This is a genomic window from Pirellulales bacterium (assembly GCA_035546535.1).
GTDB lineage: Bacteria > Planctomycetota > Planctomycetia > Pirellulales > JACPPG01 > JACPPG01.
Window position 1 is genome coordinate 1 of the sequence record DASZWQ010000054.1, and the last position, 57,671, is coordinate 57,671.

At 63.3% G+C, this 57,671-nt stretch carries 42 protein-coding genes (1 of these 42 running past the window's edge); 26 read left to right on the top strand and 16 right to left on the bottom strand.

What is annotated here, in order from left to right; genetic code table 11:
* The 8 genes from VHD36_07040 to VHD36_07075 form a co-directional block, all read left to right on the top strand.
* Positions 1-1,617 (top strand): 2Fe-2S iron-sulfur cluster-binding protein (locus VHD36_07040; protein HVU87058.1); only part of this gene is annotated, 1,617 nt, incomplete at its 5' end.
* 244 nt (positions 1,618-1,861) lie between these two features.
* Complete coding sequence (gene nuoH / locus VHD36_07045; protein HVU87059.1) at positions 1,862-3,079, top strand: NADH-quinone oxidoreductase subunit NuoH; 1,218 nt, start codon at positions 1,862-1,864, stop codon at positions 3,077-3,079.
* 37 nt (positions 3,080-3,116) lie between these two features.
* A complete protein-coding gene (locus VHD36_07050) occupies positions 3,117-3,650 on the top strand; it encodes an NADH-quinone oxidoreductase subunit I (GenBank protein HVU87060.1) in 534 nt (177 codons plus the stop codon).
* Entirely contained in the window at positions 3,647-4,435 is a 789-nt protein-coding gene (locus tag VHD36_07055) for an NADH-quinone oxidoreductase subunit J (protein HVU87061.1), read from the top strand. The genes VHD36_07050 and VHD36_07055 overlap by 4 nt, the downstream gene beginning before the upstream one ends.
* A complete protein-coding gene (gene nuoK, locus VHD36_07060; GenBank protein HVU87062.1) occupies positions 4,428-4,871 on the top strand; it encodes an NADH-quinone oxidoreductase subunit NuoK in 444 nt (147 codons plus the stop codon). Before VHD36_07055 ends, nuoK begins: the two co-directional genes overlap by 8 nt.
* Entirely contained in the window at positions 4,864-6,996 is a 2,133-nt protein-coding gene (gene nuoL / locus VHD36_07065) for an NADH-quinone oxidoreductase subunit L (GenBank protein ID HVU87063.1), read from the top strand. The genes nuoK and nuoL overlap by 8 nt, the downstream gene beginning before the upstream one ends.
* Positions 6,997-7,003: 7 nt before the next feature.
* Positions 7,004-8,728 (top strand): NADH-quinone oxidoreductase subunit M, encoded by a 1,725-nt coding sequence (locus VHD36_07070; GenBank protein HVU87064.1) that lies wholly within the window; start codon positions 7,004-7,006, stop codon positions 8,726-8,728.
* Positions 8,718-10,418 (top strand): NADH-quinone oxidoreductase subunit N, encoded by a 1,701-nt coding sequence (locus VHD36_07075; protein ID HVU87065.1) that lies wholly within the window; start codon positions 8,718-8,720, stop codon positions 10,416-10,418. The genes VHD36_07070 and VHD36_07075 overlap by 11 nt, the downstream gene beginning before the upstream one ends.
* Before the next feature lie 70 nt (positions 10,419-10,488).
* Here VHD36_07075 and VHD36_07080 read toward each other — a convergent pair whose 3' ends face one another.
* A complete protein-coding gene (locus VHD36_07080; GenBank protein HVU87066.1) occupies positions 10,489-11,172 on the bottom strand; it encodes an SdpI family protein in 684 nt (227 codons plus the stop codon).
* The gene (locus VHD36_07085; GenBank protein HVU87067.1) at positions 11,130-11,453 is read right to left on the bottom strand and encodes an autorepressor SdpR family transcription factor; all 324 of its coding nucleotides are present in this window, start codon (positions 11,451-11,453) and stop codon (positions 11,130-11,132) included. The genes VHD36_07080 and VHD36_07085 overlap by 43 nt, the downstream gene beginning before the upstream one ends.
* Before the next feature lie 196 nt (positions 11,454-11,649).
* Between VHD36_07085 and VHD36_07090 the strand changes: the two genes are divergently transcribed.
* The 8 genes from VHD36_07090 to VHD36_07125 all read left to right on the top strand — a co-directional run bounded on the left by VHD36_07090 (position 11,650) and on the right by VHD36_07125 (position 21,175).
* Positions 11,650-12,621 carry a pyridoxal-phosphate dependent enzyme gene (locus VHD36_07090; protein HVU87068.1) on the top strand — a complete coding sequence of 324 codons (972 nt, stop codon included), beginning with the start codon at positions 11,650-11,652 and terminating at the stop codon, positions 12,619-12,621.
* Positions 12,622-12,880: 259 nt separating this feature from the next.
* Positions 12,881-14,269 (top strand): serine hydrolase domain-containing protein, encoded by a 1,389-nt coding sequence (locus VHD36_07095; protein ID HVU87069.1) that lies wholly within the window; start codon positions 12,881-12,883, stop codon positions 14,267-14,269.
* A gap of 34 nt (positions 14,270-14,303) precedes the next feature.
* Positions 14,304-15,683, top strand: a complete 1,380-nt coding sequence (locus tag VHD36_07100) for a sigma 54-interacting transcriptional regulator (protein ID HVU87070.1) — start codon at positions 14,304-14,306, stop codon at positions 15,681-15,683.
* A gap of 97 nt (positions 15,684-15,780) precedes the next feature.
* On the top strand, positions 15,781-16,353 hold the full coding sequence (gene aroH, locus VHD36_07105) for a chorismate mutase (GenBank protein HVU87071.1): 573 nt from the start codon (positions 15,781-15,783) through the stop codon (positions 16,351-16,353).
* A 30-nt stretch (positions 16,354-16,383) separates the two neighbouring features.
* Positions 16,384-17,178, top strand: a complete 795-nt coding sequence (locus tag VHD36_07110; GenBank protein HVU87072.1) for a glucose 1-dehydrogenase — start codon at positions 16,384-16,386, stop codon at positions 17,176-17,178.
* A gap of 147 nt (positions 17,179-17,325) precedes the next feature.
* The gene (locus VHD36_07115; protein ID HVU87073.1) at positions 17,326-17,745 is read left to right on the top strand and encodes a cupin domain-containing protein; all 420 of its coding nucleotides are present in this window, start codon (positions 17,326-17,328) and stop codon (positions 17,743-17,745) included.
* A gap of 267 nt (positions 17,746-18,012) precedes the next feature.
* Complete coding sequence (locus tag VHD36_07120; GenBank protein ID HVU87074.1) at positions 18,013-19,674, top strand: Nramp family divalent metal transporter; 1,662 nt, start codon at positions 18,013-18,015, stop codon at positions 19,672-19,674.
* A gap of 61 nt (positions 19,675-19,735) precedes the next feature.
* Positions 19,736-21,175, top strand: coding sequence for an MFS transporter (locus VHD36_07125; GenBank protein HVU87075.1), 1,440 nt, complete (start codon positions 19,736-19,738; stop codon positions 21,173-21,175).
* Positions 21,176-21,308: 133 nt separating this feature from the next.
* On the opposite strand, the gene VHD36_07130 is transcribed toward VHD36_07125, so the two are convergent.
* The 4 genes from VHD36_07130 to VHD36_07145 form a co-directional block, all read right to left on the bottom strand.
* Complete coding sequence (locus VHD36_07130; GenBank protein ID HVU87076.1) at positions 21,309-22,703, bottom strand: hypothetical protein; 1,395 nt, start codon at positions 22,701-22,703, stop codon at positions 21,309-21,311.
* A gap of 2 nt (positions 22,704-22,705) precedes the next feature.
* Positions 22,706-24,556 (bottom strand): TolC family protein, encoded by a 1,851-nt coding sequence (locus tag VHD36_07135; GenBank protein HVU87077.1) that lies wholly within the window; start codon positions 24,554-24,556, stop codon positions 22,706-22,708.
* 234 nt (positions 24,557-24,790) lie between these two features.
* Positions 24,791-28,312, bottom strand: a complete 3,522-nt coding sequence (locus VHD36_07140) for an efflux RND transporter permease subunit (GenBank protein ID HVU87078.1) — start codon at positions 28,310-28,312, stop codon at positions 24,791-24,793.
* 48 nt (positions 28,313-28,360) lie between these two features.
* Positions 28,361-29,758: an efflux RND transporter periplasmic adaptor subunit gene (locus tag VHD36_07145; GenBank protein HVU87079.1), complete on the bottom strand. Its 1,398-nt coding sequence runs from the start codon at positions 29,756-29,758 to the stop codon at positions 28,361-28,363.
* 799 nt (positions 29,759-30,557) lie between these two features.
* Between VHD36_07145 and VHD36_07150 the strand changes: the two genes are divergently transcribed.
* Positions 30,558-32,180 carry a TolC family protein gene (locus tag VHD36_07150; GenBank protein ID HVU87080.1) on the top strand — a complete coding sequence of 541 codons (1,623 nt, stop codon included), beginning with the start codon at positions 30,558-30,560 and terminating at the stop codon, positions 32,178-32,180.
* Positions 32,181-32,197: 17 nt separating this feature from the next.
* Here VHD36_07150 and VHD36_07155 read toward each other — a convergent pair whose 3' ends face one another.
* Positions 32,198-32,815, bottom strand: coding sequence for a phosphoesterase (locus VHD36_07155; protein ID HVU87081.1), 618 nt, complete (start codon positions 32,813-32,815; stop codon positions 32,198-32,200).
* 366 nt (positions 32,816-33,181) lie between these two features.
* On the opposite strand from VHD36_07155, the gene VHD36_07160 reads away from it, so the two are divergent.
* The 4 genes from VHD36_07160 (at position 33,182) to rsmA (ending at position 36,724) form a co-directional block, all read left to right on the top strand.
* Entirely contained in the window at positions 33,182-34,138 is a 957-nt protein-coding gene (locus tag VHD36_07160) for a phosphatidylserine decarboxylase (protein HVU87082.1), read from the top strand.
* 99 nt (positions 34,139-34,237) lie between these two features.
* Positions 34,238-35,113, top strand: a complete 876-nt coding sequence (gene pssA, locus VHD36_07165) for a CDP-diacylglycerol--serine O-phosphatidyltransferase (protein ID HVU87083.1) — start codon at positions 34,238-34,240, stop codon at positions 35,111-35,113.
* Between the two features lie 62 nt (positions 35,114-35,175).
* Complete coding sequence (locus VHD36_07170) at positions 35,176-35,775, top strand: riboflavin synthase (GenBank protein ID HVU87084.1); 600 nt, start codon at positions 35,176-35,178, stop codon at positions 35,773-35,775.
* Positions 35,776-35,809: 34 nt separating this feature from the next.
* A complete protein-coding gene (rsmA, locus tag VHD36_07175; GenBank protein HVU87085.1) occupies positions 35,810-36,724 on the top strand; it encodes a 16S rRNA (adenine(1518)-N(6)/adenine(1519)-N(6))-dimethyltransferase RsmA in 915 nt (304 codons plus the stop codon).
* Between the two features lie 112 nt (positions 36,725-36,836).
* On the opposite strand, the gene VHD36_07180 is transcribed toward rsmA, so the two are convergent.
* Together VHD36_07180 and VHD36_07185 are read right to left on the bottom strand one after the other, a co-directional pair.
* Positions 36,837-37,400: an elongation factor P gene (locus VHD36_07180; GenBank protein HVU87086.1), complete on the bottom strand. Its 564-nt coding sequence runs from the start codon at positions 37,398-37,400 to the stop codon at positions 36,837-36,839.
* Positions 37,401-37,666: 266 nt separating this feature from the next.
* A complete protein-coding gene (locus tag VHD36_07185; protein HVU87087.1) occupies positions 37,667-39,172 on the bottom strand; it encodes an AAA family ATPase in 1,506 nt (501 codons plus the stop codon).
* A 370-nt stretch (positions 39,173-39,542) separates the two neighbouring features.
* Here VHD36_07185 and acnA point away from each other — a divergent pair, with 370 nt between their 5' ends.
* Positions 39,543-42,266, top strand: a complete 2,724-nt coding sequence (gene acnA, locus VHD36_07190) for an aconitate hydratase AcnA (protein ID HVU87088.1) — start codon at positions 39,543-39,545, stop codon at positions 42,264-42,266.
* 93 nt (positions 42,267-42,359) lie between these two features.
* On the opposite strand, the gene VHD36_07195 is transcribed toward acnA, so the two are convergent.
* The 5 genes from VHD36_07195 to VHD36_07215 form a co-directional block, all read right to left on the bottom strand.
* Positions 42,360-44,285 carry a glycosyltransferase family 39 protein gene (locus VHD36_07195; GenBank protein ID HVU87089.1) on the bottom strand — a complete coding sequence of 642 codons (1,926 nt, stop codon included), beginning with the start codon at positions 44,283-44,285 and terminating at the stop codon, positions 42,360-42,362.
* A 31-nt stretch (positions 44,286-44,316) separates the two neighbouring features.
* Positions 44,317-46,434 (bottom strand): hypothetical protein, encoded by a 2,118-nt coding sequence (locus tag VHD36_07200; protein ID HVU87090.1) that lies wholly within the window; start codon positions 46,432-46,434, stop codon positions 44,317-44,319.
* A gap of 161 nt (positions 46,435-46,595) precedes the next feature.
* The gene (locus VHD36_07205) at positions 46,596-47,342 is read right to left on the bottom strand and encodes a hypothetical protein (GenBank protein ID HVU87091.1); all 747 of its coding nucleotides are present in this window, start codon (positions 47,340-47,342) and stop codon (positions 46,596-46,598) included.
* On the bottom strand, positions 47,329-48,726 hold the full coding sequence (locus tag VHD36_07210) for a hypothetical protein (GenBank protein ID HVU87092.1): 1,398 nt from the start codon (positions 48,724-48,726) through the stop codon (positions 47,329-47,331). Before VHD36_07210 ends, VHD36_07205 begins: the two co-directional genes overlap by 14 nt.
* 58 nt (positions 48,727-48,784) lie before the next feature.
* Positions 48,785-50,962, bottom strand: coding sequence for a glycosyltransferase family 39 protein (locus VHD36_07215; protein ID HVU87093.1), 2,178 nt, complete (start codon positions 50,960-50,962; stop codon positions 48,785-48,787).
* Positions 50,963-51,186: 224 nt separating this feature from the next.
* Here VHD36_07215 and VHD36_07220 point away from each other — a divergent pair, with 224 nt between their 5' ends.
* Positions 51,187-52,173, top strand: coding sequence for a glycosyltransferase family 2 protein (locus VHD36_07220; protein HVU87094.1), 987 nt, complete (start codon positions 51,187-51,189; stop codon positions 52,171-52,173).
* Here the strand turns inward: VHD36_07220 and VHD36_07225 are convergent.
* Positions 52,155-52,544, bottom strand: a complete 390-nt coding sequence (locus VHD36_07225; GenBank protein ID HVU87095.1) for a response regulator — start codon at positions 52,542-52,544, stop codon at positions 52,155-52,157. The genes VHD36_07220 and VHD36_07225 overlap by 19 nt on opposite strands.
* A gap of 660 nt (positions 52,545-53,204) precedes the next feature.
* Here VHD36_07225 and VHD36_07230 point away from each other — a divergent pair.
* The 3 genes from VHD36_07230 (at position 53,205) to sdhB (ending at position 57,362) form a co-directional block, all read left to right on the top strand.
* The gene (locus VHD36_07230) at positions 53,205-54,101 is read left to right on the top strand and encodes a succinate dehydrogenase (protein ID HVU87096.1); all 897 of its coding nucleotides are present in this window, start codon (positions 53,205-53,207) and stop codon (positions 54,099-54,101) included.
* 99 nt (positions 54,102-54,200) lie between these two features.
* Entirely contained in the window at positions 54,201-56,219 is a 2,019-nt protein-coding gene (gene sdhA / locus VHD36_07235) for a succinate dehydrogenase flavoprotein subunit (protein ID HVU87097.1), read from the top strand.
* Between the two features lie 249 nt (positions 56,220-56,468).
* A complete protein-coding gene (gene sdhB, locus VHD36_07240; protein ID HVU87098.1) occupies positions 56,469-57,362 on the top strand; it encodes a succinate dehydrogenase iron-sulfur subunit in 894 nt (297 codons plus the stop codon).
* A gap of 38 nt (positions 57,363-57,400) precedes the next feature.
* Here the strand turns inward: sdhB and cphA are convergent, their stop codons facing one another.
* Positions 57,401-57,671 carry the end of a cyanophycin synthetase gene (cphA, locus tag VHD36_07245; protein HVU87099.1) on the bottom strand. The gene runs 2,447 nt beyond the window's last position, so 271 of the gene's 2,718 nt are visible here — the last part of the coding sequence; its start codon lies off the right edge, out of view; it ends in the stop codon at positions 57,401-57,403.

Sequence of the window (57,671 nt, forward strand, 5' to 3'; positions counted from 1 at the left end):
ATGGGTATCGTTCTCGTAGACGGCCGGGAAGTAAGCGTGGGCGACCACGAGCGCTTAAACGGCATTCAGGCCGCCGAGCGCGCCGGCGTCGAGATTCCGCACTACTGCTGGCACGCGGGGCTGACGGTCGTGGCCAGTTGCCGGATGTGCCTGGTCGAGTCGGGCACGAAGAACCCCGATACCGGCGCCATTTCGATGATGCCCAAGCTGGTGCCCGCCTGCCAGACGCCCGCCAAAGACGGCACGGTGTTCGTCACCGATAGCGAGAACGTGCGCAAAGCCCGGGCCATGGTCGAAGAGGACCTGCTGATCGATCATCCGATCGACTGCCCGATCTGCGACAAGGCGGGGGAGTGCCGGCTGCAGGATTATCACTTCGAGCACGGGCAGAACGAGCGCCGCGCGGACATCCGCCCGTTCACCAGTCGCCGCCGCGACATGGGCGACACGGTCACGCTGTTCGTCGATCGTTGCGTGATGTGTACGCGGTGCGTGCGATTCACGCGCGAGATCAGCGGTACCAGCGAACTGATGGTGATCAACCGCGGCAGCCACGAAGAGATCGACGTTCTGGCCGGCTTTCCGCTGGACAACAAGCTCTCGGGCAACGTCGTCGACCTGTGCCCGGTGGGCGCGCTGGGAGACAAGGATTTCCTCTATCAGCAGCGCGTGTGGTTCCTCAAGCAACACGCGGGCGTGTGTACCGGTTGCTCGACCGGCTGCTCGATCACGGTTGAAGAGAATCAAGATCACGTGTGGCGGCTGAAGCCGCGCGAGAACCCACACGTCAACAAGTGGTGGATGTGCGACGATGGGCGCTACGGATACCACCACGTCCACAGCCCCGCGCGGCAAGTCGGCTTACGGAAGTTGGAAGACGAGGTTTACGCCAACATCGAGTGGGCGGCGCTTCCGGCCGAATTGCAAGCGAGCCTGGTCGCAGTGGGCCGATTGGCCGCGGTGTTATCTCCGCACTTGACGGTCGAAGAAGCCTACCTGCTGGCCAAGTACATTCGCGGCATTGATGCCGGCGCGGTGATCTCGGTCGGGCCGGTGCCGGTCGTCGGTGAGGAGGAAACGTTTAAGAACGGCTTCACGATTCGCGCTGAGAAGGCCCCCAATCGCCGCGGCGTGGAAGAGGTTGTCAAGCACTTTGGCGGTCACATGAAGTTCGAGGAGCTTCTTGCCACGCTCGACGGTGGCGAGATTCGCGCCGCATGGGTTACAGGCGGCTACCCCTCGGCCTGGCACGATGCCGAATTGGCTGAACGATTCTCCGATCTCGACGTGCTCGTCGTGCAGGATATGTTCGATTCGCCGTTGTGGAACCGGGCGACCTACCAGGTGCCCGGCGGTTCATTTGCTGAACGCGACGGCTCGTACGTCAATCACGCCGATCGCCTGCAGCACGCCCGCTGGGCCGTCCGCCCGCCGACCGGCGCGTGGGTCGAAGGGCCCTTGTATTGGCGGCTGCTGCAGCGCCCGGGCATGTACAACTCGCGCAAGGTGCTGGATGAAATTGCGGCCGAGATTCCGTATTTTGCCGTGGCCGCGGATGAGATTCCAGAAACCGGCGTCGATCTGAAGATCAACCAACTAGCCGCCGCACAGACTTAGGAGCGATTCGGACACCGACGAAACGTCAAACGCCAGACAGCGTCTCACCCCTCACCTAACCTCTCCCCTCAAGGGGAGAGGGATAAGAAGAGAGGCCCGCCGCTACAAAAAACGGACTGCCCCGCACGGATTACTGGTTACCGACTACCGACTACTGACTACTGACTACCGACTACTGACTACCGACTACTGACTACTGACGACTCTTACTGCCCACTGCCCTCTGCCGACTGCCCTCTCATTCATGACGTCCATCGAAATCACCATCGCGATCGTCAAGATTGCCTTGATGCTCTTTGCGCTGCTGACCGCCGCGGCGTACCTGGTGCTTTTGGAGCGCTGGATCGCGGCCTGGGTGCAGGACCGCATCGGCCCCAATCGCGTCGGCATCCCACTGACGAAGATCAAGATGTTCGGGCTTGGGCAGCCGTTGGCCGACGGCCTGAAGTTCATCTTCAAAGAAGAATACACGCCGGCCCACGTCGATCGGTTTCTCTACACGCTCGCGCCGATTTCGATCCTCGTGGCGGCGATTCTGCCTTTCGCCGTGATACCGTTCGGCAGCATGCTGCCGGCTTTCGACGTCGGCGGTGAGCCGATTCAGGTGCAATTGATCCTGGCACCGCAGATCGACGTGGCCATGATCTTCGTGTTCGCGATGGGGAGCGTGGCCGTGTACGGCGTGATCCTGGGCGCCTGGGCCAGCAATAACAAGTACAGCTTCCTGGGCGGGTTGCGCTCGAGCGCGCAGTTGATCGCCTATGAATTGCCGCTGGGGCTGGGCATCCTGGGCGTGGTGCTGGCCGCCGGATCGCTACGACTCGAGGACATTATCGAGCAGCAAGCCACGACCGGAACCTGGAACATCCTCATGCAGCCCTTGGGGTTTTTGGTGTTCCTGATCGCGTCGTTCGCCGAGAGCGCCCGGTTGCCGTTCGACCTGCCCGAGGCCGAGCAGGAATTGATCGGCGGTTACCACACCGAGTATTCGGGCCTGCGGCTGCTTTTGTATTTGATCGCTGAATTTCTGCACATGGTCACCGCGGCGTTCCTGATCACGATCTTGTTCTTCGGCGGCTGGCACCTGTGGGGCATCACCGGCAGCGGCGAAGATCCGGTCACCTGGGTCACGGCCTTGCTGCGCGTCATCGTGCTGTTGACGAAGGTGATGGGCGTGATCCTGTTCTTCATGCTGGTGCGGTGGAGCTGGCCGCGCTTCCGCTTCGACCAGCTGATGTCGCTGGCCTGGAAGGTGATGCTCCCCTTGGGCATGGTGAACCTGGTGATCGTGGCCGTGGTGTCGGAGTACCATCCACAGGTCTTGGGCGCGCTGGGCGGCAGCCAAACGGCGCTCGTGGCCGTGATGTGGGCCCTGGCGATCGCGGCGTGGTTGGTCGCCGGTTTCGTCGCCCCCTTGTCGACCGACAATCGTCCCCGCTTCGAGGCTGTCGACCGACTATGACGGATACGAAAAGCACAAACTGCCGGAGGGCCGCGCGATGAAGCCGAACGATCCGGCCGTGAAATGGGTCGAAGAGCCGCAGTTGGGGCTGGCGGGCAAGATGTATTTGCCGCTGTTCCTGCAGGGGCTCACGACGACCACGCGCCATCTGTTCTCGCCGAAGATCACGGTCAGCTTCCCGGAAGTGAAGCCGAAGATTCGCAATCCGCTCATCTATCGCGGCGTGCATCGCTTGAACAAGGACAGTCAGGGGCGCGTGAAGTGCGTGGCCTGCTTCCTGTGCGCCACGGCTTGCCCGGCGCATTGCATCGATATCGTGGCTTCGCCCAGCCCCTGGCCCGACCGCGAAAAGTACCCCGAGAGCTTCACGATCGACGAGCTGCGCTGCATTTACTGCGGCATGTGCGAAGAAGCCTGCCCGGTGGACGCGATCGAGCTGACCAGCTTGTTCGATCTGACGGGCCGCAGCCGCGAGGAAATGATCTTCGATAAAGAGAAGTTGCTCAGCGTGTTCGACCAGACCAAGGATGCCGAGCCGATGCAATCGACGGCCGTCGGAGGCACGCTGTGACGCAAGCGCAAAGCGTACTCCTGTTGGCCACGGTGCTGGCCGCCGCCGGGTTGTGGCTCCTCCTGCCGCGCGGTGGGCAGATCGGGCGCAAGCTGGGCATCGTGCTGGCCCTGGTCAGCTTGGGTCTGTTCGCGTCGCGATTGCCGCACCTGGCCAAGACTTCGATCGAAGAAATCGTCTTCTGGATGCTGGCGTCCGTGACGATCATCGCCGCCACCTGCGCCGTCACGCTTCGCAGCCCCGTGTACTGCGCCATCTGGTTTGCGATGACGCTCCTGGGCACCGCCGGACTGTTTTTGTTCCAGGGCGCGCAGTTTCTCGGCGTGGCGACGATCGTGGTGTACGCCGGCGCGATCCTGGTGACGTTCCTGTTCGTGCTGATGCTTGCGCAGCCGCAAGGGCACGCCTATTATGACCGCGTCAGTTGGGAGGCGCTCGTTTCGGCCGCCGTCGGCGCCGTGATGATCGGCATCCTGTCGATGGTCATTGGCGATGCCTTCTCGCCGCATGCTGCCGTCGCCGAAGACTCCGCGCAAGCCACGCCGGTTTACGAGTACCATCCCGGCATCGAAGATCCGATCGCGGGTCGTGACGTGCCGCAGCGCCAGGACGAAATTCTCTCGGACCGCCACATGGATCATCTGGGTGCACAGCTTTTCAGCCGGCACCTGATCGCCGTGGAAGTGGCGGGCACGATGCTCTTGGCCGCGCTGGTCGGCGCCGTGGCGATCGCCATTCAAAGCAAGCCCATGCCGCGCCCGGCAGGAGGATCGCGCCATGGGTGAGCTGCAACTTCTGCAAAGTTACCTGGTCGTGGGGGCGATGCTGTTTTCGATCGGCCTGGTTGGCGTGCTCACGCGGCGGAACATGATCATCATGTTCCTGGCCGTGGAAATGATGCTGCAAGGCGTCTCGATCAGCCTGGTCGCGTGGAGCCGGTTCCACAACGATTGGGGGGGCCAGATCCTGGTGATCTTTATTCTCACCGTGGCAGCTTGCGAAGCGGCGATTGCCCTGGTGCTGGTGCTGATGCTGTTCTATCGCAGCGGTCGGCTGGATATCGCTGCGTGGCAGCATTTGCGCGAATCGAACCAGGGGGCCTTCGTCGATGCCGAACTGCCCGAGGCCGAGGTGGAAGAACCGCAGTGGCCGGCCCTGACGCCCTCGGGCGTGGAACCGCCCGCGCCTGCCGAACCCGTGGTACACCGCACACATGTCTGAAGACGACAGAATCAAGACGTTGATGGTGCTGATCCCGGCGATGCCTCTGGCGTCGACGCTGATCACGGCCGCGCTTGGCCGCTCGGTGCTGCGCACGCGGGCCCACCTGCCGACAATCTTTGCGTTCGTCACGTCGTTCGTGCTAAGCCTGTTTTTGCTCTTGGATGTTCGCACGCGCGTCAACGACATGCACGCTGCCGAAGCAGCCGGCAAACCAACCGCGATCGGCGTCGAGGTGTGGCACACGCTGTGGACCTGGGCCTCGATCCCGGGCGAATACCATCGCACGGATGTTGACGTCGATGGCGGCCCGGCGCCGGCCGACGTGGCCGGGCACGATTTCGATTACGTGATCGACGTCACGCTGCGGGCCGATCCGCTCACGGCAATCATGCTGTGCATGGTAACGTTCGTCTCGTCGCTGGTGGCAATTTACGCCGCCGGCTACATGCACGACGATCGCGGCTACTGGCGATTCTTCACGTACGTTTCGCTGTTCGTGTTCTCGATGACGATGCTGGTTTCGGTCAGCAATTTCGTCTTGCTGTACGTGTTCTGGGAAGCGGTGGGGGTGTGCAGTTACCTGCTGGTCGGCTTCTGGTACGAGAAGCCCAGCGCCGCGGCCGCCGGTAAGAAGGCGTTCCTTGTGAATCGCGTGGGCGACTTTGGCTTCGCGATCGGCCTGTTCCTGATTTGGATCACCTACGGCACGCTGAACTTTCACGATACGCCGGCCGCCGACGGCACGGCCGCGGTTGCCGGCATCCTGGGACAAACCCGTCTGGCCGATCCGGCCTTGTATGTTGGTGGCGGCGTCGGCCTGGCGATTTGCCTGTGCTTGCTGACCGGGGCCTGCGGCAAAAGCGCGCAGTTTCCGCTGCACGTGTGGTTGCCCGACGCCATGGAGGGCCCCACGCCCGTCAGCGCCTTGATCCATGCCGCCACGATGGTCACGGCCGGCGTGTACATGATCGCTCGCTGTACGCCTTTGTTCGTTGCGGCGCCTGAGTCGCAGGAATTCGTGGCCGTCATTGGCGGATTTACGGCACTGCTGGCCGCGCTGATCGCCGTCACGCAAACCGATCTCAAGCGCGTGCTCGCCTATTCCACGATCAGCCAGTTGGGCTACATGTTCCTGGGATTGGGCGTCGGCACGCTGGCCGGGATTTCCGCCGGCATGTTCCACCTGTTCACGCACGCCTTCTTCAAGGCGCTCTTGTTCCTGGCCGCCGGTAGCGTCATGCACGCCATGGGGGGCGTGATCGACATGCGCCGCTTCAGCGGCCTGCGCCGCTTGATGCCCACCACGTTCTGGACCTTCTGGTTCGGGGCGCTGGCTTTGTCGGGCGTGTTCCCGTTCGCGGGCTTTTGGAGCAAGGACGCCATTATCGGCGCCGTGGGCGATCGCGGCGCGCACTCCGAACTGTATAGCGTGCTGTTTTGGGCGTCGCTGTTCACGGCCTTCTTGACGGCGTTCTATACGTTCCGCGGCTTGTTCCTGACGTTCTACGGCCGCGAGCGCGTTCCCCCCGAGGCCGGACATCATGCGCATGAATCTCCTTCGGTGATGACGTTCCCGTTGATGGTGCTGGCCGTTTGTGCGCTGGCCGTGGGGGCGGTGTTCGAGTGGCACCACGCGTTTGCCCACTTTCTGGGGAGCACGCCTTCGTTGGCGTACGCGGGCATTCAGCCATCGCCCGAAGTTCATGCACCGCACGAGCATGGCCATTTGGGGCTTGCGCTATTCAGCACCGTGGTCGCTCTGACGGGCGTAGGCCTGGCCGCCTACTTCTACTTGGGCGATCGCAAAGCCATTGATCGCTTGACCCGGCTGATGAAATCGCCGCTGGGGCTGAAGCTGTATCAACTTTCGTCCGGCAAGTTCTACATCGACGCGATCTACAACCTGTTCATCGTCTGGCCGCTGCGCACGCTGGCCGCGGTGAGCTCCTGGTTCGATCGCTGGGTCATCGACGGAATCGTGAATCTCTGCGGCCAGGTGCCGATCGTGGGCGGCGCGATCTTGCGTTCGCTGCAGTCGGGCATGGTGCAGTTTTACGCCCTGGTGATGGTGCTGGGGACCTTGGTATTGATCGGAACCTTGTTCCTCTGGCCGACAGGATGACGCGCGCGTGAACTGGTTGCTGGCTACTGTATTGCTGCCGCTTGCTGGAATTGCCCTGATCTGGGTGTTCGGCGATTCCTCGCGCGGGCCGGCACGCATGATCGCGCTTGTGACCAGCCTGGTCACGCTGCTCATGGCCGCGGGCATCGTCAAATCGTACGTCGACCATCACAATGCCGCGGCGGTGGAAGCAGCGGCGAACGAATCGATCGACATGTCCGATAGCTTTGCCGACAGCGGAAGCACCGCGCCCGTCGACCGCGGCGTGCCGTCGTTCGATCGGCCCTGGATCCACGCGTATGGCGTGGAAGTGCGATTTTCGCTGGCCCTCGACGGTCTGAGCGTGTGGCTCTTCGGGTTAAGCGCGCTCTTGGTGCTGACCAGCGTGCTTGTGAGTTGGGAGGCGATCGACGACCGGGCGCCGACCTTTTACGCGCTGTTGTTGCTGCTCGAAACCGGCATGCTGGGCGTCTTCGCGGCGCGTGACGTGATCCTGTTCTACGTCTTCTTCGAGTTCACGCTGATCCCACTCTTTTTCTTGATCGGTATCTGGGGTTACGAGGACCGCCGCTACGCCGCCATCAAATTCTTCGTCTTCACGCTGGCCGGCAGCTTGTTCACGTTCCTGGGCTTGCTGGCCATCGTGCTGTGGAACTTCTATCACGCCAGCCAAGGCGTGCTCGATTTCTCGTTCGACGGCGTGATGACGGCGCTGGCCGTCGACCCGATTCCAGAGTCGCTGCAGATCTGGATTTTCCTGGCACTGTTCGCCGGCTTTGCCGTGAAAGTGCCGCTCTTTCCGGTCCACACCTGGCTGCCACTGGCGCACACGCAAGCGCCTACGGCGGGCAGCGTGCTCCTGGCCGGCATTCTGCTCAAGGTCGGCTCCTACGGCTTTGTGCGCTTTAACCTGGCCATGCTTCCGGACGCCTCGATCGTCTGCATGCCGTGGCTGCTGGGCCTTTCGGCCGCTGGCATCGTGTACGGCGCGCTCGTGGCCCTGGCGCAAAGCGATATGAAACGCATGATCGCCTACTCCAGCGTCAGCCACTTGGGCTTTTGCATGTTGGGCGTTTTCTCGCTCAACCGCTTGGGCGTTCAGGGCGGTGTGCTGCAAATGATCAACCACGGCCTGTCGACCGGCGGGCTGTTCGCCATCATCGGCATGATGTACGAGCGCTACCACACCCGCGAGATCAGCGACTATGGAGGCTTGGCGCGGCGCACGCCGATTTTGGCCTTCTTCATGCTCGTGTTCACGTTCTCCAGCATCGGCGTGCCGGGCCTGAATGGCTTTTCCGGCGAGTTCTTGCTCCTCAGCGGTGCTTTTCAGCGCGGCTGGGCCGAGGCGCCGGCCGCCTGGTCTCTGGCCGGGCGCGTATTCTCCGTGGCCGCGGTGTCGGGCGTGATCCTGGGTGCCTGGTACATGCTGTGGCTCGTGCAGCGTGTGTTTTTTGGTCCGCTCCACGAGCCCGCGCACGAAGGCGCGCATCATGAAGTACACGATTTGAACTTCCGCGAGATTTGCGCCCTGGTGCCGCTCGTGGTGTTTGTTTTCTGGATCGGCCTGGTGCCGCAGCATTTCTTGCAGCCGATGGCGAACTCGCTCGATCCGGTGGCCGATAAGATCGCCGCCAAAATTGATGCGAACGACGCGCCCGAAAATCGTCCGCTGCTCGCCCGCGAGCACGCGGGTTCGATCGTGCGGAAGGAGGTGGCGCGTGTCGACTGAAACCGTTTTCTGCCTGATGCCCGAAATGGTGCTGGTGGCCGCCGCCACGCTGATTTTCCTGGCCGGTGTTTTTATCCCCGGCCGGGCCGTCTGGTCGGCGATTGCCGCGGGCGCCGTGGTGCTGGCCGGATGGATGCTCTACGGCCAGTACACGAATCTTTTCTGGGCCGGCGGCCATCCGGTGCGCGACGCGGCGGCGGCCGAGATGGAGCGAGCCGAGACGGGAGCACCTGCGCCTGAATACCCGGCCGAGCCGATCCTGTCGGTCGCCCTGGCGGGCCCGCTCAAGGTCGATCTGTTCAGCCAGTACGTGCGCTGGTTGGTGCTGGTCGTGGCGCTCGTGCTGGTGCTGATGTCGCTGCAACTCGCGCCCGACGTGCAAGTGCCAGAATACTTGGGCACGCTGCTCCTGGCGGTCGCCGGCATGATGATCGTCGCGTCGGCCCAGGAGCTGGTGCTCTTGTTCGTCGGGCTGGAGCTGATTTCGATTCCGACCTACATCCTGCTTTACCTGGGGCGTCGCACGGTCGAGTCACAGGAAGCGACGGCCAAGTACTTCTACCTCAGCATCCTGTCGTCGGCCATAACGTTGTACGGGTTCAGCTTCTTGTACGGAGCCGGCGGCTCGACCGAACTGGCGCGCATTCAGGAAGCTCTGGGCAACATCGACGAAACGAGTGGCATGCTGTGGTTCGCGCGGCTGGCGCTGGTGTTGATCTTCGCCGGCCTGTGCTTCAAGGTCACGGCCGTGCCGTTTCACTTTTACGCGCCGGACGTCTATCAGGGAACCACGGCCACGAACGCGACGGTGCTCTCGGTATTGCCGAAATTGGGCGGTCTGGTCGTGCTGGTGCGCATCGTGCTCGTGGCCATGCCGGGCTTTGAAACCTACGCCTGGCAGATCGCCCTGGTGCTGGCTCTGCTGACCATGACGCTCGGCAACGTCGTGGCCCTGTGGCAGGACAATGTGCGCCGGCTGTTGGCCTATTCGTCGATCGCCCACGGCGGCTACATGCTGATCGGCCTGGCGGTGGCGTTTGCGGCGGGCAGCGGGGCGGACGCGGCGACCGGCTTTGACGGCATCGGCGCCATGCTCTTCTACATCACCGTCTATGCACTGGCGACGGCCGGTGCCTTTGCCACGATTGTCTACCTGGGGCGCGATGATCGGCCGATCGAAAACGTCGATGAATTGGCCGGCGCGGCGCGGGCGTATCCGTGGGCCGGCATCTCGATGGCCATCTTCATGTTCAGCCTGACGGGCATTCCACCGCTGGCCGGCTTCTGGGGGAAGCTGAATCTTTTCGCGGGCGCCCTGAGCGTTCGTCCGCCGAACGCCGATGCTGCCGCCCCGCGCGAGTGGTTCTTGTTCCTGGCCGTGATCGGCGTGCTGAACGCCGCGATTTCGGCCGGCTACTATTTGCGCATCGTGGGCGTGATGTACTTCCGCAGTTCGTCGCGTGAGCTGAAAGCGCAAGCCGCTTGGGGCCCGGGCGCGGCCATGCTTCTGTGCGCGGCGCTGGTGGTCCTGGTGGGCCTGCAACCCAATCCCGTGCAAGTGGGCGCCAATGCCGCGGCCCAATCGGCCCGATTGCCGGGGACGCCCTTTGCGGCGCCGGTGGCGGCGACGGGCAATGCCGATGCCGCCGAATACACATCAAGTGTCGCGGCAGCGGCGGCTGGGCAGTAGCGCTCGTTCGACCGCGGCCACGGCCGCGCGCTGTACCTGGCGTCCGAGACCCCGCAACTTCGGCTGCTCGTCACTCCGAGGAAGGGGACGTTCCCGCGGGCCGAATGCGGTCAGGGTCCGTGCGCCAGATCATGTACGAGTAAACGACGAGCCACACGAGCATCAAGATCCCGACGCCGATCACAACGATAAGAGATGTCGGGCCGGGAATGAATCCTACGGCGATCAACATCAGGCCCAGAATGATGAACAACCGGCCGGCCAGTCGATGAGTCTTGTTCCAGGACTCCCGGCTCGAGAGCGTCCATGGCGTGCGCACGCCGACGAACCAGTTCGGGCGAATCTTGCCGGCCACGTTGCCGAGCACGCAGAACACGATGCCAACAGCCGCCGGAGTGAGTAACTGCATATCGACACGAAAGCCGAAGCCGGCTAGGAGCATGCACGCATAGAAGAAGGCCAGCATCGCCAGGATTGCCGTACGAATCAGCGCATAGGTCTTGGCGAAGCTTTCGTAATTCGCGCGGCCGGGGTCGATGCGCGGGAGGAAGAGCAACAGCAAGTAGATGCCCGCTGCGACAATTGGCATCACGAACAGCGCTTCGAATCTGCCGCCGTAGCGATCGACTTCGCCGGCGAGGTTCCAGTGAACTGGAAGACGCTCCGGCGCAAGCGGCCAGACAGCTACGGCCACGGCCAACATCGCCAAAATCACGACGAGTTGCGGGATTTCCCGGCGGTAACTGGTTTGCATGGGGAGGCCTTCTTTCGCTGACTGCCGACGTTAAAAATCTCGAGCACGGCCGCGACCGTTTCGTCGACGACCGACATGTTCAGACTGTAGACGATCGTGGTGCCCCGTTTCTCGGCCAGAATCAACCCTGCGTGCTTTAGAACGGTGAAATGTCCGGAGAGCGTCGATCGCGCGAGCGGGAACCGGTCGGCAATTTCGCCGGCCGTCATATCGCGTCGCCGCAAGAGGCGAAGAATCTCGCGACGCGTCGGATCTACGAGGGCCTGAAATGCTTCGTTCATCGAGAAAGGACCTGAGCGCCTATATGTCGGTATTTCGCCAACTACCGAAATTATAGCCCGCCGATACGTCGCCGTCGAGTGGGGGCCCGTATTTGCCGGGTAGATATTTGGATTCTCAGCGAACTTTCGCCGGGGGCCACTTGTCCGTCGTTCGCCCGGAGGAGGATACTTAGAGGCGTCTTGCAGCCGTTGCTCTTTGCGAAGGAGCCTTTCCCTGAGACCGCCGACTTTCCAGGATGTACTGGCCGCGCAAGAGCGCATTCGGCCGTACCTCGCGCCCACGCCGTTCTATTCCTACCCGGCGATGAATGAGCTGTTGGGCGCGACCGCATTCATCAAGCACGAGAACTATCAGCCGGTCGGCGCCTTCAAGGTGCGCGGCGGGGTGAATCTCGTCTCGCAGCTTTCGGACGAGGAGGGCAAGCGCGGGCTGATCGCGGTCTCCAGCGGCAACCATGGACAATCCGTGGCCTACGCGGCGCGGCTGTTCGGCGTCAGCGCGCGCATCGTCGTCCCGCGCGAGGCTAACCCCGGCAAGGTCGCGGCCATGCAAGGCATGGGGGCCGAGGTGATTTTTCACGGCGCCAATTTCGACGAGGCACGGGCGCATTGCGAGGCCCTCGCGCGCGAGCATGGCTATCGCTACGTCCATTCCGGCGACGAACCGCTGTTGATCGCGGGCGTGGCGACCGAAACGCTCGAGATGCTGTCGGACCAGCCCGATCTGGCGGCGATCTTCGTCCCCATTGGCGGCGGCAGCGGCGCGGCGGGCGCGGCGCTCGTGGCACGCGAGCTCGCCCCGGCTTGTCGCGTCGTCGGCGTGCAGGCCGAACGCTCGCCGGCGGCGTATCACTCGTGGCGCGAGCGACGAATCGCCGAAGCGCCGAACCAGACGTTCGCCGAAGGGCTCGGCACCGGCGCCGGCTTCGCGCTGCCACAAGCCATGCTGTGGGAGATGCTCAAAGAGTTCTTGCTCGTCACGGACGACGAGATTCGCCAGGCCATGCTGTGGATGATCGAGCGCGCGCACACGCTGGCCGAAGGAGCCGGCGCCGCGGCCTTGGCAGCGGCCTACCGCCTGCGCCACGAGTTCGCCGGCCAGAAAATCGGTGTGATCTGCTCGGGCGGCAACACGTCGCTGGCCCATTTGCGCGAAGCGCTTGGTTAGTCGGCAGAGGGCAGAGAGTAGAGGGCAGTAGGCAGAGGGCAGTAAGAAACGCGGAATGCCTCCGCAGATTTCACAGATTCCGCAGATGAATTCCGAAGCCGGATAAGCTCATTCCGAAATTGCTCATCGAATCTGTGGCATCCGTGGATGTTTTCCATGCTTGCCGCCGCGAGGCCCACACCGTGCCTTGCCGTGCAGTAGAATTGGTCGAAGCCCATGCCCCACCTCGGCAATCATTCGCCCACCGGAGTCATCTGCCATGATGCGACGTTCGTCAAGGCTGTGTGCGGCGCTGGTCATCTTATGGTCGGCCGCAAGTTGGTCAGTCCCCTTGCACGCCGCGGTGCCCGACGGCGCCATCGCCAAGATCGACGCGATCGTCCAGGAGGGGCTCGACAAGAAGATCGCCTCGTACGCCGTGGGCGTGATGAAAGACGGTCGGCTGGTTCTCGCCCGCGGGTATGGCTATGCCGACGTCGAGAACGGCGTCCCGGCCACGGCCGAAACCGTGTATCGCCTGGGCTCGATCACCAAGCAGTTCACCTCCATGGCCATCATGCAACTGGCCGAGGCGGGCAAGCTGTCGATCGACGACGAGCTGACCAGGTTCCTGCCCGACTATCCCGTGCAAGATCACAAGGTCACGATTCAGCATCTGTTGAATCACACTTCGGGCATCAAGAGTTATACGAGCTTGCCGAATTTCTTTCGCACGGCACGGCAGGATCTGTCGCACGACGAAATGCTGGCGCTGTTCAAAGAGCACCCCTTCGATTTTTCGCCGGGCGAAAAGTTCCAGTACAACAATTCCGGCTATTACCTGCTGGGGGTCGTGATCGAAAAGGCCAGCGGACAGTCGTACGCCGATTATCTGGAAGAACACATCTTCAAGCCCTTGGGTATGCACGCCACGCGCTACGGCGACATGCGTCCCGTCATTCCCCGCCGGGCAATGGCCTACAAGCGCGAGCGCGGCCAGTTGATCAACGATGCGCCGATCAGCATGACGGCGCCGGGCGCCGCCGGAGCACTCGTTTCGAACGTCCTGGACCTGCTCAAGTGGCATCAGGCACTCGAGGCGGGCGACTTCATCACGCCTGCTTCGTACGAAGCGCTGTACCGGCCGACGACGCTACCCGACGGCAAGGTCCAGAAGTACGGTTACGGTTGGGGCGTGGGCGAAATGTCGGGGCATCGCAAGCTGAGCCACGGCGGGGGGATCAACGGCTTTTCGACCATGATTGGCCGCTATCCGGACGATCGCCTGGCCGTGATCGTGCTGGCCAATACGGCCGGGGCGCCGGCCGGAGGGATCGAAAGTCGCATCGCCAAGGTTATGCTGGGAATTGAAGATCCACCGGTCGAGGATCGCCCGACCGACGCCGCGCTCGTCGCGCCCTTGGCGGGCACGTACGACTTGGAAGGGGATAAGCTGGAAGTTATCGCCGAGGATGGCAAGTTGTACGTACAAGCGCCGCGTCAGCCGCGCGATCGCTTGAAGTACCAGGGCGACCTGAAGTTCGTCGCCTCGGCCAACGAGGAAGTCCGCTTTGCGTTCAAGGTCGCTGACGACCGAGTGACCGCGATCGATGTCGACCTGTCCGGCCAAAGCCTGACGGCAAAACCAATTTCCGACGAAAAAAAATAGTCGGCAAGCCTTTTCACGCGGCGTTCCTTCTCGCATGGCACTTCGCACCGTCGCCGCCGACCTGGTTCGACTGTTGGACGCGGCCGCGGGCCCCGTCTACGTGCTGGACGATCAGCGGCGCATCCTGTTCGTCAACGATGCCTGCGCCGCCTGGGCCGGCTGCGCGGCGGGAGAGCTGGTCGGGCAGGAATCTCGCTATCATTCGAGCGGTGAAGTGACCGGCCCGGCCGCAATCGCGGCCGCCCTGGCGCCACCGCCGGAAGTGTGGACCGGCCAGCGCGCCAGGGCCGTGGTGTCGCTGGCCGGCGCGAGTGGCAACGTCGTCGCGCGACACGTCGATTTCGTGCCGTTGGGAACGGACGTGCTCGACATGGCGGGTGTGATCGGCTTTGGCTCGCCGCACGAGGCTAACCAGGGCACCCTCGAAGGCAGTCTTGCTACTGACGAATCGCCGCGCGCTTTGCACGAACGATTGGCCCATTGGCGCCGCAAACTGGCCGGGCAGTATCATATCGACCGATTGCTGGGCGAAAACGCGGCCATCCGGCAAGTGCGCAAGCAAGTCGAACTGGCGGCCGCGAGCACGGCCAGCGTCTCGATCGTCGGGCCGCCGGGCAGCGGCCGGCAACACGCAGCCCGGGCGATTCATTATGGCCGCGCCGCACAAACGGCAGGCCCGCTTGTACCACTGGCCTGTCCGCTCTTGTCGGCGAACTTGCTGGAAACGACGTTGCGGGCGCTTGCGCGCTCCGGCGCTGCGGTGACCGGCCGGCCGGGAACCCTGTGGCTGTGCGACGTGGAAGACCTGGACGACGAAGTGCAGCAGCAGCTTGTTCGCGAGTTGGCTGGTAAGCGAACGTTTCGGATGATTGCCACCTCGCGCGAGCCACTTACCGCATTGGCCGCGGCTGGTAAGTTTCGCGCGGACCTGGCTTGTGCCCTGGCGACGATCGAAATCCGCCTCCCTCCGCTTGCCGGACGAATCGAGGATCTGCCGCTACTGGCGCAGTTGTTCGTCGAGGAGCAAAATCGGCAAGGGACGAAACAATTGGCTGGCCTATCGCCCGAGGCACTGGATCGGCTGGCGATCTACCCGTGGCCTGGCAATATCGAGGAACTGGCCGAGGTGATCGCCGCGGCGCACCAGTCGGCCGAGGGGCCGCGCATCGTGCCAGCGGACTTGCCCGCCAAGATTCAGTATTCGCTCGACGCGGCGGCCCGGCCGCGCCGCGTCGAAGAGACGATCGTGCTCGAGGATTTTCTCGCCCGCATCGAGGAAGAGCTGATCCGCCGGGCCATGGCACAGGCCAAGGGGAACAAGACCAAGGCCGCACGGCTGTTGGGCATGACGCGGCCCCGGCTTTATCGCCGGCTGGTGCAGTTGGGCCTCGAGGAAGCCGAGGAAGAGACGTAGCCGCGAAAGTCGTGTCGCCGGGGTCTGCGACCCCCGGCGGACACCAAAGGACGATTCACCGACCTCACAGAGGCCGGCTACAGAAGAACACCCGACCGTGGCCCGCGACCAATCGATCTGCTACGCTTTTACGTCGGGATTGCGATTCGTGCCGACCGTGGCATGCGGCACGCCTTGGACTTCTAAATCATTCGCGTCGATGACCGAACCGAATCAACAAATCCGTTGCCGCGGGGTGCGCGGGGCCACGACCGCCGACGGCAATACGCGCGAAGAAATCCTGCAGGCCACACGGCAATTGCTGGCGCTGATGATCCGCCAAAACGGTATCGACCCGGCCGACGTCGCCAGCGCAATCTTCACGACCACGGTCGACCTGGATGCCGAGTTTCCGGCGCTCGCGGCCCGGCAGTTGGGCTGGCTGGATGTGGCGCTATTGTGCAATCACGAGCTCGACGTGCCCGGCTCGTTGCGCAAGTGCATTCGCGTGATGTTGCACTGGAACACGGCCAAGCCGGCCAGCGAGATCGTACACGTGTACGTGAAAGGGGCCAGCGTCTTAAGGCCCGACTTATGCCGGCTGCCCCCCGTCGATTGGGACGAGTTGGAGACTTGGATCGACGAAGAGCTGGCCGTGCAGGCCCGCCATCGCCAGGAGCGCCCGCAGTGAATTGGGGCGCTCAGGCCGGAGACGGCCACAATGCGGGTTGATCTCGCCGGCAAGACGGCCATCGTGACCGGCGGCGCGCAAGGGATCGGCCGCGCGATCGTCGAGCAACTAGCGGCAAACGGCGCCGCGGTGGCCCTCATCGACCTGGCCGCTGACGCAGCGCAACAGACCGCGGCCGAGTTGGTGGCCCATGGCCACCGGGTGGCGGCGTTCGTGGCCGACGTGGCCGACGAGCGCGCGATGCAAGAAGTCGCAGCCAAGATCGTCGGCGAGTTCGGCCGCATGGATATCCTGATCAACAATGCCGGCATCAACACGGTCAAGGATCGGGTGCCGATCGACGGGTATCACCGCGAGGATTGGGATCGGATTTTGCGCGTCGACCTGACCGGCGTGTTCGTCACTTCGCAAGTCGTGATCCCGCGCATCGAGGCGGCCGGCGGAGGTCGGATCGTGAATATCGCGTCGGTCGCCGGGCTCGTGCCCTTGCGGCTGCAAAGCGCCTTCGTCGCGGCCAAGGCCGGCGTGGTGAATCTCACGCGGTCGATGGCGCTGGAGCTCGCGCCGCGCGGCATCCTGGTGAATTGCGTGGCGCCAGGGTCGGTCCTCACGCAAGGGACGCGGGCTTTGTTCTATGGCGCGGACGGTACTTATTCGGAGCGCGCCGCCAGCCTGGTTGCGCACATCCCGGTCGGTCGACCGGGCACGCCTGAAGAGATTGCCCACGCGGTGCTCTTTCTGGTTGCACCCGAGGCGAGCTACGTGAACGGTGCGGTGCTGACCGTCGATGGCGGCTGGACGGCCGGCTATCATCGCGAGTGGTAAACCGTCATGGCGCGCCGAAGTCACTTTAGCGCGCGGAGAAGATAGCGATCGAGTGCCCTGCTTTTTCGCGGTACGCGAATCAGCATGCTCCGTTTGCGCGAATCGTGGACGTAGTCGATTCCCGAAAATCCAAGAGCCCCAATCATCATGGCCGAGATCAAGCTCTATCAGGGCTACCCGCCGAATAGCGGCCGCATTCCCAAGCCCGACACGCCGGTGCAGCCCAACATCGTCACGGTGAAAAACGGCCGGCCCGTGAAATATCCTGGCTGCGAAGGGATCGGGGTGCGCGTGGTGCACCCCTCGAACCCGGAAGCGCCGGCGGAAAATTTCGGCCAGGTGATATTCTTCGTCCCACCCCACGTGGTACTGCCGGCCAATAGCCATGAAAGCGAAGAGAGCTACTACATCCTGCGCGGCCGGGGCGTGATGAAGTTGGCTGGGCGGCGCGTGGACGTCGAGCCGGGCATGTTCATTCATTTGCCGCCGTGGTGCGAGCACGGCATCGAGAACACCGGCGACGAGAGCCTGGACGTGCTGATCACGACCGCGCCACCTCATCCGTAACGATTAGGGAACCTTGGTGAACCCGACAGCCCCCAAGCGCTGCCGAGGATGGTGGGTGCGGGGCGACGATCATGGGCGTGGCTCGTAATACGCCAGAATGTCGGCACGAATCTCTGGCGAAAAGCTTGCTTGCGAGAGAATTTGCTGCCATCATCGTAGCCCAGGCGCGGATGCCGGTCTTGGGCAAGGCCGACCGCGCCCGCACACCTAATACGCCGCGCTTGGCCAGCTGCGCAGAGGCAAGCCGGTTCCCTCCTGAGGTCCCTGATGGCGAACACGTTGACCCCTGCCAGCGCGCAGCCGCACGTCGAGTCGCATTCGCCGGAACTGGCTCCCTGGCCCGGTTCGCACGACATGCCGCGCTGGAACCTCGGGCCGCTCGTGGATGCGCCGCATTTCACGTGGCGCAACTGGGCGGCAATGCTGGGCCCCGGGCTGTTGATGGGGGGCGCCGCGATCGGCGGCGGCGAATGGCTGATGGGCCCGGCGGTCACGGCGCGCTACGGCGGGGCGCTGATGTGGCTGGCCACGCTGAGCATCCTGGGCCAGGTCGTCTACAACCTGGAAATCAGCCGCTACACGCTGTACACGGGTGAACCAATCTTTACGGGCAAATTTCGGTCGCTGCCCGGGCCGCATTTCTGGTTGTTCGCTTACCTGCTGCTCGATTTCGGTTCCGTGTTTCCGTACCTGGCGGCCAACGCCGCGACGCCGCTGGCGGCCGTGATCCTCGGAAAGATCCCCGTAGCTACCGAGATCTGGACGACCGTGCATCTGTTCGGCCGGGAATATGAACTGACGCAGGCGGCCTTGATCCAGGGGCTGGCCTATGGCGTGTTCCTTGGCTCGCTGTTGCCGCTTGTCTTCGGGGGCAAAATCTACAACGCGCTGAAGTGGGTGATGACGTTCAAGATCGTCACCGTGTTCGGCTTTTTAATCTTCCTCGCCATTTTCTTTTCGACCTGGTCGACGTGGCGCGAAATCGGCCTGGGATTCTTCCGCTTCGGCACCGTGCCCGTACACGGAGCCGTCGATGACGCCGTCGATAATATCTTCCTCTCGCTGTTGCGCGGTGACGGGTTTCCGCAAATCGATCTGGCCACGATCGGTCTGCTGGCCGCTTTCGCGGCGATTGCGGGACAAGGCGGGCTCACGAACTCGGCCTTGAGCAACTACACGCGCGACCAGGGGTGGGGCATGGGCTTTCACGTCGGCGCCATCCCCAGCGTCGTCGGGGGACGGAATATTTCGCTTTCCCACGTCGGCATGGTCTTCGATGTCACGCCGGAATCGCTGTCACGCTGGCGGCGCTGGTACCGGCACCTGATGCGCGACCAGCTCGTCGTGTGGATGCCCGCCTGCTTCATCGGACTCGCGCTACCGAGCATGTTGAGCGTGCAATTCCTGGCGCGCGGGACGCGGGCCGACGAATGGGCCGCGGCCGGAATGACCGCCGATGGCGTACGCGACCACGTCGGCAGTTCCAGCTGGGGGCCGGCGGCGGGCAACGCCTTCTGGTACATGACGTTGTTCTGCGGCTTTTTGGTGCTCGCGCCGTCGATGGCCTCGACCATTGACGGCATTGTCCGCCGCTGGGTCGACGTGCTGTGGACCTCGAGCGCCCGGTTACGCCAATGGGAAACCAAACGCATCCGCAACCTGTATTTCTACGTGCTCAGCGGTTACTCCGTCTTTGGGCTGGCCCTACTGGCCTGGGGCAAACCGGTGCAGCTATTGGTCGTGGCCAGCAACATCTTGAACTTCGCGCTGGGATTCAGTTGCTTCCACGTCCTGGTGGTGAACTGCACGCTGCTGCCCCGCGCGCTGCGTCCGAATTGGTTCATGCGCAGTGTGCTGGTATTTTCCGGCGTCTTCTTTCTAGTGCTGGCCATCGTCCAGGCGCTGAAGTCCGCCGGCATCCTGCAATAGCGCGCGTGCGCCGCGAACCCGCCTCGAAACCTCCTGCTGATCGTCCCGTCGAAAGCAACTCATGTCGCAAGCAAAGACTCCCTGGTATCGCGAGCTGAACCGCTATCACTGGTTCGTGCTGACCGTGGCGGCGCTCGGCTGGCTTTTCGACACGATGGACCAGCAGTTGTTCACGCTGGCGCGCAAGCCGGCCATGCAAGAACTGCTGGCCGTGCCCGCCCCCGAAAACGAAACCAGCCAACAGGCCGAAGTGCGCAAACAGGCGTTCGCCAAGAACGTGGCCGATTACGGCGGCTACGCCACGTCGATCTTCTTGATCGGCTGGGCCAGCGGCGGGCTGGCCTTTGGCGTCCTGGGAGATCGCATCGGCCGGGCCCGCACCATGCTCCTCACGATCCTCATCTACTCGCTGTTCACGGGCCTTAGCGCTTTTTCACGCGGGTTCTGGGACTTCGCCTTCTACCGCTTTCTGACCGGCTTGGGCGTGGGCGGCGAATTCGCGGTGGGCGTGGCTCTCGTGGCCGAAGTAATGCCTGACACGGCGCGCCCCTATGCGCTGGGACTCTTGCAGGCGCTCTCGGCCGTCGGGAATATCACGGCAGCGGTCATCAACATTGCCCTTGGGCAAATGCAGGAGTCTGGGATCTTCGGCGGCATCGAGCTCTTTGGCACGAAGCTCACCGCCTGGCGATTGATGTTCGTCGTGGGCACGGTTCCGGCGCTACTGGCGCTATTGATCCGGCGGCGGCTCAAGGAGCCCGAGCGCTGGCAGGCCCTGGCGAACGAAGGCGGGGCTGCCAGGCAGCTAGGCTCGTACGGCCAGTTGTTTGGCGACGCGCGGTGGCGCAAGAACGCATTTATTGGTCTATGTCTCGCGTTCTCGGGCGTGGTGGGGTTGTGGGGGATCGGCTTTTTCGCCCCCGACCTGGTGCGCAGCGTGTTCACTCAGCACTTCAACGACCTGGTGGTCGACGGCCGGCACCTGACGCACGAGGAGGTCGAGGCCAAGCTGTTTCTGTGGACCGGCATCAACTCGATCATGCAGAACCTGGGCGGATTTCTTGGTATTTACGCTTTTAGCATCGTCACGCACTGGATCGGGCGGCGCAGCTCGTTCGTCATCTCGTTCCTGGCGGCGCTCGCCAGCACGGCCTTCTTCTTCTGGTACGTCGATCAGCTCAGCGACATGTTCTGGATGACGCCGCTGATGGGCTTTTGTCAACTGGCGCTCTTCGGTGGCTACGCCATCTATTTCCCCGAGCTGTTTCCCACGCGGCTGCGCAGCACCGGTGTGTCGTTCTGCTACAACGTGGGGCGCTTCATCGCGGCAGTAGGGCCGTACATGCTCGCCAAGCTGACGAGCGAGGTCTTCACCAAGGCCCACGGCTACGAGCGCGAACCGATGCGCTATGCCGGCGTGGTGATGTGCTGCGTCTTCCTGCTCGGCCTGGCCGTCCTGCCGTTCGCCCCCGAAACCAAGGGACGACCACTGCCGGAGTGAAGTGCTGATCGCGAAGTGATGAGTGATGAGCGGAAGGAAATCTGCATTTCGCTCAGCACTCAGCACTCATCGCTTAGCACTTGCGGCGCGATAGCGACGCAATTATCGCACGGCGTGCAGCACAGGCGGGTGCTTAATACACCCAATTCCAGCCGGCGGTCATCAGCCAGCTCTGGCCCAGTTGCGGGCCGTGGAGGTTTTGGAACGCAGGCGCGCCCGCCTCGACCGAAATGCGCTGGCCAGGTAGTCGGGTATTGGGCAGGAACAGGTTCACACCGAAGAGCAAGTCCAACCGGTTACCACCCTGCAGGAGCGGATCGTTCGTGGGCGAAAGCGCCTGATCCAAACGCGGATCGGCGTTGCGCACGCCGTCCCACCACTGCCAGTCCAGCCGGAATGACGTGCTCAGGCGCTCGCCGAAGCGCCGCGAGATCCAGCTCGTCAGGTCGACCTGGTCGCCCAATCGATAATCGAGCCGGTTGCTGCCGGTGCGCACGGTGCCGATGCTCTGCACGCCCCAGGTCCACTGATCGGTCTGGCCGCGATACGTCAGCCCCGGCAGGATGTCGTACGTGCCGGAACCGGTGCGGATGACGTAAGGCAGGTTCGGCAGCGTCGGCGATGGTTGATCCGACTGCGAATCGAGGAAACCGACGGGGAAGTTCATGCCGAAGTTCGAGTGAATCTGCTGCCGGTTCCCACGCCACAAGACGTACATGCCCGAGATCGTGATATCGGCCGGTTCGGTAAATCCTGTGCGGAAGTCGGCGCCGCCGGTTTGCGTGTAATCGAGGTTCGAGTGCTGGAACGGCAACTGGCCGAAGATCGTCAAATCGTCGGTGACGCCGTACTGCAGGATCAGCAAATTGCGGTTGGTTTCCAAGTGAGTCGGCGTGAAGGGGTAAACCGCGCCCACCGAGGCGTCGCTCACTTTGTGCGAGCCCACGAAGTTGTCGTTGAACGATTGATAATTGAAGCGGTACGAGAACAGGAACTGGCCGCTGCGGAGCGTGGCATCTTGCGTCACGCCGATCGGCGCCAGGCCGTCGGGCCGCCACAGGTCAATCGCCTGGTTCAGTAGCGCGTCGCGAATGGGAATCGAATCGGCCGTAGCCAAGGGGGCGCGGTACGGCACAGTGACGTCGGGCTGGAATATGCCCGTCGGTGGCGGCACCAGCGAATACTCGAGCACGAGGGGCGCGACCGGGGGCGCCGCCGGCTGTGCGTAATCACCCCAATTGGCCGGCTTGGGATCGGCTGGTGGCGCGACCATCGGCGGCAGTACGTTTTGCGGCATTACCAGCGAGTTGCCGGAAGGCGTTTTCTCAATGAGCGGAGTGCCGGTGGCCATGTTCGGCGGAGCTGCATGGGCGCCGGAACTCTTGAGCGGCGGAATCGGCGTCGGCGGCGCCGGCCCGGTAATGACCGGAGCCGGAATCGGCACCTGCGCAAGCGCCGCGGCGCAGCACAGCCAGCCGCCTAACAGGCCGGTAAGCACGATCCAGCGGATGAGTCGTGTGGAGCTCATACTCACCTCGGCGGTTGCTCCACGGGTTGCAGGTTGGGGGGCAGATCGTCGAGCGTCAGATTCAGCTCGCTGAGCGATTCGGCTTGCAGCAGCCGCGCCAGATCGGCCACGGCCACCCACTGGTTGGTCAGCAGCACGATGTAACCGGCCAGGCCCGTCGTCAGGTTCTGCTGCGCGACGATAATGTCACCAAAGCCGACGTTCCCTTGCTTGCCGCGGGCCTGCTCGCCTTCCTGTTGATAGCGCGTGTAGACGCCGCGATAGGCGCGCGTCAGGTCAGGCAGGTACTGTTCGCGGTTGTACTGCAAAAGGATGCGGCTGGTCTCGAAACGCGTGAAGGCGTCGACCAGCTGCGCCGTCAGATCGTATTCGACGCGGCGGATGTCCTCGGTCGTGCGGATCACATTCGCGGCCGCCGACATGATGTTGCCGCGATTGCGATCCCACAACGGTAGCGGCACCCCAAACTGAATGTTGTACGTCGTGCGCGGCGTCGTAGGGGTGGTAAAGTCGCGTTGAAACGTGCCGTACAGATTGATGTCCGGGATCGGGGTGACTTGCTCAAATCGCTGCTGGATACGGGCCTGGCCTTGCGTAAACACGGCCTGCCGCAAGAGCGGATGGACGTTCAGCATGCGAATCAGGGCCGCGTCGTACGACAGCCGAGGGACGGGCATCTCGGCGCTCCCCTGCAGTCGCGTCAGCGGCAGGCCAGGCATGCCCAGTGTTACGCCCAGAGTTTTCCAGGCCGCCACATAGTTCATCTGCGCTTGGACGAGCGCCGTCCGCGCCGCCACGGCCAGGCTGCGCAATTGCGCGGGTTCGTACGGCGTGACGACCCCCACTTTCAGCTTGTCGTCCTGGATGCGATACACCTCGGCGGTGAAGCGGACCAGGGCTTCGTTGATCGTGATGCTTTCCTGAGCCACCAGCACGGCGAAATAATTCTGCTTGACCTGCGCCATCAGATCGACGCGCGCTTGCCGCAGTGCTAACTGCGCATTCGTTACGTCGACGTTAGCGACCGAGCGGGCCAGGCCCAGCTTGTTGGCAGTCTTAATGACTTGCGTGCCGAATACGCCCTGGTAGTTGCGCGTGCCGGCCGAACCAACCGTATCAGCCTCGTAACCGAGCACCGGGTTGGGATAAACGCCGGCCTGGATCGCCTGACCCATCGCCACGGTGACATCGGCCTGGGCTTGCGCGATGATCGGGCTGTTGGCCAGCGCGATCTGCTCCAGCTCAGAAAGCGAAAACACCCGCCGCGGATCAACCGGCGGCAGCAGCTTGGGCATCGGCGGCAGATCCGGGAACAGCGTGTCGATCGCCTGCAAGCGTGCCTCGGGCTGGCTGAGCGGCGGCAGCCACAGTGGCGGCACGTTCGTGCCCGGCAATTCCGCCGGGATTTGCAACCGCTCGGTCAACGAGGGAGTGTGCGGCCCTCCCGGGTCGACAGGTCGAGGAATTTCTTCTTGGTACGTTACAGGCACCGGACCAGCACCGGTCGCCGCTGCGCGCTCGCGACCCGCAATGGGAACACCACGGCCGGGCGCCGTGCCATAAGCGTGAACGACGCGCGCCGACGGCTGCGACGGCAATGTGGCGCTGGTCGTCTCGACAGGCGGCAGGCGGCGAACGATTGCGGCGTCGTACGACGGGCCGGCGGCCTGCTGCGGGCGAGGCGCCGCTTGCTGGCGATCCGACGCAGGCGGCTGCGCCACCGCCGCGTTGCCAGTCGCCAGCACAAGCGCGCAGCAGCACGCGACCGAGCGCCACGAAGGGCCCGGCCGCACGGCGTCCGGCGTTTTCCATCGACTGGTTTCGGTCACACGATACCCTGCGCGATCGAGCACGACCGGCGCTCGTGAGCTCTCTTTTCGGACGACGATCGTCCGGAGCGCCGCGTGCTAGCGAGTTGCGGCGCGCGCGATAGCCCCGGAATACGACCCTTCCGACGAGGAAGAGTTGCATGCTACTTCTCGCTTTATCGGTGGCGCCAGCGCGGCAGGATTAAACGGATTTTCCGCCAATCGGCAGAGGGGGAGAAAGGCGCAGATTGAGCAAGAAGAACGCTCGAGCGCCGAACATTACTCGTGCGAGAAACCGCCGCCCGTTTGCGGCGGATCGCGATGCCCATAGAAGCTGTAAAGAATCGGCATCAGATAGCGTGTGAGTAGCAGCGTTGCAATCATGCTGCCCACGACCACGATGGCCAGCGGCTTTTGCGATTGCGCGCCGATCCGGGTCGAGATGGCGGCCGGCAGCAAGCCAAAAATCGCGGTGAGGGCCGTCATCATAACGGGCCGGACGCGGCGTTCCGCCCCTTGCATGATCGCGGCCCGCAGCGGCAGCCCTTCGTGGCGCAGTTGATTGAAGCTCGATACCAGCAAGAGGCCGTCCATGATGGCGACGCCGAAAATCGACGTGAAGCCGACGGCGGCGGCAATGCTGAAATTCGTTCCGGTAAGGAAGAGTGCCCAGATGCCCCCCAGCGACAGCGCCAGCACGTTGGCCAAGACAACAAGCGCGTCCAACAAGGACCGGAACGCGAGGAAGAGCAAGATGAATACCAGCACGAGCGACAAGGGGACGATAATCATCAAGCGGCGCTCGCCTTCCTGCATCTGTTGAAACTCGCCACTCCATTCGGTGCGATAGCCCTTAGGAATGAGCGGTTCGACCTTGGCCTGCGCGTCGTCCACGGCGCTGGCCAGATCGCGCCCGCGCACGCCGAACTTCACGGCCACCAGCCGGCTGCCCTCCTCGCGGGCGATCGTCGAAGCGCCGGGGCGCACGAACTGGCCGTCCGGATCGAGGCGGTCATCGGCAGCATCGCCCAGCGGCGTGATCAAGTCGCCCAGGCGCTCGCGGGGCGTAGTGGTCGCTTCGAGCGAGGTGGAACCGCGAATGCTGCCGGTCGGCGTGGGCGTCGACTTGCTGGAACCCTTCGAGGCGATGCCAACTGATACGCCCGAGATGGGCGCGCCTGCCGTGCCGGCCTGCGTTCCTTCGGTCACCTGGTGGCTCGTGACGTCGACGGGGATGTCGAGAATGTCGCTTTCGTCCTCACGCAAGCGAAGGGGCCAGCGAATGGTGATATCGAAGGACTTCTCTCCTTCGATCATCTGCGACACGGTTTTGCCGCCGATGGCCGTCTGGATAACGTTGTGTACGTCGGCCACGCTGATGTTCCACAGCGAGCATTTCTGGCGGTCGATCGGCAGCTCGACATTGCACTGACCCCGGATGCGGTACAGGCCGACGTCCTTCACGCCTGGTATGCCGACGAGTGCCGACACGACCTGGTTGCCGATTTTCTCCAATTCGTCGAGATCGTTACCGATGATCTTCACCGAGTTCTCGCCCTGCACGCCCGAGAGGACCTCCAGCACGTTGTCGCGAATGACCTGGGAAAAGTTCCAGTTCACGCCCGGCACCGCTTCGTTGAGTTCGGCGCTGATGGCGGCAACGAGTTCGGGCTTGGTGCGGGCGCGCTTGCCGCCCCACCAGCCGTCGCGATCGACTTCGGCCGGCCACTCGGGCTGCGGTTTGAGCGGCACGAAGAATTCGGCGCTGTAGAAACCCGTCGGGTCGACGCCGGAATCGGGCCGCCCCACTTGGCAGACGACCGACTCGACTTCGGGATACTTGCGCAGGATGGCACGGGCGAGCCGAGCTTGCTCGGAATTCTGATCGAGCGAGATGCTGACGGGGAAGATGCCGCGAATCCAGATGTGCCCTTCTTCCAGGGGCGGGATGAACTCGCGCCCCAAGTTCGGCAAAAGCAAGACAGTCAGTACGATCAAGCCGCCAAAGCCCCCCACGGCCAGCCAGCGATTATTGAGCAATCGTTCGAGCTGCCTCAAGTAACCGCGTTTCAGAAACGCGACGAGCCAATTGTCGCGCGCAGGCTGCAGGTTCCGAAACAACAAGAGACACAAGACCGGAGCGATCGTCACGGCCAGCAGCAGTGCGCCGGCCAAGGCAAAGGCGTACGTTTCGGCCATGGGGCGGAACAGTTGCCCCTCGGCCCCTTTCATCGTGAACAGCGGCAACAGCGCGCAGACCATGATCAGGGTCGAGAAGAGCAAACTGCGCTCGACCTCGTGCGCCGCGCGGACGATGCGGTCCTTGAGCGACAGGTTCGCGTACTTGCCCGCGCTGAGCACGCGGTAGATGTTCTCGACCATGATCACGGTCGAGTCGACGATGATGCCGAAGTCGACGGCGCCGATCGACAGCAGGTTTGCCGACTCGTTGCGAGCGTACAACGCGCCGAAAGCAAACAGCAGGGCCAGCGGCAGGTTCAGCGCGATGATGAGCGCGCTGCGCACATTGCTGAGGAACATCAGCAAGATCACGCTTACCAGCAAGATGCCGACGATCAGGTTTTCTTCCACGGTCTCGGTCGTGGCATTGATCAGGTCCGCGCGATCGTAAAAGGGCTCGATCCGCACGCCGGGCGGCAGCCGGCCCGGAGTGGTGTTGAGCTCTTCGATCTTGGCCTGCACCAATCGCAGGGCAGGAAGCGATTCGGCCCCCTTGCGCAACAGCACCAGTCCCTGCACCACCTCGTCCTCGTCATCCCAGATCGTGTTTCCCTGGGCATCGAGCAGCCGGCCATGCGCGTCTTCCTCGGGACGGCTCAGCGCCACTTTGCCCAGGCGCGTCTGGTTGCTGACCACCACTCCCTGCGCGGACTCCGTTTCGCCGGGCTTGAGCGGCCCGCCTTCGACGATGTCGCCCACGCGTACCGGCAAGTTGTTGGTCGAAGCGAGCACGATCTCGCGAATCTGGCGCAGCCGACGCTGCTCCTCATTGCGCAAGTAACGGGCGCCTTCCTCGGCGCTATCCATGGTCAAGATGCGCTGCATCGGGTCGCGGCCACGACCGATCAGCCCCAGCCCACGCACGACGGCGGCCGTCTCCCCCTGGATCATATAATCGCCGCTGACATTGTCATTGCTCTTGGCGATCGCGGCCTGCAATTGTTCGAGCGTGATGCCGTACCGCTTCATGCGGTCGGGGTCGGGCTGAACTTCGTAGCGTTTGATCAATCCGCCCGAGCTGACCACGTCGGCGATGCCGGGGATGCGGCGAAATTCGCGCTCCAGCGTCCACGATTGCAGCGACCGCAGATCGCTGAGTGAGTAGACGCTGTTGCCGTGCGAGTCCTTGGGACCGACGACGGCATAACGCAGAATTTCGCCGATCGGCGAACGGGGCGAGATTTGCGGCGTCACCTCGGCGGGCAGGTCCGCGATCTGCATGCGGTTGATGACTTCCTGCCGGGCCGCCTTGTAATCGAAGCCGTATTCGAACTGCGTATTGATATAAGACAAGCCGAACAACGACTTGCTACGGATATATTTCAGGCCGGGCATGCCGGAGAGCGCGACTTCCAGCGGAATCGTGACCTGCCGTTCCATCTCCTCGGCCGATCGGCCACGGTACTGGGCGATGACTTCGACGATCGCCGGGGCCGGATCGGGATAGGCTTCGACATTCACCCGGCTGAAGGCAAACCCGCCCGCCACGGCCAGCGCGATCGTGAACAGCACCACGATCAGCGGATTGTTGACCGACCAGTGAATGAGTTTGGCGATCATGGAATTCCAGCTCGACGCTATGGCGTGGACGAGAAGTGCTTCAGCGCTTTACCGCTTGGGAACGCCGGATTGCTGTTTGGCTTCCGAGGCGGTGAGTTGTTGCTGGCGGAAAGCCGCCTGCAATTGCACGGTCTCGCTGGCGGCCACGCGGTCGCCGACGTGCAATTCCTGCTCGCCCGCGGCCCGCTGTTCGTCCGTCAGTTCGCTGCGGATGTAGACGATGTCGTAGTATTTGCGGGCCACCGAGACTTTCCGCGGCCGGAAGCGGTATTCGTCGGGATTTTCCTGCACGAAGACCACGCTTTCGCTGCCGTCCTGCACCAAGGCCCGGGTGGGAATTTCGACCACGCCCTCCTCGGGCGCGAGCGACACCCGCGCCTGGACGAACTGACCGGCGCGCAAATCACCCGAGGCGTTGTCCACGTGGCCCACGAGCACCGCCATGTGCTCGAGCGGATTGATCAGGTCGCCGATGCTCTCGATGGCGGCGGGCAGCTCGCCGATCTCGGGATTGGCGGGAATGCGGATGCGCACGGGAATGGGCGACGGCAGCCGCTCCAGATACGGCAGGTCTTCCTCATAAGCGTGCAACCACAGGGTCAGCACGCTGAGGTCGGCGATCTTGAACAGATCCGACGTGGTATCGACGATGTCGCCGATCGTGATATTCTTCTCGACGATCGTGCCGTCGATCGGAGACTTGATATCGACGCGGGCCCATTCGGCGTCCTCGCGCTTGCCGATGTCCTGTTGGTTGCGGATGCTTTCGACCTCGCGCTTGACGTTCTCGATCACCTCCTCGGGTACGCCCCAGGAGCGCAGCGTCAATTCGGCCTTCTTGACGGCGATTCTGCCGGTGGCGACTTGCCGCTCGGCCTCGCGCACCGAGGTCTCGGAGGCGGCGCCGCGCGTGTCGAGCGCCTTGATGCGCTCGTATGCCTCTTGATCGAGCGCCAGATTGGCCAGCGCATCGACCAGCTCGCTCTTCGTTGCGCCGAAGTCCTTGCTGTGCAGCACGGCCAGCGACTGATCCTTGACGACATGGTCCATGAAGCCGACCGGGCGTTTCAGCTTACTGTCGTGGGCGCTGGGGGTATTCGAGTCATCGGCGTTCGCCAGCTCGACGATTCGGCCCGGAAACAACGCGTGTACGTGTACCAATCTGTTGAAGTCGATCGCCAGTTCGCCGCGCAGCAAAAGCTCGCGCTCGCGCGTCGGCAGCTTCGCCGCGGCGATGGCCATGTGATTCAGTTCCGCGACTTGGCGCGGAATCTCGATCACTGTCGGATTGGCCACGGCCGCGCCTGCCATGGACGCAGACGCGTTGTCCGATGCCGATCGCTTCGACCAATATCCGAACGCCAACCAGCCGACAACGACGATGGCGATGGCCAGCAACCAGCCGCCCGCTTTTTGCGTGCGTTTTTTCAGCGCGTGCAAAGACATGACAAACCCAGCTCCCCGATTAAGGATGTCATCCCAGGCTGGGTCCGGACCGCGACCGGACAATCAAGGATTAAATGCACCGAGGAATTGCGGCCTTCCCACGATCCCACGCCAGCCGCAATCATCCGCCAACAGTGCCGAATCTGACAAGTTTACGTTAATTCTACGGGTCGTAGCCGATGGGGCCTACGGGAAAAATGGGGCTCTTTCGCATGCAACAGGAGGCATCTTCTTCGCCGTGGGACTCAGCTCCCCCATTCGATACGCGGTTCGTCGTCCGCAGGTTGCTTGGGTTCGAACAATCGAGCGGCAGCGCAGCGCGGACGCCCGAGCGCCGCGGCATCAAGGCAAGATTCCCCGCTGTTTTACGCCCGTTTTCGCCTTTATTGCCAACGCGCGGCGCGAAAGGATGCCGCGTCGCCGACCGCACGAGCGTGCATCAGGCCACGCGACGGCCCTGGGGAGAAAGGTCGCCGCTTCGGAATCCGAACCCTGGACAGCCCGACGAGTGGCCAGGTTCCCCAGAGGTTCCTGTCGTTTTTGTCAGTTTGAGATTTTGCGGCTGCGCGCGACGGAAAGGGGGGCCAAAGCTGGGCGGGTGCGCCGCCCGCGCGAGAATCGGTTCATATGGCAAATTCGATTCTGCCGACAAAGGAAATACAACCGGCCGCGCGCCGGCTGCTCCCCGCCCATCAGAACCTGCCCGACGATCAAAGTTTGCCAGACGGCGGCAATTGGCCGTCGCCTCCCGCCGGCAAAGCCTCTCGCCATTTCCCTTCGTGCTTCTGAGTCTGTCCGCATGTCCATTCGCCCGGCAATTGTTGCTTTGTCGCTGGCCGTGTGCGGCGTCGCTACCGATGCGGCCCGAGGGCAGATCACGTCGCTGGCCGACGATATCCTGGTCATCACCAAGGGCGTGCAAGCGCAAGAGCAGCGTCGCAACGATCAACATCTGGGAGGCGACATCGGCGGCACGATCAGCGCGCTGGGCGCAAGTCCCGGCAGCGGCGATACGCGTCTCGAACAGCGCGGCACCGGTTCGCCGGGGGCCAGCTACCGGCGCCCGAACCAGGACGTGGTACAGGCCGCCGCCAGCGACGGTCAACGACGGCCTTTCGCTCAGGTGCGCATGCAAGCGCCCGAGGCCGTGCCGGCGCCGCCACCGCGCTTCCTGGGCGCGCTCGATCTGCCGGCGGAAGAAGACCAAGGACCGCCCGATGGACTGACGATGGATGCCGCCATCGATCGGCTGGTGCGCTACAGCTACGACCTGCGCGTGAAGTCGTTCGAGATTCCACAAGCGCGGGCCGACGTGCTCACGGCCAGCTTGCGGGCCAACCCGATGGTGTTCGGCACGGCCTCGTCGGTTCCCTATGCGCCTTATTCGCCGCAGCGGCCTGGGGAGGTGAGCTTCAGCGCCACCGTGATTTATCCGTTCGACGTCAGCCACAAGCGGCAGGCGCGCACGGTGGTCGCCGCGCAAGCCGAGCGCGTGATCGAGGCGCAGTATCAGGACGCCGTGCGCATCGACCTCGACAAGATGTACATGGCGTACCTGGACGTGGTGGCCGCCCGCGAGACGTTGCGCTTTGCCACCGCCAGCCGCGACGGTTTGCGCCGCGTGTCGCAACTGGCGGAGCAGCAATTGCAGAATAAGCAACTGGCGCAAACCGAAGTGGACCGCATCAATATCCAGCTCGATAGCGCCGAGATCGGCGTCGAGCAGGCCGCGGTCGCTCTGCGCGAGAGCAAATACGCGCTGGCTCTGCAACTGGCAATTCCGCTCGATGCGGCCGAGCAAGTCGAGTTACGCGCCAGCTTGCGCGACGCGGCGCCGGCGCCGCCGCCGGACGACGAGTTGATCGCCCTGGCCTATGGTTCGCGACCCGATCTCGTGGCCTTCCGCCTGGGCGTGAATCGAGCCCGGGCCGACGTACAGCTTTCCCAAGCGGAAAAGACTTCGGACCTGTTCCTCTTGTACACGCCGTGGGAGATCCAGAACAACTCGGCGATCGGCGGCCAGAATGCCAATAGCTGGTCGCTGGCGGCGTTCGGCAGCGTGGCCCTGTTCAACCGGAATCAGGGCAATATCCGGCGGGCACAATTGAACGTCTCGCAGACGCGCAGCGAACTGTATGGCCTGGAACAACAAATCGGCCAGGAAGTGCGCCGGGCCCGGGCCGAGTACGAGGCCAGCCGGCAAGTGGTCGAGCGACTGGAGCGCACGGTCGTCCCGCGCTCGCGCCGCGTGCGCGAGGGCGCGCTGCGAAGCCTCACGGCCGGCGAAACGAGCGTGCTCGACTACCTGGCCGCACAGCGCGAACACAACGACGTGGTGCAGCAATATCGCGATGCGCTGGTGCGCCACCGCCGCAGCATGCTCCGACTGAACACGGCCGTGGGTATGCGGGTATTGCCTTAGTGGCGGTCAACCATCGGCTACTTGCCAAACAGCGCCCGCAGGCAGATTTGCGACCACGTTTCAAAGCCGCTCAGGTCGGCCAGTAGCTCGTCGACCGGGACGAAGCCGCATTCCATGAGCTCGGTTTCGCGCGGGCGAACGGCCGGCTCTTCGACATCGAACAGATGGACGACGCCCAGGTGGACCTGGCCGACCGGCGTTTCATCGTCGTTGATCAATCCGACGCAGCGTTCCGTGTACGCCGTGTCGATGAAGATCTCTTCGTCCAGCTCGCGGCGCATCCCTTCCTGGTAGACGTTGTCGCCGGCGTGGCTGTCGTCTGACGAGATGTGGCCGCCAATGCCCACGCTGCGCTTGCTGCGCAGGCGCCCCTCGCCTTGCCCTTTGCCGCGCGTGTAGGCGAAAACGTGCGGCCGTCCGGCCGCATCAACATGGCGGAAGACGCAGTAAGGAATCAGCTGCTTGAACGACGGGTCTTCTTCCATCTCGCCGCGCGGGCGGTAGCTGGTATGCGCCGGCTTGAGCAGCTCGGCCAGGTAACGATGCGTGTCCGTCGAGAAGCCCTGGAAATGGCCCAGGCGGTGGAATAACTCGGTCGGAACGACCAACACATGCTCCGTCGAAACCTCGACCATGGTTGACTCCCTTCAATCGGTTTTTTCGTAGGTCCGTGGCACCACCTGCAAGCAGCGACAGTATAGGGCGATGCCAGCAGAGTGACGAGCGGCTGGCAGAGCGAAAGGCCCCGAATCAGGAGAACTGCAAAGTTGAGATTCTGCGCGCGCATCTTCTGTAGCCGGCTCTGTGAGGCCGGGATTTCACGTGCGGCTTCCGGGGTAACAGACCCCGGCGAAGACTTTGCAGTTCTCCTGAGCCCCCGAATCGGCGTCCTGGCGGGGGGGGCCGGCCTTCGGTACGATGGGTAGTTCGTGACTTCTTTCCCGCGGCGCCATCGGGCCTTCGTTAACCCGCCGCGGCCGTTCCCGCCTGCCGATATTGCCATGTCGCCGACCGGTACCGAATCGCAGCCAGCGCAGGTCGAGCCACTGCCGGCGAACATCACCAGCGTGCAGCCTGGCGGTGGCGTTTGCTACAGCCTGGAGCTGGCCTGGGGGCGTGTGCGGCGGTGGTACCTGCGCACCTTCCGACGCGGCTACGTCGCACGGATGGCGGCCTTGCGGCAGGGAGACACGACCGGCGCTCCGCACGAGATTCTTGACCCGCGTGACTTGAAGTACTGCCGGAACCTGTGTACCGCCGCGTGGAAAGACGCGGATGACCCGTTCGCCTGGCGCGAGAGGATTCCGTTTGCTCGCTGGGGTCTGGCCGAGCTGCAGTTGATGAGCTATCCACTGCTAGCCGGCATCGTGGCGCTTGTGATGACCCGCTACTGGCCGCTCGCTGTTCCGCTGGCGGTTGTGCTGGGGCTGATCGTGTATTTCTTTCGCGACCCGCCGCGGCGGATTCCGCAAGAGCCAGGGCTGATGGTGTCGCCGGCCGACGGAAAAGTCGTGGAAATCGTGCCGCTTGATCATGACGAGTTCATCGGCGGCCCGGCCGTGCGGATCGGACTTTTCTTGTCGATCTTCAACGTCCATCTGAACCGTGTCCCCTGCGACGCGCGGGTGCTATCCTTGCGATATGCACCGGGCAAGTTCCTAAGCGCGTTGCGGCCGGAGAGCGCGCGAGAGAACGAGGCCATGTGGATCGGCCTCGAAGAGACCGGCCCTGCACGGCGGCGGTTGGTTGTCCGGCAGATCGCCGGGCAGTTTGCCCGCCGTATCGTCTGCGGCTTGCGGCCGGGGGAAGAGCTGGCGCGTGGAAAGCAGTTTGGCATGATCAAACTCGGATCGCGCACCGAGCTGATCCTGCCCGCCGGTGGCCTGGAGATCGTAACGCGGCTGGGCGAGCGCGTGGCCGCCGGAAGCAGCGTGCTCGCACGCTACAAGGACGCGTGAACCAGGCACGGCCTGCGACCTTCAATAACGAACTGACAGAACAACAACGCTGAAACCAGTTGGCCCCGCCGACGGGCAGCCGACGCGAGAACTACTGACATGATGGCCCGCATTCGTACTGTCGCCGTGCTGCCGACGTTGTTCACGTTGGCGAATTTGGTGTGCGGCTTTTTCGCGATCGTGGTGGCAGCGCGGGTCGACGCGCCCACTTCGAGCCAGGTTCCCGTCACTTCCCCCTTGGGAACGCGCAGCCCGGTAAAAGCCGTGCAGGCACTGGACAAGAACGACCCGACGCACAACATCATGCTGAGCGGCTGGTTGATTTTCCTGGCCATGCTGTTCGACGCGTTGGATGGGCATATCGCGCGGCTGTCGAACTGGACGAGCGACTTCGGCGCGCAGCTCGATAGTTTGTCCGACCTGGTGACCTTCGGCGTTGCGCCGGCATTTGTGTTGGTGAAGATGTGTCCCAGCTTTACGTATTTGCATCACGATTGGGCGTGGATGATCGCGGCTTCGTATGTTGTTTGCGCGGCGTTGCGCCTGGCGCGTTTCACGATCGAGACGGGCGAGGACGACGATCACCTGCACTTCTCGGGGCTGCCCAGCCCGGCGGCCGCGGCGTCGATCGCCGGTTTCGCGATCATGTTCTACACGCTGCGGCGATCGGACAATCCGCTCGTATTTGCCGATCAGGTCGACGTCGTGCTGCAAACAGTATTGCCGTTTTTCGCGGCGCTGGTCGCGCTCCTGATGGTGTCGCGTATTCCTTATCCGCACCTGGTGAACCAGATGTTCTCGGGCCAACGCAGCCTGGGACACGTCGTGGGGCTGGTGTTTGCCCTGGTGGCGATCATGGTGATCCGCGGCTACGCCGTGCCGCTGGTGTGCTGCGGCTTCGTGGCGATGGGCCCGATTCAATACGCCTGGCAGGAGTACATCGAGCGTCAGCCGCACAAGGATCCGCTCTTCTAGTTGCTCACTGTGTTCTCTGGCGTTTCACCGCCTACTGCCCTCTGCCTACGGCCTACTAACTGATGTTCACCGGTCTCGTCGAATCACTGGCCGAGGTTGCCCGCGTCGAGTCGCGACCGCCGGGACGATTGATCGTGCTGCGCGCGCCGCAGCAAGCCGCGGGGGCGCGCTTGGGGGACAGCGTGGCCGTCAATGGCTGCTGCCTGACCTGCGTGGCGATCGAGGGCGAGCTGTTGTCATTCGAGGCCGGGGCCGAAACGCTCAGTCGCACCAACCTGGGCGAACTGACGCCCGGCAGCATGGTCAACGTCGAGACCTCGCTGGCCTTCGGTGACAAGCTCGGGGGCCACCTGGTCACGGGACACATCGACGCGGTGGGCACGCTCGACCGCCGCCAGGACGACGCTCAGTGGTCGACCTGCTGGTTTTCGTTTCCGTCGGCTCTGCGCCGCCAGATGGCCAGCAAAGCCTCGATCGCCGTCGACGGCGTCAGCCTGACCTTGGTCGACGTCGAGCCGACGCGGTTCAGCGTGGCACTCATTCCTCACACGCTCGCGCACACCACGCTGGGACGACTGCAACCGGGCGGCCGGGTGAACCTGGAAACCGACCTGGTCGCCAAGTACGTTGAACAGCAGACCGCGGCCTGGCGCACGCCGTAAAGAAACGATTCGGCCGGATGACGATTTCGCGATAATGACTACATCGACAACCGCGCAAACGCAGTCGTTTCTCATGCGCCGCTTCGCCGAAGTGGGAATCCATCCCAATGCGAAGCGCGGGCAGAATTTTCTCATCGATTTGAACCTGCTGCGCCTGCTCGTCGAGGCTGCGCGGCTCGACCCGCGCGATGTCGTGCTGGAAGTGGGAACCGGCATGGGCTCGCTGACGGCGCTCGTCGCCCCGCAGGTGGCGGCGGTCGTCACGGTCGAGATCGATCAGCAATTGCACCAACTGGCCAGCGAAGAGCTGATCGATTGCGAAAACGTGCGTCTGCTTTCGCAAGACGCGCTACGCAACAAGAACAATCTCGCCAGCGAGGTTCTCGAGGCGATAACTCAGGAGCTGGCCGCCGGGCCGGATCGCCGCTTCAAGCTCGTGGCCAACCTTCCGTATGCCGTGGCGACGCCGGTGATGTCGAACCTGCTGGCTGGTGAGCTGGTGCCGGCGAGCATGACGGTGACGATTCAGAAGGAGCTGGCCGACCGGATCATGGCCCGGCCCGCCACCAAGGACTATAGCGCCCTGAGCGTGTGGATGCAGTCGCAATGCCGCATCGAGCTGGTGCGCGTGATGCCGCCGTCGGTCTTCTGGCCGCGGCCGAAAGTCAACTCGGCCATCCTACATATCATCATCGACGAGGAGCTACGCAGCCGAATTCCCGATCGGGCCTACTTTCACGAATTCGTGCGGTCGATGTTCTTTCATCGCCGCAAATTTCTGCGCAGCGAGCTGGCCAGTGCCTTCAAGGGCCGGCTGACCAAAAGCGACGCCGACGAGATCATGGCTTCGCTCGAACTCGGTCCCACGGCGCGGGCCGAGGAGCTGGACGTCGAAACCATGCTGCGGCTGTGCGAGACGGTGCGGGCAAGACTCCCAGCCGCAACGTAAATGTTTCATCGCATTGTGAATTCGGTGCCACTGGTGGCTCGCCCACCAGTGGTGACTTTCGCAAGAACACTGGTAGACAAGCTACCAGTGGCACACCCAGGTCCTGTGACTCTTAAGCCCGCGACAGGAATTCGCCAGTGCGGGCATCGACTTTGATCGTTTCGCCGGTCGACAGATACTCGGGCACTTGCACGACCAGGCCGGTTTCGAGCGTGGCGGGCTTGGTGCGCCCCGTGGCCGAGTTGCCCTTCACCGACGGGTCAGTTTGGCTGATCACTAGCTCGATCGTTTGCGGAATCTGCAGCCCGACCGCTTGCTCGTTGTAGATCAGGATCTGCACGCCCTCGAGCCGGTCGGTGAGGTATTTGGCCTCTTCCTCGATGTCGGCCAGGGGAAGCGAATACTGGTTGAAATCACCCTCATCGAGAAAGTGCATGTCCGAAGCGTCGGCGTACATGAACTTCACCGGGCGGCGGAAGAAATCAGCCTCGGGCAGCGATTCGCCCCCTTTGAGCGTGATATCCACCTTCTGCTTGGTCACCAGGTTGCGAGCGCGAAACTTATAGAGCGTAGCGGCGCCACGGGCCGAGGGGCTTTGCACCGAAATGCCCTCGATCATGCAAGGGGCATCCAGGTAATTGAGAATCGTGCCGCGTTTGATGTCTTTGGCGATCATGGTAGTAGTTTGCCGGAACGGGAAACTTTATCAAGGCCCGGGGGTGCGGCCCTGTGAGAAAGTTCCCGGAAGTCGGGCCGTGTAGGGTGCGCTGCGCGCACCTGGAGCAAAATGATTGCGCCACGGTGCCCACAGGGCACCCTACGGACAGCGAGGCCGGGAAGTCATAGGTGCGGCTCCGGGCTCAAAGAGCCCGGCTACAGAAAAACGGCGCTGAGCGTGCATGTTATGCACTCTCACGGGTGCCCACGCGCGCCGGGCCCGCCTTACATAATCGCGAAATAATTCGACACTGCGAAGTCGAAGTTCGCGGGCGTCATTTCCGGTGCCTGGTTCTGGTACAGGCAGTGATTGCGAATCTGCAACAGCAAGTCGCGCGGCTGGCAACAGCGGAACGGGCGGTTCACCGGCCGGTAATGGCTATCGATCAAGTAATCGACCGCCGCGGCGTTGTACTGAAAGCCCAACCGCGGCGCCATCATCTCGAAAAGTTCGCGGAACTCCTGCTCGCTGGGGTCGGCCACGTCGATCTTGTACGGGATACGACGCAGAAACGCGTCGTCGACAAGGTCTTTGGGCTGCAGGTTCGTCGAAAAGATGATCAGTTGATCGAACGGCACCTGCACCTTCTTGCCGTTGGGCAGATTCAGATAGTCGTAGCGCTTTTCCAAGGGCACGATCCAGCGATTCAACAGCTCGTCGGTGCTCATCCGCTGCCGGCCGAAGTCGTCGATTACCAGGATGCCGCAGTTGCTCTTCAGTTGCAGCGGCGCCTCGCAGATATTGGTCGACGAATTGACGGTCACTTCCAGGGCCGACATCGTGAGCTCGCCACCGACGACGATCGTCGGCCGACGGATGCGCACCCAGCGCTGATCGACCTTGTTGTCGTTGACCAGTCCTTCGCGCTGCTCGACCGGCGCTTCGTCGTGGTTGACGGGGTCGAACATGCGGATGATTTCGCCGTCGACGACGATGGTTCGCGGAATCCAGATGTAGGGTCCAAAGGCGGCCGTCACGCGTTCGGCAATGCTCGTCTTGCCATTGCCCGGCGCACCGTAGAGGAACAGCCCGCGTCCGGAATTGATGGCCGGACCGAGCCGGTCGAGGATGCGTTTGTTCAAAAGCAGGTCGGTGAACGCGCGGCTCAGGTCATCGGCCGTGGGGTGCTGATTCGTCAGCGATTGCGCGCCGACGCTGTCGATGTAGTCTGACAATGAGACCGGAGCGGAGCCGAAGTACGCGCAGTGCTCGGAATAGCGGCGGGCACGCTCGCGCCCCATGTCGGTCAGTTGGTACTCGTAGTCGCCCATCGTGGTCGTGCCGCGATAGTAGACCAATTGCTCCGACTTCAACCGGTGCAGCATCCCCTCGATCAGCTTGAACGGCAGCTTGACCTGGTCGGCCACCTGCATGCCGGACGCCGAGCCGCAGGCGAGCAGGTACTTCATGCACAGGGCTTCGACTTCAGATTCGTTGAGCTGCGTTTGTGCCCAGTCGGACGGCTCGACGGGAAAGAAGACATTCTCGTCTCCGGTCGCTCGCTCGGGTGTCATCGACGGCGGCGTGACGACGCCTACGCGCAACTGATTGATGCGATGCAGCAGTTGATCGAGCTTGGCGTCGACGTGCTCGCCGTGGCCATTGGCGTGAGCCGATTCGCTCGCAGGGGCAGGGGCCTCGGCGGCTGCAGCGGCGGCCGTGCTCACAAAGTCGTGCGTATCCGCGGATCCCAGGGTGGGATGTGTCAGATTGTCGATTTCAGGCGTCATCGATCGGCACCTTGGCTGGGTGAAGAAGCGAATTGGCTCGCGCGCGGACGTGCCAACAGAGGGGCATGGATCGTCCAAAGGGAACTCTAGTTCGCCGGTCAAATCCGCCGGCGGACGCGGGCGTCCGATTGCGTCAATCGTGCGGAAGGTCGTGTACTGCCCCCGCAGCGGCGCAATACTTCGGCCGTATGATTTGACTCCTCAATACTGCGCCGCGGTTTCTCGCCTGATCGGCCGGAATCGTCGATAATTCTCCTTTCGGCGCCTGCGCAGGCCCTGGGAAAGCGCCCCTGCCGAGTGTTAGAATCCGCGCCAGAGGGCCGGCCGAGGTTCACCCGCATCTGACATTTCGCCAAGGAAAGTTTTCGCCATGAGCGGCACGTCGCGCAAGCATGATCCGTTCGCAGCACGAGATACCTTTGACACCGGGTCGGGCAAGGCCGGCATCTACCGCCTGTCGAAACTGGAGGCCGCCGGACTGGGCCATATCGACGCATTGCCGTTCTCGATCCGCTTGCTGCTCGAAGCGGCCTTGCGAAACTGCGACGGCTACGAAGTCACGGAAGCCGACGTCAAGTCGCTCGCCCAGTGGGCCACCACCAGCAAGCAGGACGTGGAGATTCCTTTCAAGCCGGCGCGCGTCGTGTTGCAGGATTTCACCGGCGTACCGTGCGTCGTCGATCTGGCGGCCATGCGCGGGGCGATGAAACACCTGGGCGGCGATCCGAAAAAAATCAATCCATTGATTCCCGTCGACCTGGTGATCGACCATTCGGTGCAGGTCGATCATTTCGGCGAGGCCGACTCGCTCGATCGGAACGTCGATCTGGAATTCAGCCGCAATCGCGAACGTTACGAATTTCTCCGCTGGGGGCAAAAAGCCTTCGATAACTTCCGCGTGGTGCCGCCCGCCGTGGGCATCGTCCACCAGGTGAATCTCGAGTTTCTCGCCAAGTGCGTTTTCCTGCGCAAGGACGAACACGGCGACGTCGCCGTGCCCGACACCCTGGTCGGTACCGATAGCCATACGACGATGATCAACGGGCTGGGCGTCCTGGGGTGGGGCGTGGGCGGCATCGAGGCCGAGGCCGTCATGCTCGGCCAGCCGTTGTACATGCTGCTGCCCGAGGTCGTCGGCTTCGAACTGACGGGCGAGCTGCCCGCCGGGACCACGGCCACGGACCTGGTGCTGACGGTGACGCAAATCCTGCGCAAGGCGGGCGTGGTCGGCAAGTTCGTGGAATTCTTCGGGACAGGGGTGTCGAACATGAAGCTGGCCGATCGCGCCACGATCGGCAACATGGCCCCCGAATACGGCGCGACGATGGGCTTCTTCCCCGTCGACGACGAAACGCTGCGTTACCTGCGCATGACCGGCCGCACGGATGCCGAGGTGCAACTGGTCGAACGCTATACCAAGGAACAAGGTCTGTTCCGCACCGACAGCACGCCGACTCCCAAGTTCAGCGAAAAGCTGTCGCTTGACCTGAGCAAGGTCGAGCCGAGCATGGCCGGCCCGAAGCGGCCACAAGACCGCGTGCCGTTGGCCGGCATGCAGGAGTCGTTCCGCAAGTCATTGCGGGCGCCGATTGCCGAGCGCGGCTTCGCCCTTTCCGAATCCGATACCACGCGCAAAGCCACGGTCTCGGACAATGGTTCTTCGAGCGAAATCGGGCATGGCGCCGTGGTAATCGCCGCGATCACTAGCTGCACCAACACCAGCAACCCTTCGGTGATGCTGGGCGCGGGGCTATTGGCCAAGAAGGCAGTCGCGAAAGGGCTGCACGTCAAGCCGCACGTGAAGACCAGCCTGGCGCCGGGATCGCGCGTCGTGACCGATTACCTGGAAAAGGCCGGCTTGACCAAGGCGCTCGACACGCTGGGGTTCAACACCGTCGGCTATGGCTGCACCACGTGCATTGGCAACAGCGGCCCGCTGCCCGAGCCCGTGGCCGACGCGGTGACGAAAGGGGACCTGGTGGCGGCGGCCGTGCTGAGCGGCAATCGCAACTTCGAGGGGCGCATCAACCCGTTGGTGAAAGCCAACTACCTGGCCAGCCCGCCGCTGGTGGTGGCGTATGCCCTGGCCGGTACGACCGATATCGACCTGGTGAAAGAACCGCTGGGCAAAGGCAGCGACGGCAAGCCCGTCTATCTGAAAGATATCTGGCCGACGCAAAAGGAAGTCAGCGAAGCCATTGAGCAATCCGTGAAGCCCGACGCCTTCCGGGCGCGCTACTCGGGCGTATTCGAATCGAACAAGCGTTGGAACGAGATCAAAGTATCCGGCAGCGACCTGTACGCCTGGAACGAAGACAGCACATACATCCAGGAGCCGCCGTTTTTGAGCGAAATCAAAGCCAAGGCCGAACCGGTACAGCCGATCAAGGGCGCGCGGGTTCTGGCGGCCTTAGGCGATTCGGTCACGACCGACCATATTTCGCCGGCCGGGTCGATCGCCACCAAGAGCCCTGCCGGAAAGTTCCTGATCGAGCATGGCGTCGATCCGCGCGACTTCAACAGCTACGGCGCGCGGCGCGGCAACGACCGCGTGATGACCCGCGGCACGTTCGCCAATATCCGCATTCGCAACCTGCTCGCACCGGGGACCGAAGGAGGCGTGACGCGCCATTTGCCCGACGGAAAAGAAATGTCGATTTACGACGCGGCCGTGCAATATCACAAGGATAAAGTTCCGCTCGTGGTGCTGGCCGGCGCCGAATACGGTACGGGGAGCAGCCGCGACTGGGCCGCCAAGGGAACCATGCTCCTGGGCGTGCGCGTCGTGATCGCCGTCAGCTACGAACGCATTCACCGCAGCAACCTGGTCGGCATGGGCATTCTCCCTTTGCAATTCGTCAAGGGAGAAACCTGGCAATCGCTCGGCCTGACGGGCGAGGAAACCTTCGACGTCGCGGGGCTGGACGACAATATCAAGCCGCGCAGCCAGATCACGGTGCGGGCGACCGCGCCGGGCGGCAAGGTCACGGAGTTCAAAGCCACGGTGCGCATCGATTCGCCGGTCGAGGTTGATTACTACCGCAACGGCGGCATCCTGCAAACCGTGCTGCGCAAGCTGGCCAGCACCAAGTAGGGCATGCACTGCCGCGAGGTTGCGTGTTGAAGCGCCTCAAAGACGGGGGTCACCGGGAAACGTGTCGTTTCGCGCTCGGTGGCGCGGTAATTGTCATTTGTTGGTCGGCGATTCACCCGCGGCCGCGCCTTCGCTCGACCTTGCCGGCGGCGGATCGGGGCGAACGTATTCGACCAGGATGCCGTGCAGCAGGCCCGCCGGTGTCGGCAGCTCGCCGATCAATCGATAATGATCGGCGAACCAGGTAGCCAACAGGTCGGCGTAGCCGTCGTCGGAAATCTTGAAGTTCTGCACTCCGTAGTCAAGCAAGTCCTGGTCCGTGATGATCAAGTAATCGGGGGGCTGCTCGCGGAACGCCGCGAGCATGTTCGTTTCGCCAAACATCAGCATTTCGACCGGCATGAGGGAAATATAGGGCGTAGGGTTGCGCCGCCGCGACAAGTAGTTGAGCATGATCCCTTCCGGCGCGACGGCCAGCGTAGCGTCGCGCGGGGTCAGGGTGACCACCTCGGTAAGCAGGCGACGGACTTCAGTACCGCGCGAATCGGCCCAAAACGCATCAGCACCCGATCCGACCGGCACAGTCAGTTTCGCGAACTTCTGCCGCGTGGCGTCGAGGCAACGCGCCACGAGGACGAGCAGCACGGCGAGTAGCGCTGCACGCAGCATCCGGCCCGAGCCGCCGCTCGATGCAATCGCGCGCGGAACCCATTCCCAAAGCGCGAAGATCGTGAGCAACGTGGCGGGCATGGCCAGATAAAATCCATAGTGCCCCAGGCGCACGTACAACAGGATTTTGGCGAGCATGAGCAGGGCGAACAGTGCCAAGGCCAATACCAGGGAAAGCTTGCCGCGCGTTTCCGGATCGGTATTTCGGCGCCATAAGATCGCGGCCGCCGCGAGAGCCAGTGTCATGAACAGCGGCAGCGGCGCCACGGCGTCTGACACGGGCAGCTTGGCGAAGTTCATCACCAGCGCCGTGACCACGACGACGAAGCAAGCGACCGCGGCCACCTGCTCCGCGGCACGCGAACGCCAGACCAGTAGACCGATGCCGGCCGGTATGCCCAGCAACAGGCCGTACCAGAAGAGCATGAACAGGAGCACGACCAGGTGTTTGACGGCGCCTTGCGCGCCCATCGAGTATGTGTAGAACGGCAACGACGTGATCTCCGAGTCGAGCACCCATTTCCATCCTCCCAAGGTGCCTGCCGCGGCCGCCGTGAAAGGCATGGCGAGCGACAATAGCGCCACGGCCAAGAAAATGGGGGTCACGATCGCGCCGAGAAAAACGAGCGCCGTGTGCAGCGGCGAAGCTTTCCGCACGACGCTGGCGCGGCAGGCGAGCCCCACTCCCAGGGCCGCGGCCGGGAGCGTGGCCAGGAGGATCTCGGGCTTGGTGAGGGCGCTCAATCCTACGCAGAGCCCGCATAGCGCGACATTGGTGAGCTGGCCGCCGCGCACGTATCGGGAGAGGAAATAAAACGACGCCACGGCCAGCGTCACGCCATGCGTTGCTTCGTGCGAATACGGACAGATGTAATTGTAATTGCCAATGGTCGTATAGCGGGCGAACGCAAACGAGCCGATGAGCACGAGGCAGGCGAGCGTGGCCGATACGCGGCTGCCGATGTGCGTGAAGAGCGCGTACCACAGGTACAAGAGCACGCCCAGGATTGCCAGGTTGGCAAACGCCAGTGTTTGCAAGCCGACGCCGAACACGCGGAACCACAGAGAATTGATATACGGAGACAAGGGACCGTTGAAATACGCCAGGTCCCGGTAGAGCACTTCTCCGTCGCTGATTTGCCAAGGGACATACAACTCGCGCCCGAAATCGACCATCACGTCGGGCCAGGTCCTCCACGACCAGCAGAACATCGCGATCGTCGCAACAACAAGGATCACCGGGGCAAGAAGGCGCGCGACCGTCGGTGGCAGCTTTATCGTTGCTTGCGCGCGTGGCGGCGCGGCGGCCGCGGCCGGCAACCTGCGCTTTTTGTTTCTGGTCGCGCTCATCGGGTCTCCGGCGGTGTACTACGGCGTAACCTTACTGGTTTTCCGGACGTGCTAACAGTTCACCGGGCGGCCCCAGGAGCGCTCGTTCGAGATCCGCGTCGGTAAGCCTGTAGAGAAGCAGGGAATATCCGATCTTGGCGTCAGGCTCGCGCTGCCGCAAAAAGCTGCACAGCCGACCGAGGCGCAATTCGTCGTAGCTACGCAGGGCCATCGTCAGTTCATGATCGCTCAACTGCGGCGCCCGCTCGTGGCATGTTTGCAGATCGGCGCCATTCTCGACGGCCACGGCGAACGCCCTGCGCAGCGTTTGGTAAAGCTGCTCGTAAACTTTGTTCCAATGTCCCGTGTATTCGCCGTAGACCGGTTGCAGCATCGTTGCGCTCAGGCAGTACCATCCCGGCCGCAGCGCCGGCGGCGGCCGGTCATCGTGCCAGCGCGTGCGAAAGCCGAAAAGCGGCTCCGCGTCGATGCCGTAGTATTCCGGATCGGCCATGCCGAAGTACGACAGGTACACGCGGCCGTGGTCCGACGCCTCGCGAGGATGCGCGTCGAGCCAGCGCTTGAGACCTTTCAAATCCTGGCCCCAGTCGAGCGAACTGTCGACCAGCCGGCGATAAGCCAGGTCAGGCCCGCCGGAAAGGATGTTGAAATACGCCAGGTAATTCGGCCAGGTCCAAGCGGCGTTGATCGCCGCGAGCACGAGCGCACCCATTGTCATGAAGCGTGCCACCGCGACGGTTCGCGGTGCCGGGTCGGCGGGAATAACTCGCTTCCGGCGCTCTCCGTCCACGGTTTTCACGGACGGCGATCGAAACCATAGAGCCGCCGCGCCCGCCAGGATCAATAGTGGTGGATACGTCGGCAGTATGTGACGGTGCCCGATGTTCAGGCCGCTCTTGAGCGCTATGATCCAATATAGAACCCACAGCGCCACGAGCGGTGTTAGCGGATACCACCAGGCCCGTTGCGGAGCGTCTGTCGCGCCTGTGCCGGCGCGCGGCCGCAGGAAACGGCAGCCAGCAGCCGCGAGCGCCAACACGGCGAACATCGACAGCGGCGTTTTCCACGCAAAGCACAACGGAAAGAAACTCAACGAACCCGCGCTACGATACACCCCGTCGAGAAACGCAGGCCGCGCGCCGCTATAGAGCGTATAGCCGAAGCCGAACAGGAAGGCCTCGGGCAGTAAGTGGTGGTCGCGCGCGACTTGCAGGGGCGCGATCACGTATTGCGGCAGGCCGCCGTACAACGTGTCCCAAGTGACATGGAATTGGGCAACCTCGTTCGAGGCCTCGGGCGCAAAGGCCGAGTACCGAAAACCGTACGAGGCCCAGATGACCAGGAAGACGCCCAGAACTTCGAGCAGGGCGATGCCCGCAAACAGCGCCAATTGCGGACCCAAGCCGCTCACCTGGCGCGAACGACGGACACGCCATTCGATCGGCGTCGAATCCGTCGAACGAACCGCCACCAGCACGGCCGCGATCGGCACGATCAAAACGCCCGAAGACTTGGAAAGCATCAAGCCCGATAGCGCGACGCATGCCGCCGCCAGTCCAAGCGGCGTCACGCGATGGAGCAGCATCCACACGCTACCGACCGACAGGGTAAAGAATAATGTGGCCAGCAAATCGGACGTGGTGAGAAAGCCGTTCGCCAGAATGGTCGGCGAAAAGGCATACAGCGTCAGGCTGATCAAGCCTCCATAGGCGCCAAAAAGCTTGCGCGACCACAGGTACACGACCAGCCCCAAGGCGACGCTAGCCAGACCGATCACGGCGCGGCCGCGGCGCAGCATGCTTTCCAGGTCGTTGCCGGAGTGGAAGAGGAAGTGGTCGCTGATCTCCCACGGTGATCCCTCGTCCCACGAGTCGTCCTGCGTGGGAGCAAACCGTACTCCTGACAGGTAAACCGGCAGCGCGGCCAGTCGCTGCGACCAGTTGCCGTTTTCGGGGTGCATGCGAAAGTCGCCCAGCGACCAGTAGATCATTCCGCCCGTCAGATGGACTCCTTCGTCGAAGGTCATCGACTTCTGCCAGGCGGCGCTGTAGCCAAGTGCGAAGTGACAGCCGAGCAAAAACACGACCGGCAACGGACCGCGCAGCAGGCGTTTGATGCTGGTCGGCTCAGGTGCTTTCTCGGATGACATGAGCGGCGTTGCCGAAATGGGACGGAAGCGTGGCGCGTGGTCTGACGCGAGTGAGCGGACGAAGGCAATGGGCGTCGATGACGTTAGCCTGTTCTATCTTCTCATCGCTCGTCAAGGAACCGCGCCTGAGTCCAGGCGATTCGCGCAACCCTGCCACGCTCTCAGGTGGGAGCACTCACCACGCGACGGCCCAGCGGCGTCAGATTCTCCCAGGTGAATTCGGCCAGGCAGGTCAGAAAATCGCCATTGAGGTAGCCGGGATTCCGCTCCAGGAAGAAGCGTTCGGCGGCGTGCTCGCCCGGCGCCGTGCCCGGTAACTGCCGCTCGTCGCGCACGGGCGTGGGCCGTTGCAAGGCAACGACACCCCGCACGGCGTCGTATTCGTCGGGGAATTTGATCCGCACGAGCGTGTCCAATCGCGCCTGCACATCGGCGGGAGTTGCCACGAGCGGCCGCGGATAATATTCGCGAAAAAAGCCGGGCATGAACCGGTACGTGCGATGCGTCGAAGTCAAAAGCAGTAAGTAAACCTTGTCGGCGTTGGCTTGCTGCGCGAGCGCGAAGCCATACCGTGCCCAGGCGTAAACCCAAGCTGGATGTCCCCAATATTCGGGATCGACGACGGTATCGCCGGCAAAAACCGCGGCCAGCCGCTCGCCGCCGCGCGTCGTCTCGAACAAGGTGATCGTCGAAAAGCCGCAAATCGAGCCCGATGCTGCTTCGCGAAGCAGCAGTACCGACGGCTTTTCGTCGAGATCGGCAAAGAATTGCGCCTGGTCCACCTGATCGAAATGGCGCGACATCAGCTCGAACAAGCGTCCGCGCTCGGCCGCGGATAGCTTGGGCACGGGGGTCACCTGGCAATCGAGCGCGTCCGGGCCGCGCGCCGGCGAGTCAGGATCGTTCATCGGCGTGCCCCTCGTCGGCGTCAATTTCGCAGCGAAAATCTTCGAACTTTCCCAGCGTTGCGCGCGGAATCGCATCGACGTATTGCAATCGCACCTCGAACGGATGCCCCACGGCGCGGATCACCCAGCCGCGCAGCCGCTCCTCTTCGTCGGGTTCCAGTGGCCGATGGACGACGAGCAGCATTTCCATCAAGGCGCGGGTGCGCTGGATCAGTTGAAACTGGTGGATCGGAGGAAAATCAGCCACTTCGTCGGTGCCCGCCAGTTCGATCGCCGGCCAGCGGCGTCGCCCATCGGGCAATACGGCCATGTTCCGTTGCCGCCCCATGATGCGCCGCAGCGAGGGCAAGCCCCGGCCGCAAGGGCACGGCGCGCCGACCTCGGCGTAATCACCAATGTCGTAGCGCAACAGCGGCGTGGCAAAGTTGTGTAGGGCCGTCACCACGACCCGCCCGACTTGCCCCGGCAGGCACGGCCGGCTGTCTTCGTCGATGACTTCGACCAGCACGTTTTCGGCTTGCACGTGATAATTCTCGCCTGTGGGACATTCCAGGGCGATGTACCCAACTTCTTGCGAGCTGTACATATCGACGACGCGCACATTCCACGTGTGCCGGCAGGCGGTGCGCACGCGCGGCTCGAGCAGCTCGCCGAAGGTCCGCGCTTCGCGCAGCCGCGGCAAGCGCCAGCCGTGCTCCCGTGAATGCCGCACAAGCGCCATCAGGTTCGAAGGATACGTCAGCAGATAATCGGGATCGCGCGCCAAGAGCCACGTGACCTGCTCGTCGACCGTGCTGTGGATATTCAACGTGTGGCTGAGCCCAGTCGAGACGATGCCGCGCGTCGCCGGCCCCCAGTCCTCGGCCGAAATCCCATCGGGCGGGGCGGCCTCGTTACCGGGGAGCGAACGAATGGCCGCCAGCGTCGCGCCAGGCACGCGGCGATGCCACAAGTGATCGCGGAGCGTGCAGCAGTTCCAGAACAATTGCGTCAGGCCCGTGCCGATGATCATGACGGGCCGCCCCGTCGAACCGGAGGTGAACAGTTGGCTGCGCGGCCCATGAGCATCGGGCACGGCGCAAGAGACAAGCTCCGCATGGTGCTGCTGCACATCGGCGCGGGTCAACAGCGGGATGCGCCGCCACTCGTCCGGCCCATGAATCTTCTCCGGCGCAAGGCCGACACCTTCGAAGCGGCGCCGATAATAGGCGGTCGTGTCGAACGCGTGCGCCAGCAAACGCCCCAATTGCCTTGACTGTCGCGCCAGAATCTCCTCGGCCGACAACCACTGGATCGATTCGAACTGGCACTGCATCGCCAAAAGTTGCGACGCAAATGGGCCGGGTATGCCCGGCCAAATGGTGCCGTTGACGGTGCTGGTCACGTCGAGCATTCGTTCACCGTGGGGGCCGAGGTGCGCGGCGCGCACGCGAATGGGACATTCATTGCCGGGCCTCGTTTGTCGCCGCCGGTTCGGTGGGCGTTCCCTCGGGCCGGGGCAAAAGCTCGCACGGGTCACCGTCGAGCGCCGCGGCAACGTCGGCGTCCGAGAGCCGGTAAATCATGATCGAATAGCCGACTTGATCATCCGGTTCGCGCTGCCGCAGGCAACTACACAACCGGGCGAAGCATAGCACGCGATAGTTGTTAAAGCCTCTCTGCACTATGGCGGCAGGAGGGGCCATGTCGAACATTTGCTTCAAGGCGGCGGGATCGTGCGCGGCTCGCTGAAACGGCGTGACGACCTGCCGCAGGTTTTGATAGTCGTGTTCGAAAATCTCATTCCAGCGGCCCAGATAGGGCACCGCATACACCGATTGCAACATAGACGCGCTAATGCAGTAGAGCCCACCAGTCAGAGGAGCCGGTATGCTGCCGGTCTGCTTGGGAAAGTATTTTGGCAGCTCCTGGGCGCGGATGCCGTACGTCGCAGGAAGCGCGGTGCCGAAATAAGACAAGTAGACGCGCTGTGGGTCGCGGGAATCCTCGGGATGGGCGTCGAGCCAGCGTTTCAACTCGCCAAGATCTTGTCCCCAATCGAGCGAGCTGTCGACCAGGTGGCGGTAGGCATGCTTCGGCCCGCCCGCCACGACGTTGAAATACGCCAAATAATGCGGCCAGAAGCTGACGGTTTCCAGTGCGCTAACGGCCAACAGCGCGATCGTTGCGCCGCGGGCCGTGGTTGCGACTTTCGAATTACCGGCCGGCGTCGCGCGGCTCGCCACCTGGCCACGACCGGTGGCGGTTGGCGCTGTACTGCGCGCGGCGGCGACCGAAAACCACAGCCCCGCCGCTCCGGCGAAAATGAACATCGGCGGATACGTGGGAAGAATGTGCCGGTGTCCGATGTTCAGGGGCGTGCTCAGGGCCACGATCCAGTAGACGCCGAACAGCGCCGCGATGGGTGTCAGTTCGTAGAGAATCGTCGCGCGCGCAGGGGCGGAATCGGAACTTCGCTGGTCGGCGCCGCGAGCACGCACCACAAGGGCAGCCACGCCCAGTATCAGCACCGCGAACAACGCCAGCGGTGTCTTCCACAGCAGGCACAGCGGAAAGAAGCTCGACCAACCTCGGTCGCTGAACACTCCGTTGAGAAAGCCCACCCGATCTTTGGAATATCTCAAGGCGTAGGAGAACCCGTACAGGTAGGGCTCGGGCAGCAGTTGATGGTCGCGCGCAAAGCGCACGATCGAGCGCAGCCGCGGCGACTGGTCCTTGGCTTCGAGCTGTTCCCAAGTCTCTGCGTAGGCGCTGCCCTCTTCATACGGCGGTGCGAACATGGAATAGCGAAAACCGTAAGACGCCCAGACCAGGAGTACGACGCCCAGGAATTGCACGATCGCGATCGCGGCAAAGACGAGCGACTGCCGTGGCCGGCCGTTTATTTCATGGCGCGTGAGCAACGGAATCTGCAATGGCGTGGCGCGAGTCAGCCGCACGGCAACCATCGCCAGGGCCATGGGGATGATCAGCAAGCCCGAATATTTCGATAGTACGAGGCCTGAAAGACTGACGAGCGCCGCTACGAGCGTCAGGCAAGAGACACGATGCAAGAGCGCCCACACGGCGGCGGAGGAGGCCGTGAAGAAAAACGTGGCCGGCAGGTCGGACGTGACCAGAAAGCCGTTGGCCAGCATGGCGGGAGAAAAGGCGTAGAGCGCAAGGCTGATCAAGCCGCCCACGGCCCCAAAGATGCGCCGCGACCAGAGATAAACCAGGAGCGCCAAGAGCGCACTGGGAATTGCCATCATGGCCCGACAGCGCAACAGGATGCCGTCAGTGTCCCTTCCAAGCTCGGCCATCAAGCGCTCGGTGACTTTCCAGACATCCGAGGTCGCCCATGCCGGATCGTCGAGACTGACCTGAGAGCCGCGCAGATAGAGCGGCAGCGCGCCGAAGCGCTGCGACCAGTTGCCGTTTTCGGAGTGCAAGCGGTAATCGTTCGTGGTCCAATAGCTGAGGCCGCCCCCCAGGTGCGCGCTCTCGTCGAAGGTCATCGACTTGCGGGCGACGGCCGTCATTCCCAGCACCAGGTGGCAGGCAATCAGCAAAACCACGGGCACAGGGCCGCTGAGCCAGCCGGCGCGTGCTGTCGCATGGGGAGTATCGCGTTTCGCCATGATTCCCAAAGTTCCAACGCCTCTGAGCGGTAGGACCGCCGCGCAAGTGCCATCCGGTGCCGATCGGCAGCTTCCTAGCGTCCTATGCCGGCAGGCGATGCGTCAATATCCGGCGTCCGCCCCCCGTCGCCAGTCAGAAAACCGGTTTTGGCGTCGGCCACCTGGCCGACCTCGATCCAAGGTCCGCCTTGAGCGGATCGGCCAGCGCCGGTAGCATCCCCTCCATGAATTCCCCCCCGCGACTTTCCCTGGCCATTCCGGTTTTTAACGAGCGCGAGGTCTTTCCTGCGCTTGTCGAGCGTGTGGGAGCCGTGCTGGACAAGATTCCCGGCGGGCCGCACGAGATCGTGATGGTCGACGACGGCAGCTCGGACGGGACTGCCGATCTGCTGGAACAGGCCGCGGCCCGCGATCCACGCATCGTGGGCGTGCTGCTATCGCGTAATTTCGGCCACCAGGTGGCGATCACGGCCGCCATGGATCAGGTCTCGGGCGACGTGATCGTGATCATGGACGGCGACCTGCAAGATCCGCCGGAAGTGATCCCCAAACTGCTGGCCAAGCACGAAGAAGGCTACGACGTCGTCTATGCGCAGCGCGGCCAGCGCCAGGAAGGCTGGTACCTGCGCTTCTGCTACTGGCTGTTCTACCGCATCGTGACGAAGCTCTCGAACGTGCCGTTGCCGCTCGACAGCGGCGACTTCGCGTTGCTGTCGCGCCGCGTGGTCGACGCCATGCGCGCAGCCCCCGAACGGCAGCGCTATCTGCGCGGATTGCGGGCGTGGGTAGGATTCAAGCAGACGGGCATGGTTGTCGATCGCGCCGGCCGGCACGCCGGCCGGTCAAAGTACACGCCGCTGAAGCTGCTGAAACTCGCCTCGGACGGCATATTCGCCTTTTCGATCGTGCCTTTACGCGCGGCGCTATTCCTTGGCGCCGGGGCGATCGTGGCGTCCATCGTCTATGCCATTTACGCCATTCTGGCGCGGCTGGTCTTCGAAAGTAATACGCCGCCCGGCTTCGCCTCGTTGATCGTCGTGATCACGTTCCTGGCGGGCATGCAGCTCTTGATCCTCGGCGTCGTCGGCGAATACGTCGGCCGCATCTACGAGGAAGTGAAAGGACGCCCGCACTACATCTTGCGGAAAGTCGTCCGCGCAAAAGAAGCCGCTGAAGCAGCACCACAGCCGCGCTACGCCGACCAGTTATAGGTCCGCCGCAAAGCGGTGTGCACGATGGTCGTCAGGTTCAGGCGGCTGACCGGCTTCGAGAGCACCGAGAAGGCGTTTGCGCGACGGGCTTCTTCACGCAGCGCGTCGTCGGCGTTGGCCGACAGGATGATGCACGGCAGGATGACCTTGATCTCTTTCAAGAGTCGCAGCGTCTCCAGGCCGGTCAGACGCGGCATGTGCATGTCCAAGAGCACGAGGTGTACTTCCTCGCGGCGGACAACGTCGAGGGCCTCTTCGCCGTCGCTGGCCATGAACGTACGAAACCCCTGCGGCTCGAGCACCCCGCGCAGCGTCTCGCGGAAGCCCAGGTCGTCGTCCGTGATGAGCAGGTTGGGGGTCAGTCCGATCACGACTCGATTTCCATCCGCGACAGGCACTTAGGACCGTTCAAGCTCGGTGATAATGACTTGCCGTTTGATTCGAATTGCAACTCGGATGCCGAGCAGGCTCGGAACACCGCGCGGCGGGAGCGCGTCATCGCGATAATTCGTTGCCTGTCTTCATGTTAATATCGAACGTCGGCTGCCTGCTACAAGTTAGCTTAGGCAAAATGACAAGAAATCGCGAGACTCGGACAGGCAAGCTGCTGCCATTTCGGCAGGCATTTTCGATTGGCTCCCTTCGCCACACGGCGGTGTCCAAGGCCCGACGCATGCCGTAACGGTCAGGTCGCTTCAGCCGCGTGTTGGGAGAATCTTTCGGGCCAGGAACGCGGCCAGCGGGCATGATCATTGACGAGGTTGGCCCGCGCTACACCCCCTCTTGTCGATCAGCGGAGCGCGGTAACGATTCCCAAGAAGGGGCGTCGCTACGGATCGGCCGTGCAAAACTCTCTTTCCGGCGCAGGCAAGCGCGGCGCGCCGGACGATCAATTTTTCTTATCGTACGCCGACGCCTGCGCTCTCCTTGTCAGGGGGCATGGTAACTCTATACTACCGATGAAGTTGGTTATTCTGACGCCACCGCATCGCGCGCTCCCGCCGGGTACGAGCGCCGAGGATTGATCTCGCGTGACAAGCACCCCTCCGCAGTCGTTCTACCTGCGTCATGAGTTCCTGATCAAACGCCTGCACTCGCTGACCGGTCTGATGCCGGTCGGCGCCTACATGGTGGTCCACCTGCTGACGAACGCCAGCATGTTGGCCGGGGCGCCCTCCTTTCAAAAGAACGTCGACTCGATCCATTCGCTCGGCCCGGCTCTGCCGCTGGTGGAATGGACGTTCATCTTCCTGCCGATCATCTTCCACGCCGTGGTCGGCGTGATGATCGTCCGCAGCGGCAAGTCGAATTCCAGCCGCTACTCCTTCTCGGGCAACGTTCGTTACACGCTGCAACGGGCCACGGCCTGGATCGCCTTGATCTTCATTTTCTGGCACGTGTTCCACATGCACGGCTGGATTCACAACGATTACTGGATGAATAACCTGGCGAAGCCGCTGTACGGCGGGCAGTTCGATCCGCACCACGCCACGTCGTCGGTGGGAATCGCCTTGGCGCCGTTGACCGCTCGCGTGGCCTACGCGATCGGCGTCGCGGCGTGCGTCTTCCACTTCGCCAACGGCTTGTGGACGATGGGCATTACCTGGGGCATATGGGAAACGGCCGCCGCCCAGCGACGGGCCAACTGGCTGTGCGGCGGCATCGGCGTCTTGATTTTCGCGATCGGCATGGCCGCCTTGTTCGGTGCGGTGCGGGCCGGCGAGAAAGACAACCTGCTCAAGGCCGAGGCCTACGAACAGGCGAAGGACGACGCCGAGCGTCGCTTTGAAGAAGATTACAAGTCACGGCTCGAGCAAGAGAAAGCGGCCGAGAAGTCCCCCGCCGAAAAGGCCGCCGGACTTCCCGGCGGCAAAGAGGCTGCCGAGCCTGCAATCCCGCCCGTCGCTCAAGCGGACGTGGGCCCCTGAAAATCAAAGATGTGCCGCCGGCCGATCGGCTGGCGGCCCGCGGCCCGCTTTCGGCCGAGCCGCCTCGACAATCGATAACAGCGTGAGGTCAAAGCGAACATGGCAAAGCAACGCGTGATGATCGTCGGCGGCGGATTGGCGGGCCTGGCGGCTGCCATGCAATTGGCCGAATCGGGCGTCGACGTCGACCTGATGAGCCTCACGCCCGTCAAACGCTCGCACAGCGTGTGTGCCCAGGGCGGGATCAACGCCGTCAACTCGGTCACCCGGCAGCAGGGTGACCGGGAGTGGCTGCACTTCGACGACACGGTCTACGGCGGCGACTTCTTGAATCACCAGCCGCCGGTCAAGGAAATGACCGAGTGGGCGCCGAAGATCATCGATCTGATGGACCGCCTGGGTGTCCCCTTCAACCGCACGCCCGAGGGTTTTCGCGATCAACGCCGCTTCGGAGGCACGTTGTTCAAGCGCACGGCCTTTGCCGGCGCCACGACGGGCCAGCAGTTGCTGTATGCCCTGGACGAGCAGGTGCGCCGCTGGGAAGTGGCCGGCAAGGTCAAGAAGTACGAGTTCTGGGACTTCCTCGGACCGGTGGTCGACGACGCCGGCATCTGCCGTGGCTGCATCGGGCAGGACCTGGTCACGATGGAGATTCGCGCCTTCCCGGCCGACGCCGTGATTCTGGCCACTGGCGGCTGCGGCTTGATCTACGGCCGCTCGACGATGTCGATGGCCTGCACCGGTAGCGCCGCAGCAAGGGCTTTCCGCGCTGGCGCCAAGTACGGCAATGGCGAGTTCATTCAAGTTCACCCGACGGCCATCCCCGGCGCCGACAAGCTGCGACTGATGAGCGAAAGCGCTCGTGGCGAGGGAGGTCGCGTGTGGGTGCCGCGCAAGCCGCAAGATCCGCGCGACCCGAAGCAGATTCCCGAAGCCGAGCGCTACTACTTCCTGGAAGAGCGCTATCCCAAATATGGCAACCTCGTGCCGCGCGACATCGCCACGCGCGAAATCTTCAATGTCTGCACCTACGAGGGATTGTCGGTCGAGCACGATCGGCTGTGCGTTTACCTCGACGTGACGCACATTCCGCGCAAAACGCTCGATCAGAAGCTGGGGGGCATTCTCGACATCTACGAGAAGTTCCAGGGTGTCGATCCGCGCGACACACCGATGAAAATCTTCCCGGCCGTCCACTATTCGATGGGCGGGCTGTGGGTCGATTACGAGCGCACCGCGGCCGGCGGCCTGCGGCTCGGTTCGCCCAAGAACCAGGTCACGAACATCCCCGGCCTGTACGCCATCGGCGAATGCGATTACCAGTACCACGGCGCCAACCGGTTGGGCGCCAACTCGCTGTTGAGCTGCATCTTCAGCGGTCTGATCACGGCGCCGGGCACGATGGCCTGGATGAAGAGCATTCCGCGCGGCGCCGCGGCCGACCAGCCCTCGAGCCTGTTCGACAGTGCCCGCCGGCAGCATCAGCAAGCGCATGACAACCTGCTCAAGCGCACGGGGGGCGGCGAAAACCCCTACCTGATTCACCAGGAACTGGGGAACGTCATGACGAAGGCGGCCACCGTGGTGCGGCGCAACGACACGCTGCGTGAGGCCTACGCCACGGTGTGCGAATTGGAATTACGCGCCAAGCATTGCTCGCTGTCGGACACCGGCAACTGGACGAACCAGAACGTGGTTTTCACCAAGGCCCTCCTGGATATGCTGCCGCTGGCCAAGGTCATCGTCAAAGGCGCCTTGCAGCGCGACGAATGCCGCGGCGCGCATTTCAAGCCGGAGTTCGAGATGCCAGGCCTGAAATCGACCGACCCGGCCGAGCACCGCCGCGAGGCCGAGGCGTGGTGCGACCGGTTCGAAGAAAACACCCGTAAATGGCTGAAATCGACCGTCGCCACTTACGTGCCGGATGGCGATCCGGTGCTGACCTATGAAGAGGTCGACACGACGTTGATCGCGCCGCGGCCACGCCTGTATGGGCTGGTGGGGGCGGAAGCGATCGAAGAAGTGTGGAAGGAGCGTTCCGCGGCCAAGGCAGGCGCGGGGCACGATGGCAACGGCGCCACGGGCAAAAGTGGCGCGAAAGCCGGCGCCGCGAGCTGATTTGACCGAACAGAAATACAATCCACAGCTTTCGCAGATTGCACAGATAACATTTTGCAGAGGCCGATCCCTTTCAACGGCTTCTTAATCTGTGTCATCTGCGAGATCTGCTCAGTAAATCGCCCGGAAGCCAACGTCGAAACATAACCGCCAACGCATATTTTCATGCCTTCGGGTGCCGCTCGGGCGGCATGAACACTGCGGATGGATGCCTTTTAACACGCACCGCCCATGAGGGCGAGAGAATTCATGCAAGCCAACACCAACGGACATTCGTCTCACGAATCACACGGCGATGGGCATGGAACGGCCGCGGCGCACGTCGCGGAATTCGATGTGCGCATCCTCCGCCAGGCCGAGCCGGGTGAGCCCAGCTACTGGGAACGGCATCGCGTCAAGCGCGAGCCCGACATGAACGTCATCAGCGTGCTGCAGCGGATCGCGGCGCAGGCCAAGACCGTCGAAGGCGAACGCGTTGCTCCCGTGGCTTGGGATTGCAACTGCCTGGAAGAGGTGTGCGGCGCCTGCACGATGCTCGTCAACGGCCGCGTACGGCAGGCTTGCACGGCACTGGTCGATCGCTTGCTGGCCGAGCAGCCGGACGAGATCGAGCTGCGGCCGATGGAAAAATTCCCCGTCGTGCGCGACCTGGTGGTGAATCGTCGCCGGCTGTTTCGCGCGCTGGAAAAAGTTCGCGCCTGGATTCCGGTCGACGGCTATTACGACATGGGGCCCGGCCCGCGCGTCTCGCCCGAGCAGCAGCAGCAAGCGTATCCGCTATCGGAGTGCATGAGCTGCGGTTGTTGTTTGGATGCCTGCCCGCAGTTCACGAAGCTGGAATTGGAACCGCACGAGGGCGAATCGGCGGCCGATTTCGCCAAGCGCGAAGAAGCGGCGTTCGACACGCATTTCGTCGGCGCCCACGCGATCAGCCAGGTCGTGCTGTTCAACAATCACCCGACGGGCGCTCTGAACGCCGGCGAGCGGCTCGACGCCCTGATGGCCCCCGGCGGCATCCAGGATTGCGGCAACGCGCAGAACTGCGTGAACGTCTGCCCCAAGAAGATCCCGCTCACCACCAGCATCGGCCGCGCCGGCCGATCGACCACCGTGCGGTCGATCGCCAAGTGGTTCAGCAGCTGAAGGCCGACGTTCCACGCTACAGCGTCAACGCAGGCCGCTTACACGGCCTTTGGATTGGCTTGCGTGTAGGTCGCGGCCGCGTTTAGCGTCACGCCCGAGGCGACATTCTCCACCTCGTCGTCGAGCGATTCGCCGTTGGGGCTGGTCAGCGACGGATGCTGGGCCAGGTACTGACGAACGAAGACCAGCGTGTCCTCGATCACGTCCGCCTGCAAGAGCAGCAGGTCGCCCGGTCGCAGCGCGTCCAGGGCCGCTTCGACCGCGTTGGTCGCGCCCTGGAAATCGTTGATTTCCTTTACGCGCGGTCCG

What these genes read in the sequence shown, in the direction of transcription:
- VHD36_07080 (HVU87066.1), bottom strand. Translation starts at nt 11,172, where the DNA reads ATGCAAACCAGTTACCGCCGGGAAATCCCGCAACTCGTCGTGATTTTG.
- VHD36_07185 (HVU87087.1), bottom strand. Translation starts at nt 39,172, where the DNA reads ATGACGCCTGAAATCGACAATCTGACACATCCCACCCTGGGATCCGCG.
- VHD36_07150 (HVU87080.1), top strand. Translation starts at nt 30,558, where the DNA reads ATGTCCATTCGCCCGGCAATTGTTGCTTTGTCGCTGGCCGTGTGCGGC.
- VHD36_07145 (HVU87079.1), bottom strand. Translation starts at nt 29,758, where the DNA reads ATGTCTTTGCACGCGCTGAAAAAACGCACGCAAAAAGCGGGCGGCTGG.
- VHD36_07110 (HVU87072.1), top strand. Translation starts at nt 16,384, where the DNA reads ATGCGGGTTGATCTCGCCGGCAAGACGGCCATCGTGACCGGCGGCGCG.
- VHD36_07155 (HVU87081.1), bottom strand. Translation starts at nt 32,815, where the DNA reads ATGGTCGAGGTTTCGACGGAGCATGTGTTGGTCGTTCCGACCGAGTTA.
- VHD36_07170 (HVU87084.1), top strand. Translation starts at nt 35,176, where the DNA reads ATGTTCACCGGTCTCGTCGAATCACTGGCCGAGGTTGCCCGCGTCGAG.
- VHD36_07115 (HVU87073.1), top strand. Translation starts at nt 17,326, where the DNA reads ATGGCCGAGATCAAGCTCTATCAGGGCTACCCGCCGAATAGCGGCCGC.
- nuoH (HVU87059.1), top strand. Translation starts at nt 1,862, where the DNA reads ATGACGTCCATCGAAATCACCATCGCGATCGTCAAGATTGCCTTGATG.
- VHD36_07160 (HVU87082.1), top strand. Translation starts at nt 33,182, where the DNA reads ATGTCGCCGACCGGTACCGAATCGCAGCCAGCGCAGGTCGAGCCACTG.
- VHD36_07215 (HVU87093.1), bottom strand. Translation starts at nt 50,962, where the DNA reads ATGGCGAAACGCGATACTCCCCATGCGACAGCACGCGCCGGCTGGCTC.
- nuoK (HVU87062.1), top strand. Translation starts at nt 4,428, where the DNA reads ATGGGTGAGCTGCAACTTCTGCAAAGTTACCTGGTCGTGGGGGCGATG.
- VHD36_07180 (HVU87086.1), bottom strand. Translation starts at nt 37,400, where the DNA reads ATGATCGCCAAAGACATCAAACGCGGCACGATTCTCAATTACCTGGAT.
- VHD36_07195 (HVU87089.1), bottom strand. Translation starts at nt 44,285, where the DNA reads ATGAGCGCGACCAGAAACAAAAAGCGCAGGTTGCCGGCCGCGGCCGCC.
- pssA (HVU87083.1), top strand. Translation starts at nt 34,238, where the DNA reads ATGATGGCCCGCATTCGTACTGTCGCCGTGCTGCCGACGTTGTTCACG.
- nuoL (HVU87063.1), top strand. Translation starts at nt 4,864, where the DNA reads ATGTCTGAAGACGACAGAATCAAGACGTTGATGGTGCTGATCCCGGCG.
- VHD36_07050 (HVU87060.1), top strand. Translation starts at nt 3,117, where the DNA reads ATGAAGCCGAACGATCCGGCCGTGAAATGGGTCGAAGAGCCGCAGTTG.
- VHD36_07095 (HVU87069.1), top strand. Translation starts at nt 12,881, where the DNA reads ATGATGCGACGTTCGTCAAGGCTGTGTGCGGCGCTGGTCATCTTATGG.
- sdhB (HVU87098.1), top strand. Translation starts at nt 56,469, where the DNA reads ATGCAAGCCAACACCAACGGACATTCGTCTCACGAATCACACGGCGAT.
- VHD36_07130 (HVU87076.1), bottom strand. Translation starts at nt 22,703, where the DNA reads ATGAGCTCCACACGACTCATCCGCTGGATCGTGCTTACCGGCCTGTTA.
- acnA (HVU87088.1), top strand. Translation starts at nt 39,543, where the DNA reads ATGAGCGGCACGTCGCGCAAGCATGATCCGTTCGCAGCACGAGATACC.
- rsmA (HVU87085.1), top strand. Translation starts at nt 35,810, where the DNA reads ATGACTACATCGACAACCGCGCAAACGCAGTCGTTTCTCATGCGCCGC.
- VHD36_07120 (HVU87074.1), top strand. Translation starts at nt 18,013, where the DNA reads ATGGCGAACACGTTGACCCCTGCCAGCGCGCAGCCGCACGTCGAGTCG.
- VHD36_07100 (HVU87070.1), top strand. Translation starts at nt 14,304, where the DNA reads ATGGCACTTCGCACCGTCGCCGCCGACCTGGTTCGACTGTTGGACGCG.
- VHD36_07140 (HVU87078.1), bottom strand. Translation starts at nt 28,312, where the DNA reads ATGATCGCCAAACTCATTCACTGGTCGGTCAACAATCCGCTGATCGTG.
- VHD36_07205 (HVU87091.1), bottom strand. Translation starts at nt 47,342, where the DNA reads ATGAACGATCCTGACTCGCCGGCGCGCGGCCCGGACGCGCTCGATTGC.
- VHD36_07200 (HVU87090.1), bottom strand. Translation starts at nt 46,434, where the DNA reads ATGTCATCCGAGAAAGCACCTGAGCCGACCAGCATCAAACGCCTGCTG.
- sdhA (HVU87097.1), top strand. Translation starts at nt 54,201, where the DNA reads ATGGCAAAGCAACGCGTGATGATCGTCGGCGGCGGATTGGCGGGCCTG.
- VHD36_07085 (HVU87067.1), bottom strand. Translation starts at nt 11,453, where the DNA reads ATGAACGAAGCATTTCAGGCCCTCGTAGATCCGACGCGTCGCGAGATT.
- VHD36_07220 (HVU87094.1), top strand. Translation starts at nt 51,187, where the DNA reads ATGAATTCCCCCCCGCGACTTTCCCTGGCCATTCCGGTTTTTAACGAG.
- VHD36_07125 (HVU87075.1), top strand. Translation starts at nt 19,736, where the DNA reads ATGTCGCAAGCAAAGACTCCCTGGTATCGCGAGCTGAACCGCTATCAC.